The following is a 54,515-nucleotide window of genomic DNA, read 5'->3' as shown; positions in this document are numbered from 1 at the left end:
ATAGACAGGAAGAAGGGCTCTGAGCAAGGCATTGCGGGCAACGAGAGCCTGAGCATCGTGACAAGCAAGACCGGCGATTTCACCCGCTCTCTCGGCAAGGAAGTTGTGGAAAGCGTCATCCTGGCTGAAAACGGCGGCAGGAATACTGCGCGCTCTACGCCTGTAAAGACGATCTGGCGACCTGGCGCTGACCCCGAACATGGCCGGCCCAACTATGATGCGCTGGAGGGATGGTTTTCGACCTGCCCGCCGGTGAGGTCCATGCGCTTCCGGGCGAGAATGGCGCGGGGAAATCGACGCTGATCAAATGTCTGACTTTCGTCTCTCAGCGCGACCCGGGCGCGGCGCGATGCAGGGCGAGGCGAAGGCGATCCTGGCGCAATATGGCCTTGACCTGGATGTCGACCACGATCTGGCCCGTCATTTGGTGGCGATCTGCCAGATCATCGCGATCATGAGGGCGGCATCCCTGTCGGGCAAGGAGCTGATCCTCGAAGAGCCGACCGCCAGCCTTAATGCGACCGAGGTGCGGATGGTGCTTGACGTGGTGCAGTCGCTGCGAGCGGGTGGACTGGTCATTTTGTTCGTCTCGCATTTTCCGGAGCAGGTCTTCGACCTGATCGACCGGGTCACGGTGTTCAGGAATGGCCCATGTAGCACGAACGCAGCGACTGCGCGCCTGAACCGGGTCAAGCTGATCGCGCATGTGCAGGGCCGCACGACGGAAGATAAGGTGCTGCATTCGCGCCCCGCCGATCGTGCGCCCCGCCCGGGGATGTTCAGGTTTCAGGGCAGTGGCCGCCGTAGCGCGGTGGAGCCTTTTGCAATGACCGTGGGCAAGGCCGAAGCCAGGGAACCAGGCGGGCAAGCTCGACCTGACTGCGCCGTCGCGCCAATGCGGCGGGGTTTGGTTTCGCACCGGAAGATCGCAAGACTGATGGCACCATCGCAGATCTTTCGACCCGCGAGAACATCATGGCGGGCCTCCAGGCGCGTCACGGCTGGGCAAGGTCAATCACGCGCACAGAATAAACCGCACCGCCGCTGACTATTTCAAACGGCACGATATACGTACCTCGGGGCGCGAAAAACGCATCGGCGAGTTGTCGGGCAGGAACCCGCAAAAAGCGGTGCTGCCGCACTGGCAGCCCTGTTGGCGCTGGTCTCAGTGTACTACCCGGGCTTACTGTCGGTCAGCTTTGATGGCGGGCGGCTGGTCGGGCCGGTGATCGACCTTCTGAAGCGCTCCGCCCCGGTGGCGCTGCTGGCGGTGGGCAGGACGCTGGTGATCGACACGCGCGGCATTGATCTGTCGGTCTGCACCGTCCTGGCGATCTGCAGTGCGGTTGCGGCCTTCGCGATCCCGGAGGGCTCCTGGCATCCGCTTTCGCTGCTTGCGAGGGTGGCGGCGGGGCTTTGGAATGGCGCATTGGTGGCGGTGGCATGGGTGTAGCCCTTTGTCGCGAGGCTGATCCTGTTGACCACGGGGCGCGGCATTGCGCAGCTGATCACCGAAGGCCGCATCCTGACCTTCACCGATCCGGCTTTTGCCTTTCTCGGACCCGTCACTTTCCATGGCCTGCCGCTATCGGCCTGGATGTGGCTTGCCACCGCCGTGCTGGTCACGGTGCTGATGCGGCGCACCGCACTTGGCCTCAGTGCTTGGAGCGATGATCATCCGGACGATTTCCTCGGGCGTCCGGCTTGCGGGCTTTCCTTCAGAGTATAACCTCGTGATCAAGGCGATGCTGTTTCTGGTGATCCTGGTGCTGCTGTCGCCCAGGATCGTGCGCGAATGGGCCTTCTGGCCTGCGGACTGTGCCGTGACCGCGCGCCAGAAGGAGCCGGACAATGAAATCCCGCGCTCTGCCGCTTTATGATTATCCTGATCGGATTGGTGATCTGCTGGCTGAAACGACCTTTCGGTTGGATCGGTGATTGCGTTTCCGGGCATGTTCCTCGCGCGTGATGCCGCGTATCTCTTGTCGATTGAACCGGTGCCGATCCCGCATGATTTCTGCCAGAGCCTCGTCGGCGCCTATGGGCTGATCCCCTGAAAGCGGCGGCTGACGCTGATCGGAGTTCTGATGCCGGCGACCTTCTTCATCGGCATTTTGGTGGCCCATAGACCCGTTTCGCCGCCTCGGTCTATGCCAGCTCGGGCTACTCGCTCGCGACGGTGGGGACTGAACTTACCGTCATCGCCGCCGTGGTGATCGCCGGCAAGCTTTTGACCGGTGGCGGGGGCGATATGTTCGGCATAACGCTCGTTGTTCTGACGATCGGGCTTATCCAGACCAGTTTCCTGTTTGACGGCTCGCCTTCCTTCTGGTGGACGCGGATCATGATTGGCTTTTTTTGCTGCTTGTTTTCATCCTGTTGCAAAACGGCCTCGTGAAACTCTCCGAGGCGCGGCTGGCGGGAGGCCAGGCATAAGCCCCTTTGACACCCATCCTTGCGAGCTGGGCGAGGGCGCTTTCTGGTACCCAAACGTAAACAATTCTTCTGGTTCGATATTCTGAATCGTCGCCAGCTGACTCCGGGGTGCGACTGGCAGTTCCACCGCATGGTCTCGGCGGCGGGACAGATCAACAGCTCGAGGCTCATGAACGCCAGCGGGCGCGGGCTTTTTAGGCTCGACCTGGACACCGGCACCACAGAAATGCTGGTCGCAGTCGAGACTGACCGGCACGACACGAGATCGAATGACGGGCTGGGTCGATCTGCCGTTATTACCGCGACCAGGCACACAGCTGTTCGCCCGTATCCCGATCCCCAATGCGATTTGTTTCGCGCCTGACGGGCGGCTTGCCTGTTTCGCCGACACTGCGCTTGCGCTGGCCTGAGCGCAGCCGCTGAATGCCGGCAGCTGGCAAATGGAAGAGCCCGCGTTTTCCTCGACCTGAACGTCGGGGGCTGAACCTCGTTGGTGCGGTCACCGACAGTGAGGGCGGCATCTGGATTGCGAAATGGGGCGCGGGCGCCATGATGCACTACACGCCAGAGGGATGCCGCAGCCATCATATTGCGGTTGGCGCCCAACTCGCCTCATGCCCGTCCTTTGGCGGTGCCGATCTGGGTGACCGGCTGGTTTCCGCCGCGCGAGAGAGCATCAGGGCCTGCCCTGGCTGGTCCGCCCCAGGGTCAATGGCCTGGCAGAGCCGGCAGTGATCCGGAAAAGAGTTCGGAGATTTTCGACCTCCTTCCCGATGTCCGTCCGGTCAACCCGGTGCGGCTGCGCGGGGCAAAGTTCTCGGCGAAGTTCCTGACCATCGGGCGAGGGTGCAGAATCTGCGGATGGAGGGCGTCGCACACCTTGGGTGCTGGGGTTCCAGACGCTGCCCCCGATCCTGGCGAAAGGCTTTATGTCGGCGCCCTGGTGGGAGGGCGCGGTTCACGCCTGAGGGGCACGAGATCCGCGTTGATGCCAATGAAGGCGGCAATCTCATTGATGGTAGCAATGACGGCATTTACCACTGCATATTGTATAACGAAGACAATGTGCGCAGAATGTGGTCTTCACACTATGTCTCGAAGACGGGCATGTGGGCTGTCGCGGGCGATGCGCCGAACTGTGATCCTGGGGCCTAAGAGACGCGGCGACTGCGGTAAGCCACGCGCATCACGGATAGTTCTGCCTTGATGACAGCGGCGAAACGTGGGGCCGCCGGCGTCATGATGCGGCGGATCACAGCTGCCGGGAAATTAAAGCAAATGGGTACGGGTCGAAGGAGGGCAGATCCCTGGCCCGAGCATCTGCATCACCGGTGAGGCAGTTCCTGCCCTGCGCCAGAATTTGATCCTCGGGCGGCTGGTTGTGCCGGGCGAGGGCTCAGAGGCGGCTTTCCTGCGCAGGGACGGGGCCGCGAAATCCCAGGGCGCGCCGATGGCACGGGCCTTCTCGGCCCGCAGCCTCGCTCTGATGGGGCGGCACACGCCGGAAGAAATCGCTGATTACCTCTCGGGGCTGCTCATCGGCGATGAGATCGGGGCCGGGCTGGAAGCCATAGCTGAGAGAACAAGGGTAACCCTGATCGGACGCGGCGTTCAGGCGGGGCGCTATGCCAGCGCCTTCGTGGCGTTCGGGGTGACAACGGCGGTTGCACCCGAAAGTATGAACCGGCGCGGGCTTTTTTAAATTGCGAAACGCGGACGGCTGATCTGATCTTAGAGTTTGCAACGGCGCTGAAGGCCTGTCTGCTGGTGGCTATCCTGCGGGGCATCCGCCCGGAAGAGGCGCTGGCCCATGTTGGTGAACTGGTCGGGGCTGGCTTTACCCTGATCGAGGTGCCGCTGAACTCGCCCGCGGCGCTGGAGAGCATCGCCGCGCGGAGTGCAGCTTTCGGAACCCGCGTGATCATCGGGGGCCCGCACCGTGCTGGCCGCCACCGATCTCGAGGCTGTGGCAAAGCCCGACGGCAGGCTGATCGCCGCCAGAAATCTCGCTCCTGGCGTGTAGGCTGCAACCCGCGCGGCCAGTCCGGTCTGTGAACCCGGCGTCGCAACCCCGACCGAAGCCTTTGCCGCCATCCATGCCGGGGCGCATTCCCTCAGGCTTTTTCCCGCCGGGATCATCCCTGCGGTTGCCATCAAGGCGCTCCGGGCGGTGATCGCGGCCTCGGTGCCGATGCTGACGGTGGGAGGAATCCCGCCCGCGACCATGGACGCTATTTTGCCGCTGGGGTGCATGGTTCTGGCCTTGGGTCGGTGCTGTACCGCCCGGGGCAAGGCGCGGCCTTGACCGGCAGGCAGGCGCGCGACTATATCGCCGCATTGTCAGGCTGATCAGATTCGGGTGCTCCTTTGCTCACTTTGATCGGGACCCGAGTCGTCAGCCATGTTTCAGAGACTATGACCGGTCGACCGGTCTGCTCTGCCACAATTTGGAAACATTACACGTGAGAGCCTCTTTTAGGCTTGCGTTAACAGGTTTGAGGGCGCAACCCTTCAACTTGTACGGCTGTCTTACTCTGAACCGGGAAAAGGGATCATGACGGAGCTCATCGACCTGAGCGAGGTTGCCGGCCAGGCCGGTAAATTCGACTGCTTCCTCGAACAGGTGCGGGATCGCTTTGGATTCGATCATGTGGCCTATCTGGGGTCAAACCCGGTTGCCGGCACAATGCATGGCTATGTCACCTATCCAGAAGAGTGGAAGCGCCATTATACTCAACAGGCCTATCACCTGATTGACCCGACCCTGCGAATCGCGCAGCGCAGCATCGCACCGATCGACTGGTCGCGGATCGAGCAAAGCGAGAATTTTCGCGTTGTTTTCTGTGCCGCCCGGGAATTCGGGATTTCGGACCGTGGGGTAACGATCCCGGTGCGCGGGCCTTTCGGTGATACCGGAATGCTCAGCGTGACGCGCGACACCGACGATCATGAATGGCATTCGATGATCGCCGAGCATATCGGAGATCTGCAATCGATCGCCGTTCATATGCATGACGCGGTGATGAATTCCGATGCGTTTTCCAATGTCCTGCGCCGCACGCCGCTGTCTTCGCGTGAGGTAGAGATTTTGCAATGGACCGCTGCGGGCAAGACCCAGCAGGACATCGCAGACATTCTGAATATTTCGCATCGTACCGTTGAAGTGCATCTGCGCTCGGCGCGCGAGAAGCTTTTTTCGCTGACCACAGCCCAGGCCATTGCCAGGGCAATTGCACAACATCTGATCTATCCGATCTGATACAGCACGGGGCGCGACCCCATTGACCGCCAGGGCAGGAGCCCGTGGCGGAGCATGCCGTTTTTCCGGCGGGAAAAAGCAGAAAAAATCTTCATAAGTACGGGATTCCCCGAGTATCGGGCGGCACAACCAGTGGTTAACGTCTGAGGACATGTGACAATGGGGGTTGCCATGATCATCGTAATCGACGCCGTAAACAAACATCTGTTTGAAGATGTTCTTGACGATATGTACCGGCTGCGTGCCCGGGTTTTCAGTGACCGTCTGGGTTGGGACGTGAGCATCGAACAAGGGCGCGAAATCGATCGCTTTGATCATCTCGACCCGCTCTATCTCGTTGGGCTGGATACCGAAGGCGAGGTCATCTCCTGCGTCCGTCTGCTTCAGACGACCGGCCCGCATATGCTGTCAGATGTGTTCAGCGAGATCCTCGATGGCGAGGCACCGCTGCGGTCATCCAGGATCTGGGAATCGACCCGATTCTGCGTTGATACGGCCCGGCTGTCCCGGGACGGGGCCGATACCACGGTTTCGCGTGCCACGTGCGAGCTGATGGTCGCGACGCTGGAAACCTGCCGGAATGCAGGTATCTCGGACATCATCACGGTGATCGATCCGGTGATGAACCGGGTGCTCAAGCGCTCGGACAATGCGCCTTATGACTATGTCGGCACCGTCAAGCCGATGGGCAAGGTTTCGGCTCTGGCCGCCCTGCTCGATTGTACGGATGAGCGGATCGACCGGGTTCGCAATTTCGCGGCTCTGCATGAAAATGTGGTGCTGAGTGATGCGGCGGCACTGGAGCTCAGGCCAGTGACTGCCCAACACGGGCTGAAAAACAGAGAGGTGACAGTGCTCCCCGGTCAAACCGGCTCTGCTGCCTTCAGCCCGGTGATCGGCCTGGGTCACGTTCCAGGGTGATCGGCGACGGTCACCGCTGGAATCCCTGTCCCGGTGGTGACCGTAACCCTTTCTGCACCTTGTGCAGGTGAATGCAATCGACCCCCCCCGCCGACAGCGCGAAGGGGCACGGACGGAAACAGGAGGTCAGGCGATGGCTGTAATCGCAATAGTGGCCGGTGGCGTTATTGGGTTGATAAATGGGCTGATTGGCCTTGTGACAGGGCTGGGTTTTGGTGCGGCTCTGCTGGTCTGGATCGTCGCGGGCAGTCTGTCTGCGCTGCTGATCTTCCGTCAGTTTCTGACGGGCGAGGCTGGCAATCGCCCCGACCGGCAAATGGATGCGGTCTATGACGATCTTCTGTCGCTTGGCGAAGACGAGATCCGCCGCGCGTCACTGGCGGTAACAGATGCTTCCAGCATGTCACGACTGGTCAGGATCTATGCCGAGCGTGACGCACAGATTGCTTCGGCGCGTGAGTATCGGCGGGTCAATCGTTGAACCAGCCAGGCTGGCCGTATGCGCGGCCGGCCAGTCCTTCTGAAAGGACTGCCTGACTGAAACGCAGCGAAGGTGTTCAGTTCCTGCGCCGAAAGATCCTTGCTGCCGATTGCAGCACCAGCTTGCCGTCGGTGCAGGCGCCGGCACAGCGAACATAGGCCAGCGAAAGGGCCATCCGTTCGCTTTCGCTCAGATTTTGACCGGCGGGGTGAAATGCATCCGGAGTGACAATCCCCGGGCGTACCGCAAACAGCCGGTTATCGGGTTTTTCCCGCCGGTCCGTGGCCGCGACCGCAACCGCACGCGGACCGATAAAGGACATGTCCCCGCGCAGCACATTCAGCACCTGTGGCAGAAGATTGAGCCCGGTTGACAGCAGAACCGCGCCAAGCGGCGTCAGATGGCCTGCATCCGCTGCATTGGCGTGCAACAGATCCGCCGCCGAAAGGTCCCCCCGGATCACGCGAAAGCGGTATTGCCGGAAGACGCGCCCGTTCATGCCGAGACAGCTCAGTCGCATCAGGGCAGGGCCGCCGGACCCCAGTCGGATCGCAACGGCGATCATCAGCATCATTGGCAGTGTGATGGGCAAAGTGATCAAAGCGAGTGCGAAGTCGCACAGGCGCTTTAGCCCCCTGCGGTTTGGGAAATCTGCAACCCCGAAAGGGGATTCGCTCGAGGACATGAATGATTCTCGCCGGGTGACTCTGTGAATTTTATTTCAGACAATAGATGATGACTAATTCCACATTGGAAGAATTGCAATTTATATGACAGTCCTCGCTGGAAACAGTTTTTTCCTGGTTGACGGGTTTTTGGAAGATTGCACCCGGATTTCGGGCGCTTCACCGCTCTGCACCTGCGTCAGCCGCTTTCTGAACAGGCAGGATCAGCGGCAGAGAATTTGCACTCTGTTCCGTCTGGGGAAATGATGAACTTTCTGTTTGCAAGTGACATCTTGGAACAATATTCCGGTTTTGGCTGGTAATCTGGAACCGAAATGGTGCTGTATGGTTGCCGTTGCTACCTCACCCAGGGCTGGCCAGTTGATCATGACGCCAACACAAGACGGACCCGATATGAGCTATACCGCTGCGACCCGAGCCGAACCCTTCGCGCGCGAGGAAGGCTGGCGTGATGTGCTGGTGATCGGCGGCGGCGCGAGCGGTGTGCTTTTTGCCGCAAATCTGTTGCGCCAGAACACCGATCTCAGGGTCACGGTGGTCGAGGGTCGCCATCTTCTGGGCTGTGGAATCGCCTATTCGACCAGTGATCCAGACCATCTGCTCAACACCCGCGTCCATAATATGAGCGCCTTTCCCGATGAGTCGGATCATTTTCTGCACTGGCTCGAGAGTAATGCACCGGGCCGTCACGACAGCGAGAGCTTTGTCGGACGCGCCACCTATGGCAGCTATCTGTCCTGCCTGCTGACGCCCTGGACGGCGTCGGGGCGGCTGGTCTGTATCAAGGCCGATTGTCTCGGGATCAGCGAGCGCGAGGGCGGCGTGAAGGCCGAGCTTGACGACGGGCGGCAGCTGAAAGGCGCCTATGCGGTGCTTGCGACCGGGCATGTGGTCCCGAAGGAAGACCCGTCCGGGCTGATCTCGGGCGCCTGGTCGGTCAATACGCCGCCGGGTGACGGCGCGCCGGTTCTGATCATCGGCACCGGGCTTTCGATGGTGGATCAGGTGCTTTCGCTGGAACGGGCCGGGCATCAGGGCCAGATCATCGCGATCTCGCGGCGCGGGCTTTTGCCGCGGTCCCACGGGCCGGGGGCGGCGCTGAAGATCGCCGCCGAAACAGTGCCTCTGGGGGCTCCGGTCAGCCGGCTGCTGGCATGGCTGCGCGGTCTGGTGGCCGATGCCGACGCCGAAGGTGGCACCTGGCGGTCTGCGGTCGACGGGATCCGGCCTTATGTCAGCCTGATCTGGCAGAATATGGATCTGGACCAGCGCCGGCGTTTCCTGCGCCATGCCGCCACCTGGTGGGAGGTGCATCGCCACCGCATCCCGCCGGCTTCCGCCGCGCGGCTTGAGGCTGCGACGCAAACGGGGCGGCTGAAGATTGAGCGGGCCGCCTTTATCCGTGCCGAAGCGGCGGCGGGCGATTCGCAGGACGAGGTGGTGACAGCCGTGATCCAGCCGCGCGGTGCGGCCGACCCGGCGCGGCTTGAGGTGGGGCGGATCATTGATTGCCGCGGCATCCGCAATGACCCGGAAAAGAACGCCTCGCCATTGATGGCAGGGCTTCTGGCGGATGGGGCGGCGCGCGTCGATCCTTTGCGCATCGGATTCGAGGTATCCCCTGAGGCGCGGCTGATCGGGCGGGATGGCGCGGCCTCTGACCGGCTTTTCGCACTTGGTCCGGTTTCGCGCGCCATGTTCTGGGAGATCACCGCGATCCCCGACATCCGCGTGCAGGCCGGCCAGATGGCGCGCTATATCGCGGCAAAGGAAAACGCTGCCGCCCGCTGAGACCGGGGGCTGACCGGCAGACCGGTCAGTCGCGCCGGTTGTGGGAATCGAGGAAGGTCTTGGCGATCAGGGCGATGATGGCGATCATCGTCAGGGTCGAGGCCGCCGCAAAAGCTGCCACGGACGTGTTCATCTCATTGTACAGAAGCTCGATCTGCAATGGCAGCGTATTGGTTTGCCCGGCCACCCGGCCCGAAACGACCGAGACACCGCCGAACTCGCCCACCGCGCGCGCGGCACACAGAACCGCGCCATAAAGCAGCGCCCAGCGGATCCCCGGCAAGGTGACATAGCGGAAGACCTGCCAGCCTTTTGCACCCAGTGTCACGGCTGCTTCTTCCTGTTCCGAGCCTTTCGCCAGCATCAGAGGCAGTACCTCGCGCGCGACAAAGGGGGCGGTGACGAAAAGGGTGACCAGCACGATCCCCGGCAGGGCGAAAAGCACGGTGATGTCATGTTCGCGCAGGAAGGGGCCGAGGAAACCCTGGCGGCCGTAAAGCAGCAGATAGCAGATACCCGCAATGATCGGCGAGATCGAGAAGGGAATCTCGACAATGGTCATCAAAAGCCCGCGTCCCGGAAAGCGGAAACGCGCAATAGCCCAGGCGACCGCGATGCCGAAAGCAACGTTGATCGGCACCACGATGACGGTGACGATCACCGTCAGCCAGATCGCATGCAGCGTGTCGGGCGTGGTGATCGCGGCCCAATAGCCGCCAACCCCGGCCGCGAAAGCACGCCAGAAGATATAGACCAGGGGGGCTGCGATAAGGAATGCGGTGCTGACCAGCGCCAGCGCGATCAGCGCCCGCGCCGTCCGGCGTTCGCCCGCATTGGCGGCACGGCGGCCTGCTTCGATCTGGTCATGGGCGCTCATCGGGGTCACACTCATTTGCCACCCTCGCGGTAGCGCGCGGCGCGGATCTGGAACAGGTTTGAGATCAGCAGCAGCAACAATGCGAAGACCAGCAGGATCAGCGCAATCACTGAGGCGCCGCGATAATCATATTCCTGCAAGCGGATGAAGGCGAGGAGCGAGGCGATCTCGGTCTTGCCGGGCAGGTTGCCCGCGATAAAGACGACCGCGCCAAATTCCCCCATGGATCGCGCCATCGACACCGTACAGCCCCCAAGCCAGGCCGGGAGGATCGCAGGCAGGATCACCTGTGAAAAGGTCTGCCAGGGTGTGGCGCCCAGGGTCTTTGCGGCTTCTTCCAGCGCGGGGTCGAGGTCTTCCAGCACCGGCTGAACCGCGCGCACCACGAAGGGCACCGAGGTGAAGGTCATCGCGATGATGATCCCGGGCAGCGCATAGACGACCTGAATGCCCATGGCCTCCAGCGGGCCACCAAACCAGCCGGTCGAGGCAAAAAGCGAGGTCAGCGCGAGGCCCGCCACGGCGGTGGGCAATGCGAAGGGAATATCCATCATCGCATCAAGGAAAGCGCGGCCGCGAAATTCGTAACGCGTCAGCACCCAGGCCATCAACAGCCCGTAAAATGCGTTAATCACCGTCGCAACCGCCGCCGCCATCACCGTGACCCGCAACGCGTCGAGCGTGCGGGCCGAGGTGAGAATGCGCACGAACCTGTCCCAGCCGATCCCGGCGCCCGAAATCACAAGGGCGATGATCGGGATCAGGATGATCACGCTGACATAAAGAAGCGTGGTGCCGAGGCTCAGTGCGAACCCCGGCAGAACACGCTTTGGCCTGATGCGGACAGAAGCGACGGTCATGGACAGATCAGTTCTCGAAAACCTGGTCGAGAATGCCGCCCTCGTCGAAATGCCTGGCCTTGATCTCGGCCCAGCCACCCAGCACGTCGACGGTCAGCAGTTTGACCTCGGGGAATTGTGCCGCAACTTCAGCCGCCACATCCTTGTCGGTGACGCGGAAGTTCTGCTCGGCCAGTACGCGCTGCGCTTCGGGGGTGTAGAGCCAGTTCAGATAGGCGGTCGCAACCTCGACGGTGCCGTTCTTTTCAGCGTTTTCCTTGACCAGCGCGACCGGGAAGGCCGCGAACAGGCTGGTGCCGGGGGTCACACGCTCAAGGCCCGGATACTGGGTAACGATGCCGGCGGTTTCGGCCTCGAAGGTGATCAGCACATCGCCGATATTGCGCTCGGCAAAGGTCTGGCTGGATGCGCGCGCACCGGTATCGAAGACCGGAACGTTGGACAGAAGCTTCTTCACGAAGTCATTGGCCTTGGCCTCATCGCCGCCATTGGCTTCCAGCGCGAAAGCATAGGCCGCGAGATAGGTGTAGCGGGCATTGCCCGAGGTGCGGGGATTGGCAAAGACCGGCTGCACATCGTCGCGGACCAGATCGCTCCAGTCCTTGATGCCTTTCGGATTGCCTTCGCGCACCACGAAAGCGGGCAGCGAATAATAGGGCGAGGCGCCATTCGGGAAGGCATTGCGCCAGTCGGCATCGACCAGACCGCCATCGACCAGCACGTCGATATCAGTCTCCTGGTTGAAGGTCACGACATCGGCGTTCAGACCTTCAAGGATCGCGCGGGCCTGGGCAGACGATCCGCCATGGCTCTGATCGACGGTGACATCGCGGCCGGTGGTTTCCTTCCAGGTCTTGGCAAAGACCGGGTTCAGCGCCTCGAACAATTCGCGGCCGATATCATAGCTGACATTGAGGATCTTGTCCTGAGCCAGCGCCGGAGCGGCTGCCAGAACCACAACCGCCGCAGCGGTGCGCAGCGAAGAGATCAGGTTCATTTCTGTTTCTCCTTAAGGGGAATTTCTTTGATTTCAGAGGATTGCCCTGCCTGGCCGCGCTGGCCGGGAGGCGTTTCGGTAAAAATGGTGCCGGTCTCGACCCTCAGCGTGACGCTTTGCCCTGCCGAGAGGTTCGGGGCCGCGCGGCGCAGGATTTCGACCGCAATGTCCTGGCCTTCGGGCCCCGTCAGCACCGGGCGCAGCAGGGCGCCGGTTGAAGTGACCTGCTTCACACGCCACAGCCCGGCAGGGTCGGGCACCGGCGTCAGATCGGCGGGGCGCACGAACAGCGTGGCAGAACCGTCGGGCAAAGCGCGGCGTTCAAGCCGGGCGGTATCGATCCCGGGCGCCGTCGCGCGGCCTGCAGCAATCCGCACCGGCAATTCGATGGTTGCCCCCATGAACCGTGCCACGAAAGGCGAGGCGGGGTGGTCGTGGATCTGGTCGGCGGTGCCGATCTGTTCGATCCGGCCTTCGCCCATGATCACCACCCGGTCGGCGAGCTCGAAGGCCTCGTCCTGGTCATGGGTGACGAAAATCGTCGTGGTCTCTGATGCATCATGCACAGACCGCAGCCAGGACCGCAGATCGCGGCGCACGGCGGCATCCAGCGCGCCGAACGGCTCGTCAAGAAGCAGGACGCGGGGGTCAATCGCCAGCGCCCGGCCAAGCGCGACACGCTGGCGTTGCCCACCCGAGAGCTGGCCGGGAAGCCGGTCTGCCAGATGCGGGATCTGCAGGAATTGCAGGAGTTCGGTGACCTTACGCGCAATCACCGCCTTGCCCGGGCGTTCGGCCCTGGGCCGGACCGTCATCCCGAAGGCGATATTGTCGCGCACCGACATATGCGGGAACAGCGCGTAGTGCTGAAAGACGAAACCGATGCGGCGGTCGCGGGCAGCGATCGACAGCCAGTCGGCACCATCGACCTCAAGCCGGCCGGAATCGGGCCAGTCGAGACCCGCGATGATGCGCAACAGCGTGGTCTTGCCCGAGCCCGACGGGCCGAGCAGGGCGATCAGCTCTTTATCCTCGACCGCGATATCGATGCCTTTCAGCACCTCATTGCGGCCAAAGCTTTTGCGCAGCTGGGCGATTTCAATGGCCATTGCCGACTCCGGTTTCAGCACCCCTGATTGCACCGGGCCGCGCCACTAAGCAAGGAACGCCAGGGCGGGAAACCGGCAAGTGAAGAGAATGGTTTTCTCCCGCAGGCGGGGTTATGGGGTAGGGAAGCACCGGTTTGTTCCCATTTCGCCAATATTGCCCCGACCGCAGCCCGCCGGGCCACGATGGCGTTCTTTTATGCAAGGGCGGGGCAGGGAAGGGCATCATACTCGACCATTATTGTCGTTATTTGATAGCGGCTTCGACAGGCTGGCACAAGATCACAGTTCGGCCAGAAACCACCTTCTGTTTTCACAATCCGGCAGAGTGAGAGAATTTCATTCTCCCGTCCCTTGGCCACCTGACTTGACCAGAGCGCCTTTGGGATGCTAGCGACCCCACAGACGACGCGCCGATTTGAAGCTCAGATTGCGGGCGCGAAAAAAATGCAGCTAAAGCGGAGGCGCCTCTGGCCCTTCGGTAACCTGAAGGAGGGGCCCATGGCCAAAACCGCCACTGCGTGCGATTTCGCGATCCCTGTCGACTCGATCAACAGCCTGCGCGCCAGTTTCCCCGGCATCTCATTGATTTTCGAGATCGACCTTGCGGTCGAGGATTGCTGGGACGGGCTGGAACATCTTGCCGGTGAATTCCGCCGGGCGGGGGCGCGGCTGCGGCTTTTGCGCGCAACGCAAAGCGGGGTGATTTCCTGTACCGTGGTCGATGGCGGCAGCGATCTGAGCCAGCTTGCTCAAAGCGTTGCATCGGCGCGGGGGGTCTCGGTCTCGGGCTGGACGACCCGGATCCAATACGACTGATCCGCCCCGGTTCAGCCACTGTGCCAGGGATTGAGGCTTTCACGAAAATTCGCGGCGATGGCGGTGTAGCTTTGTCTGCGCGGCGCGTCACGGCGCCAGACCATGGTGAGATTGCGCGTCAGCACCGCCCCGGACAGCGGGCGGGCGACCACAAGCTGTTCGCGCAAAACCTCGGACCGGATATAAAGCGCGGGCAGAAGCGAGATCCCCATCCCCGCCGCGACCATCTGGCGCAAAGTATCCAGGGTGGTGCCCTCGTAATCGCGGGCAAGCCGCGCCCCGGCCCAGCTGCACAGCCGCGTCGCCGCGCGTCTGAGCGCCGGCCCGCCGTCAAAACCCAGCACGGTCTCGCCCGCCAGATCGGCGGGGGCGATCTCACTTTGTCCGGCGAGGCGGTGATCGGCCGGGATCACCGCAAGCAGCGGTTCGGTGATCAGGGGCGCCTGTTCCACATCCTCGCGCCGCAGGTCCTCGCCCAGCAAGATGACATCGAACGTGCCCTCAAGCAGCTGACGGATCAGGGTTTCCGTTCGCTCCTCGCGCACATTCACCCGCATTTCGGGCCAGGCGGCGCGCAGGCCTGGCATCGCGACCGAAAGCACATAGGCCCCCACCGTCTGCACCACCCCGATCCGGAGCGAGGCCTGGGGCGCATCGGGATCGCCTCTGCGCGCGACCTCGCGGATATCCTCGATACTGTCGATCACCTCGCGCGCGCGCCGCGCCACATCGCGGCCGACGGGCGTCAGGCTGACACGGGCACGGCTGCGCTCGACCAGCTGCGCGCCAAGGCGCTCCTCCAGCGCCCGCAGCTGCATCGACAGCGTTGGTTGCGCCACATTGCACAGCTCGGCGGCGCGGCTGAAATTCAGCTGGTCCGCGACGGCGACAAGGTATCGGAGCTGTTGGAGCGTGGGCATCGCCGAAGTTTAGGGCCGGGCGGGCCGGCTGGCAATCAGCCAGACAGGGCGGGCCATTCTGACGAATTTGTGACCCGCCCGCCCCAGGATCCTGCGGGTCACAGGCGTCTTTGCTCTGACGGCAGGACTCTCACATGCCGGGGCTGCAACTATGTCGCGGAGCCGCCAATGACCATGGCGCTTTCCTTTACGGCAAGGACAGAGCCGCGGGGAACCCCGCCGGCTCCTGGTTGCGTTTGGCCGAAAAATAGTGCTGTTCTCGCGGCGTATACGGTTGCGAAGCGTAGAATGATGCGTCACGGCGAGAGGTCTTTGCCCCAAAGCGAGGCCGCAAGCGACAGGGCCGTTCAGGTCCAGGCTGGCGAAACAGGGGTCGGCGAGAGCCGGGCCGCGACACTTGCTGCCGGTATGGATGCACGAGCGCCGGGATCTGACACGATAACAGGAACCGATCCCCTGGTCGAAAGGGCGCGGGCCGGTGATGCCGGTGCTTTCGAGCTGCTTTTGTCGCGCCATTACACTTTTATCTTCCGCGTCGCCTGCCGCTGGACCGGCAATCGCGCCGATGCTGAGGATGTGACGCAGACCATCTGCATGCGGCTTGCCACGACGATCCGCAGCTTTGACGGCCGCGCTTCGTTCCAGGGCTGGCTTTACCGGGTGACGCTCAATGCGGTGCGCGACCAGCAGCGTGCCAGCGCAAGGCGGGGCCGTCTGGTGGCGGCGGCGTCGCTTCTGACCGATGATTTCAACAAGGGTGATCAGGAGGCTGCGCTGCATGTCGCCGATATCTGGCGAGCAGTGCGGGCCTTGCCCGAAAAACAACGCGATGCGATCCTGCTGGTACATGGAGAAGGCCTTGCCCAGGCAGAAGCCGCCCGCATTATGGGCTGCAAAGAGGTGACGGTGTCCTGGCATATCCACCAGGCCCGCAAAGCACTGAGGGGGGTATTGTGACCAGCTGCCGCGACCCCCGTGATACGGCCCCGACCGATCCGCTGGACCGTCTGGCGGATCTGGCCTTGCCTGATCCCGATCCGGCGCTGATGCGGGCCGATATCGCCCGCGCGCGCGAGCGCTTTGTCACCGCCGGCCTCTCGCCTGCCGCGCCGGAGCCGTCACGGATCGCACGCTGGCTCTCGCCCCGGCGGCTCGGGATAGCGGGGTCTGCGGCGACGGCAAGTGTGATGGGGGTCTTTCTTCTGCTGCCCCAGGCACAGCTGCCATTGGCGCAGATGCCGGATGGGTCAGACCGCAAGACTGTGGCGACCGAGGGCGTGGCGCCGGAGGATGCGCATTCCGTGGCTGAAACCGATATGGCGCAGGAGGCTCAGCCCGCGCCCGCGCCACCATCGGTTGCGTCCAGATCCGCGGCCACCGCACCGCGGGATGTGACGATCCCCGCAGCGCCGCTGCCTGAGCCGGATTTCCCGCCCCTTGCCGCTGCGCCGCCCGCAGGCGGAGGCGGAAGCGCTGGTTCGGCCGGGCCGGCTTACGAAACCGCATCGGAAGCGATTGCCAGTGCCGCGCCGGTGGCGCCCTCTAAAACCCTGCCGCGTCTTGGGGCGAAGCCGCGCCATAAGCCAGGTGATGCGTCGCTCGTGGATCTGGCACTTCCACCGGAAGAAGAGGACTTCTCCGGTTCGCTCAGCTTTTCACTGTCCGGAGATCAGGACGGGCTTTACCTCGACCGCGAGGAAGGCCGGCTTGCGATTCCGGTCTGGGAAACGGCGCCGGGCATGACGATCCAGATGACCGATGTCTATCTCTTGCCTGCACGGCGCGGCTTCCCGCAGATTCTGATGATGAAGGGGCAGCTGGGCGATCAGCAACCCTGGCAGATCTTCCGGGTCAGCGAGGATGCCGTGACCTTTGACAAGGTGATCACCGATCTGGTCAAACCGGCGCGCAGTCCTGGTCAGGTGGAGGCGATCCTCAACCGCCTGCCACCGCCCGACTGAGCACAGGCCCCATCACAAGGGGCCTGAGAGCCCGAGACTTCGGGCCAGACAGGGCCGGGGCCCCAACGGGGATGGATCTAAGCGTCAGTGAAACAGGGTGCGGGTTCTGGCCGACCTGGTCACTTTTGCAGAGCCAGGCAGCGAGACGCCGCTGCGGCGCAGAAGCGGAAAGCGCGGCTTGCGCGGCGGCGCCTGGTTGCGGATCGTTTTGTTGAGACGCTCCTCCAGAAGCGCCTGAAGATCTGCTTCAATGGCACTGGTAAAATCAGGTTTGGCTTCTGGTGACTGAACCGAGCCGGCCAGGCCGCTCAGGAGGGCAAAGCAAAGATTGCCGGAGATCACATAGGCCATCATCACCGCGACAATGCCCCCATCCAGGAACCAGACCAGCACAGATGCTGCCAGAGCAGCAAGTCCGCTGAGGATAACCACGAGTGCGACCATGATACGTCTCTTCTTTGAAGGCGCGGCGTTGCAGCATACTGCCACAACTCAACCAAGGGTAGTTGGAACGGCAAATCGGGCAAAATCGGGGCAAAGTCCTGGTTAATTCGTGCAAGGCGGATTACGTCTTCCCGGAAGCGTCACGATGAAATTCCGTATGCCCGCAGAACGGGGGGCGCGAACAGGGGAATGTGTCGGGGTCAGACGATCAATGTGGGCAGGGTGATTTCGTGCTGCAGCCCACCGCCCATGCGGTTGGGGTTAGCAGGCGCAGCGCCGAAACGCTGCCAGGATCTCGCGCGCGATGGCAAGCCCCAGCCCGGAGCCTGGCTGCACTTTCTGCCGCCCCGGATCGACGCGTAAGACGGATCAGCACTCTACCCGTCTGCGATTCGGGTATGTCTGGCCCGTGATTCTGGAGGATGACCACCGCCATCGCCCCCGGGCCTGAGACTGATAGTACCGGTGCCGCCATCGGTCGCCGCATTGTTCTTCCGGTTGCGCGGCGCCCGTTTCAACGCCGGCGGCCTGGCTGTGACCGGCACCTTTCCCGCCAGATCGCCGCCGGCCTCTTCGCGTGCGAGCCAGCCGGGATAAGACCTGGTTGAATGCCGGGGTCGTCGCGCGCATCTCCGCCGGCCCGGCGTCGGGCACCAGCGGCAGAGAGGCATCGGTGCCGACCCGGCCGGCGGAATCCTCCCTCTGCCCGATCGGGCGGCGGATGCGGCGGGCGGTATACCAGGAACGCGCAACCGACCCCGTCACGATCATCGCAATCCAGATGCCGAGGATCGGGCAGCGGATGCGCACGGCTGGCGGCAAGCGTGGCCAGCCCGAACCGCGTCAGGATGGCCACGATCAGCAGCGCAGTGATGCGGCGTTGAGCGAGGTGACGGCGCCGTTTCTGACCGTGCGGAATACTGGCTCGGCGGTCTTTTCGTCCAGCTTGCGCCGCAGCCGGCTCATCAGCAGGACAAGCGAGCGGTCAAAGGGATCAAGGTTGCGCCCCTGGGGCAGATGGAGGAGCTGATCGCGCGACAAAAGCCGGCTCTTGCGTTCCAGAAACACCCGCAAAAGGTCGAATTCGGCTCCGTTCAGGCAAATTTCACAACAGTCGGGCGCCAGCACGCGGCGCCTTTCGACATCAATTGCAAAGCCCGACATCTCATATCAGGTGCGTGCCTCACCTGCAGTAGGGGCGCCGGGATATCAGGATCCGAGCCACCAGCTCACGCGGGTTGACGGGCCTCACGAAATAGTCATCCGCGCCGATCTCCAGCCCCGGCCCGTCGGGCAGCATCACATCCCGCATCACCAGATCCAGGAGCGGCGCGATCCGCTGCGCCTCGGTCTCGCGCCGGGTGGCGGCGGTTTGCGCCAGACATACCTTGCCCGGGAGGTGCCGCGCCAACAGCGTCCTGATCTCCGCATCGTCATTGACGACAAGGATCAAAGGGGCCTGTTGAGCAAAAAGACACATATAGCGGGCGCCTGGACTGCGCCTCGGCCCGTTTGTAGCTGGTTCTGGACCCTTCCGGGGGAGGAAGATGTAACGAAAGGTTTCCCACCCGCATCTGGCACCATTCCGTTACAAAAATCGTCCTCGCGGAAACAGGTCGTAACGCCCGGGACCGGTGCCGGATACAGCCATCGCTCAGCTTCATCGCATCACCAGCCACGAAAGGAGAGATGCGATGAAATGGTCCATTACGAGCAATCTGCTGGCCGCCGCCATCGTTTCGGGCACAATGGGCCCCGCCGTCACGGAGATGCACGGCCCGCCATCCACCGGCGCGGGGGATCATCGCAACGGCCCGCACGGACATGGTCCGATGGGTCACGGCCATAACGGACGTGATCAGAGCCACCGAGAGGGCGGCTGGCCTGATCCTCGCACAACGCCTTGCCGGTCTCGAGACCTGTATCGGCATCACACCGGCACAGGCACCGGTCTGGCGAAGCTACACCGATGCACTGATCGCCTTTGTCGAGACCGACCAGCCGCCGCCACGCCTCGCGCGCACTGACACTCCGCCACTCCGACAGCAAATCGCCCACAGAACGAAGGACCAGAACTGCCGCCGCGTCTGATGGCTCTTGCCAGCGCCGCCGCCGATGCTCTCAAATCCTTGCCTGCTTTCGCGCAGAACCCCGCCCGCACTGCCTCCCCGACGGATCAGGCCCAGTGTACCGGTTTGGCGCAGGACGGCGGCGAGCCCTTACGGCGGCCTCGCCCAGCCACCTTCAGCCGCCGCCGAGGGGACAGGAGTATCGTGTTGACGCAGACCGCCTGGTGATGGCGGACATCCAGACCCTGCGCGCCGTCGCGGTGATCGGACTATTGTCCTCGCTTTTGAACTGACCCGATCAGATCTGGCCCCGTCTGAGCGGCCCCCCCGCAGCAAGATGATGAAACGTTTTGTCTCAGGCGCGGGATGCTCCGTCTCGCAGAGCCGTGCTGATCATGTCCTGACGATCCGGTCTGCGGCGGGGAAAAGCGACGGGGAAGGCAGCTATGCCGAAGGGCGGGCGCCGAACACACAAGGCTGTGCACACCGCGCTCTCGCACTTGCGCCGAATACGCAGATCGCCGTCAGAATCCGTGACGGGCTGAGCGTCGGCAGATCTATAGTGAAGGACATCGAAAACCCGTCCCTTAGAGGGGCAGAACCGCATGGCGCCGCCGCTGACCTTCGGAGGCCCGATGGCAAATGTCTCCCCGAGCATCGCCCCACTATCCTGATCCGTGGCACCCTGCGCAGTTTCGGGGGCGTAAAAGAGGGCGCCACCCGATTAGAGTGCGTCAGACCGGACATCTTTACGGCCGGGATGGTGCTGCTGCTGATGCGGCCTGGCACTGGCCTGCGGCCCGACAATCCCCTTTCTTCCGCTTTGGGACGGCCATCAGCCCTGGACCTGCATTCCGATGCTTGCGGGTGTCGCGGACTTCCTGTGCTTGGCGATGACTGGAATCACCTTCGACAATCTGACCTCCCGTCCGGAAGCGCACCGGAGCGGGTGGTGACGTTGAGCCGCGCACCGGGGTGCATCGCGCCCGGGAAATACCGGAAGTGCTGGCGAAGCCGCGTCGATTCCTGCGCCGGCATGCCGCGATGCGACGAATATTATTCTTCTCCTCTTTGCAGCCGATCCTGCCCACGGAACCATGATGGGACAGTGACAATCTGCTGCAAATGCCGGCCCTAGGAAAACAACTTCTCTGTTCCCGCGCGCTCCGCAGTTACTGGCAAGAGATCCGCACAGAGACCAACGAAAGAAACCCACTGCGGTTTGGCTGAATTTGGAATGGCGCGTTGAGGTATCCGGGCTTTATCACGACGGCACTTGTCGGGATTGAGGAAAGCCGTATGTCCGAACTTCATATCGTGGGTCTTGCGGGGAATATCACCGCGCCGTCGAAAACGCGTGCGCTGGTCGGGCAGGCGCTGGATCTGGCCGGGGCCGGGTTGCATGCGCGCACAACCCTGTTTGACATCGCCGATTTCGGCGAGGATCTGGGCCGGGCGCGGCGCGCCGATGACCTCAGCCCCAAGGCGCGGCAGAACCTCGATACGCTTTTGAATGCCGATGCGCTGATCGTTGCGACGCCGATCTATAAGGGCTCTTATCCCGGTCTTTTCAAACACCTGATCGACCTGATCGACCCTTCTGCGCTGCTGCGCAAGCCGGTGCTGATCTCCGCGACCGGCGGGGGCGAAAAACATGCGCTGGCGGTGGAACATCAGCTGCGGCCGCTTTTCGCCTTTTTCGAGGCCCGCGTGCTCTCGACCGCCGTGCATGTCTCGGACCGCGATTTCAGCGAGGGGCGGCTGGTATCGGACCCGGCGCTGAACCGGCTCGCCCGGGCCATTGACGAATTCGCCACGATTTTCCCCGGCGCCGCGCGGATCCGTGCTGCGGCAGAATAAGCCGCCGCCGAAAAACCCGTCTCGCCGAATAACCCGTTTCGCTGGATAACCCGTTTCACAGGGGCTGCACATGACCTCCGATCCCGTCAAATTCGCCTATTGGGTGCCCAATGTCTCGGGCGGCCTCGTGATCTCGGATATCGAACAGCGCACCAGCTGGACGCCGGACTATAACCGCAAACTGGCGCAGATCGCCGAGGAAGCGGGCTTTGACTATGCGCTGAGCCAGATCCGCTTTACCGCGGGCTACGGCGCTGACAATCAACATGAATCCGTCTCGTTCAGCCAGGATCTGCTGGCCCATACCGAACGGCTGAAGGTGATTGCGGCGCTTTTGCCCGGCCCCTGGAACCCGGCGCTGGCGGCGAAACAAATCGCCACGATCAGCCATCTCTCGGGCGGGCGGATCGCGGTCAATGTGGTCTCGGGCTGGTTCCGGGGCGAATTCGCGGCGATCGGCGAGCATTGGCTGGATCATGACGAGCGCTACCGCCGGTCCGAAGAATTCATCCGGGCGCTGCGCGGCATCTGGTCTGAGGAAAGCTTTACCTTCCGGGGCGATTTCTACCGCTTCAACGACTATAGCCTGAAGCCCAAACCCGTTGATCCGCAACCGGAAATCTTCCAGGGCGGCTCGTCACGCGCGGCGCGGGATATGGCGGCCCGGGTCTCGGACTGGTATTTCACCAATGGCAATACGCCGGAAGGGCTCGGCGCCCAGGTCGAGGATATCCGCGCGAAAGCGGCGGCGAACGGGCATAAGGTGAAGGTCGGCATCAACGCCTTCGCCATCGTGCGCGAGACCGAAGCCGAGGCACAGGCAGTGCTGCGCGAGATCATCGCGAAGGCCAATCCCGAAGCCGTCCAGGGCTTTGCCGGACAGGTGGTCAATGCCGGCCGCGCCAGCCCCGAGGGCGAGGGCAACTGGGCGAAATCCTCCTTCGAGGACCTCGTGCAATATAATGACGGCTTCCGCTCGAACCTGATCGGCACGCCCGACCAGGTCGCCGAACGCATAATCGGCCTGAAAGAGGCCGGCGCCGACCTCATCCTCCTTGGCTTCCTGCATTTCCAGGAAGAGGTTGAGTATTTCGGAAAACACGTCCTCCCCCGCGTCCGCGCCATCGAAGCCCGCAAAAAACAAACCCTCGCCGCCGAATAACGCGGCGCCTGCCGATAAGCCCATCGACCAGCCATGATGCCCCCGGCGCCACTGCGCCGGGCAGGGCGGGCTGTTGCAACCGGAGTCCCCTAAAATGACGATACAAGAAACCAGCTTTCAGCCCGCGACGCTTCCCGATCTGGCCGCGCTCAAGGCCCGGTTCGCGCCCCTGTTCGAACGCATCCGTGAGGGCGCCAACCAGCGTGAACGCGAGCGGAAATTGCCGTTTGAGGAGATCAAATGGCTGAAAGAGGCCGGGTTCACCGCGCTGCGGGTGCCGGTTGAATTCGGCGGTTCCGGCGCGAGCCTTGAGCAGTTCTTTGATCTGCTGATCGACCTTGCTGCGGCGGATACCAATATCGTCCAGGCGCTGCGCGGCCATTTCGCGCTGGTCGAGGACCGGCTGGTGGCGCCGCGCGCCGAAGGAGAGGTCTGGCTGCGCCGCTTTGGCAAGGGAGAGATCGCCGGCAATGCCTGGTCCGAAATTGGCAAGGTCAGGCTGGGAGAGACCTTCACCAAAGTCACACCCGAGGGGGAGGGCTTTCGCGTCGATGGCGAGAAGTACTATTCGACAGGTACGATTTTTGCAGACTGGATCGACACTTATGCGGTGCGTTCAGACAATGGGGCGCCAGTGGTGGCGATTCTGCGCGCCGATCAGCCGGGGATCGACCGGCTGGATGACTGGACCGGCTTTGGCCAGAAGCTGACCGGGACCGGCACCACCACGTTCAAAGGGGCAGCGCTGGAGGCCGAGGGGTTGGTGCCGTTCGAAACCCGTTTCCGCTATCAGACCGCCTATTATCAGCTGGTGCTGGACGCGGTGCTGTCCGGGGCGGCGCTGGCGGCGGTGCAGGATGTCGCGGGTAAGGTCGCCGCCCGCAAACGCGCCTTCTCACATGGCTCGGGCTCGGTGGTCCGCGAGGACCCGCAGGTCCTGCAGGTCGTGGGCCGCGCGCGTGCTTTTGCTTTTGCCGCCCGCGCCGCCACCATCGAGGCCGCCCGTGCAGCCGATCGCGCCTATGAGACCTCGCAAGCGGGAGACAAAGCCGCCGATGACGCCGCCAATATCGCGGCGGAACTGGCCTCGGCCGAAGCTCAGGTTGCGGCGGCGGACCTCGCGCTGCGGGCAACCAGCGACCTCTTCAACGCGCTGAGCGCCTCGGCGGCGGATACGGCGCTCGGACTGGACCGCTACTGGCGCAATGCCAGGACGGCCGCGAACCATAACCCGTTGATCTACAAAGAGCGCATCCTCGGTGATCACGCGGTCAATGGCACCGAGCCGGTCTATGTCTGGCAAATCGGCGCGGTCGAGAGCTGAGGCCTGTCGCTGCCGCCTGACAGAACCGGTACCCTGCGGTGGTCCTGAACTTATCCAGGGCCACACCTTTATGTCATGCGCTTTAACCTGAGCTGGACCCTGGCTCCGAAGGAGTGCCAGATCCCGTAACTTCGGAAGTCAGTGCTGTCAGCGCCGTCGGTATTAAGGTGCCGCCTGTGAGCGATCCGGCCGGCCACGGAAGGGACGCCTCAGCGGGGATCGCATAATTGCCCAATCGAACGGCCTGACCGGCGGGCTTGTCGGCTGGCTGATGAACAGTCCCATGTTTCCTGCATGCCTTCTTTGCTGATTTTGCGGCAAAGAGGCCATGATGGGCACAGGCAATTTCACTGACGGACCATGGCGCGATGCGGTCGCGCAGACAACTGCGCGGCGCAATCCGGTCGACGACGTTTTGGCCCGGCCTGGCGTGAGCAAGCCCTCGCTCTGTACCCGAAAGCGCCAATACGTTAAGGCGGCGGCAGGAGACACGGAGAAGGACGTCGGGATCCCGCGCGTGCGCGCCTGGTCCATGTAAACCAGAGGTCACCCTGCACGCCTTGATCATGGCCAGCTGGCGGTGCAAGCCAAAGGCGAAGGTGGTGGTCCACAGGGATCAGGGCAGCCAGTTTACCAGCTTGGACCGGGCGGCGTTATCTCACGCGCCCACAATCCCGATCCTTCCAGGAGCCCCTGTGGAAACTGCCACGACAACGCAGTCGCCGAGCCCTTCTTCAACCTGCTCAGGCGCGAGCGGATCAGGCGCAGGACCTGCCAGAGCCGCGAAAACGACCGCTCGTCAGGGCTTTCTTTGCAGGTGAGCGGGGTGCCTCAATAGGCCTGGGCGGTCGCGGTAATCGTCAGTTCCTGAAGATTTACCGATTGCGGCAACTGGCAGGCGAAGAGGATCGCCGAGGCCACATGAGTTGCGTCGATCCCCCCCTCCATCCGGTCGCGGTCAGCGGACCAGACCGCATAGGCTGCGGGATCGGTGATGGTTTTGTCGATCTCGGATTTGGTGATGCCCGGCGAAACCGTCATCACGCGCACGTTGAACTCTGCCGATGCGCCCCGCACCCCGTCGCTGACGGCGTGAACGAAATGCTTGGTGCCGCCATAGACATCGTGGAAAGGATAGACCTTGCGTCCGGCAATCGACGACATATTGACAATGGTTCCATGACGGCGGGCCTTCATGCCAGGCAGCACCGCATGCATGCAGTTCAGAACGCCGGTCACATTGATGTCGATCAGATCGCGCCAGTCTTCCGGATCCTGATCATCAAGCCGTGCCAGACGCGAGATCCCGGCATTGTTGATCAGCACATCGACCGGGCCGGACTGCGCCTCGCCTTCGGCTATGGCCGCGCGGATGCTGTCCCGGTCCCGCACATCCGCCTCGCAGCAGACGGCATTGGCAAGGCCGAGGTCCAGGAGCTTTTCGCGCCGCCGCGCCAGGAGCAGCAAAGGATATCCGGCGGCGGCAAAGGTGCGGGCGATTTCTGACCCGATCCCGGCGCTGGCGCCAGTGATCATGACGAGGGGCTTGGAAATATGGGAGGGCATTCACGGGCCTCATGCTGAAGGGAAGGGCTGCCCCTGGCGCAGAGCAAATGGCCAGAAGACCGGAGCGCAAAGTCTGAGGGGGCCAAGAGCCCCCTCATTCGGAACAGGGCAGATCAGTTCACGCCCGCGGCGGCGCGGATCTCACCGATATTGAGGACCGGAGAAACCTCGTATTTATAGAACTGGTTTTCCGGGTTCGGGTCGATGAAGTCGTCAACATTTTCCGGAGTGATGGCATAGGCCGGGAAATAGGTGCCCAGCGGCAGGTTTTGCGCGTCAAACCCTTTGTTGAAGATCTGATCGATAAAGGCCACTGCGGAGACGCCGGTCTGCTCGCCCGAGAAGGTGCCTGTCACCAGTAGATTGCTCTTCTTAATCTCTTCCAGGGCAATACGTGCGCCATCGGCAGAGGTGGCAACTTTGATCGTCTCGATGCCGGTATTGCGCAGCGCCCGCAGCGATCCGATGCCCATCCAGTCATTGTCAGCAAGGATATGGGTCAGTTTGCTGCCATGCGCCGTCAGAATATCCTCGGCCGCGGCAAGCCCTCCTTCCTCGGTCCAGTTGCCCTCGCCCATTGCGACGACCTGGAACTTCAGCTCCTCATCGTTGAAACCGCCCGATTTCTTCGCCTGCTGGAAGAGGTTGTAGCCACGCAGCATGGCCTCTTCACGAGAGATGTCCAGGCCAAGATCCTGAATGCGCTGCCAGACCATGCCGGAGACCATGCCGTTGAGGCGGCTTTCGGAGGTGGAATTGCCGACCACGCCAACGATGAGCGCTGCAACAATCGGATCGGTCCCCGCATTCTGGCCGACATATTCGCCGGTGCGGAAGCCGTTTTCATAGGGGTTCGGCGTGATCGTGGTCAGGATGCGCGCGCGGTCCGAGGGCACGGTGCCGATGGCAAGCACCGGGATGCCCGCATCCACCGCCCGGTTGATGCAGGAGGCGACCCCCAGCGTATCGGTCGGATCGATGACGATCAGATCTTTGCCCTGGGTGATGAAGGTGTCGATATGACCACATTGGCGTTGCAGATCGCCGTCAGCCACCTGCACATCAAGCACGATATTGCTGGCATCCGCGGTCTTTTGTGCGCCCTTGATCAGTTCGACGAAAAACGGCCCGCCCATGGTGATCTCGGTCCAGCCGACCTGGATCTTACCCGGATCAGCGGGCGTTTTCGGCCAGGCTTTGTCGATATCGGTGCGGTCGGGCATATAGGGGTCGACAAGGCCGGACAGCGCGGTGTCGGGCATCAGCTTGTAGATCTCAGGCTTGTCGGCGTCCTGAGCCGAGGCAATTCCTGCGGGAATTGCGATGGCGCTTGCCAGCAAAATGGCCAGTCTGGTGTTCACGGATTTCATCTGGTTCCTCCCTGTGATGAATGTAAGGTCCTCGTCCCGGCGCGAGATCGCGCCCGGAGGTGGATTAGGTTCTGAAAGACGGCGCGGGCGCCTGGAAAAGGGGTCAGGCCCGGTCGCGGCCAAAACGTTGCAGCATTACGGCCGCGACGATGATCAGGCCTTTGATGATCTGTTGCGGGTAGGACGGCACGCTCATCAGGTTCATGATATTGCCGATAAGGCCAAGCACGAGGACGCCGATCACCGTATTGATCACCGTGCCCTTGCCACCCGAGAGCCGGGCGCCGCCGATCACGCAGGCCGCAATCGCATCCAGCTCAAAGCCCAGGCCGGCCACTGGCGTTCCGACCCCGGTGCGCGAGGTGACGACGATCCCGGCCAGGGCCGCCAGGGCACCGCTGATCACGTAGACTGCGAATATATAGCGACGATGCGGGATGCCGGCGAGGCGCACTGCCGTCTCGTTGCTGCCGGTCGCGATTACCATGCGACCGAAAACCATGCGCTGCATCAGGAACCAGAAGCCGGCAATCACCAGGATCGACAACACGACCGGCCAGGGCAGCCGGAGCCAGGGAAGCCCGCCGCTGCCGAAGGCATCGAAAATGGCGGTTGCCTCGAGCTCATAGGGCAGGCGTACCGGCTGACCGTTCGACATCATATAGGTCATGCCACGTGCGATGGTCATCATGGCCAGCGTCACAACAAACGGTGCCAGCTGGAACCATGCCACGAGAGCCCCGTTGAACGCCCCAAGCAGCCCGCCGAAGACCAGCATGGCAATAACGCCCGTAAGCACGGCGGGAATGCCGTCAAAGGGCAGCTGTGGGATCAGGATCGCGACCGCGAGGCCGCCGGCCGCCGCAATTGCGCCCACCGAAAGGTCGATGCCGCCGGTATTGATGACCAGCAACATCCCGATGCTGATCAGCAAAAGCGGAGTCAGCTGACGCAGCAGGTTGAAAATATTGCCCCGTGACAGAAAGGCATCCGACAGGATCGCGGACGCGATGATGAGAAGGACCAGCATGACAACAGAGCTGTTGCGCACCAGAAAGCCGGTAACTTGTCCTGATCCGGATGAGGCTGCGGTTCGCGTCATTCTTTCACTCCCATCGCCAGCGCGATCAGCGCCTTTTCGTTCATATCCTCTCCCGACAGCTCGCCTGTGATCACACCCGAGCGCATCACGATGATGCGGTCGGCTATGCCAATCAGTTCCGGCAGGTCGGAGGAGACGACGATCACCGCAAGGCCGCGCTCGGCCACCTCATTGATGATCTGATAGATTTCCGATTTCGCCCCGACATCGACGCCGCGTGTCGGCTCGTCAAGAATGAGCACCTCAAGATCCGTCGCCAGCCATTTTGCCAGCGCGACCTTTTGCTGGTTGCCACCCGACAGGGTCGAGACCTCCGGCGTGCCGGAGGGCGTCTTGATCCGCAGCGCAGAGATCAGCCTGTTGACCTGGTCACGCTCGGCGCTGGAATTGAGAACCCCCGCCATAAGGGCGGTTCCGTTGCGCCGCCGCAGCATGATGTTTGTCGCAATCGACAGATCGAGCAGAACACCCTGACCCTTGCGATCCTCGGGGACCATGCCGAAGCCGTTATCAACGCCCTTGCCCGGGCTGGTATTGTGGACGGGCGCACCCTTTAGCCGGATCTCGCCCGATACCGCGCGGTCTGCGCCGAAAATCGCCCGCATCACCTCGGTCCGCCCCGCGCCGATCAGGCCGTAAAAGCCAAGCACCTCGCCAGCGCGCACCGAGAAACTGACATCCCCGACCAGTTCGGCCAGCCTGAGATTGTCCACCTCCAGCACCGGGGCGCCGATGACGGCATGACGCGGCGGGAAAATATGGGTCAGTTCGCGCCCGACCATCATTGCGACCAGCTGACCCTGGTCGATATCCGCGATATTCACGGTATCGACATAGGTCCCGTCCTTCATGATCGTGGCGCGATCGCAGATCTCGAAAATCTCTTCCAGCCGGTGTGAGATGTAGATCACGCAGACACCTTCCGCCCGAAGCCGGCGGATCAGGTCGAAAAGCTGGCGGGTTTCGCGCTCTGTCAGCACTGCCGACGGCTCGTCAAATACGATCACCCGGGATTTGCGGCGCAGCGCTTTGCAGATCTCGACGATCTGTTGCTCTGCTACCGAAAGATCCGAAACGGGGCGGCGCACATCCAGCTTTGCGAGGCCAAGGCTCGCGACAAGTTCGGAGGCGCGGGAATACAAAGTCTTCCAGTTGATGATACTGCGTCCGAAACCCGGATCGTCGATGAAGATGTTCTCGGCCACACTCATATGCGGGCAGAGCGCGAACTCCTGATAGATCACCGCGATTCCATGGTCGCGCGCCGCCCGGGGGCTGGCGAGTGACAGGGGTTCGCCATCGAGAACCACCCTGCCGCGGTCGGGCTGGTGGTCGCCGGACAGGACGCGCATCAGGGTAGATTTGCCGGCGCCATTCTCGCCCAGAAGCGCATGAACTTCGCCGCCATTCGCTGTGAAAGTGACATCCGACAGCGCGCGGATGCCCCCGAAATGCTTGCTGATCGATACCATCTGCAGGTTATTGGCCATGATCTCCTCCGCCCTGCGGCCATAGGTCTCCTGCCCCTGGCTGCGGCATCTGCCTTGTGCTGTATAAGTAGTAATAGTACATAAATAAATGTGTCAACTGTAAAAAGTTGAAAAATAGTAAGTCATAAAGCTATTGACATGTAGCGTTGCAACGTAATTAGTAGTGAGACTACATCGACACACGTAAGGGGATGGCATGTCGCGCGCATTTGGAGGACCTGGGAAATATATCCAGGAAAGAGGAGCGGTTGCGCGACTGGGTGATGTCCTCGCAGGCTGGGGTGGCAAAAGCCTGATGCTGATCGACAGGGCGGTGTTCGACCGGCTTTCGACCGCCGTGACGGGCATTCCGGGTCTGCAGATCCTGGCTTTCGGCGGCGAATGTTCCGCGACCGAGATTGCCCGTATTTTGGCGCAGATCCGTGAGACGGGCGCATCGACAGTGATTGGCGCGGGCGGTGGCAAGGCCATCGACACTGCGAAAATTGCGGCACTTGAGACCGGCGCCCGAATCGTGATCCTGCCGACCATCGCTTCGACCGATGCCCCCTGTTCCGCCGTCGCGGTGCGCTATTCCGAGGCCGGGGTCTTTGAGGAATCCCTGCGCCTGTCGCGCAATCCGGATCTTGTGCTGGTCGATACCGAAATTGTGGCTGCAGCGCCCGTTCGCTTCCTGATCGCGGGCATCGGCGATGCGCTTTCGACCTGGTTCGAAGCCCGCTCGAACATCGAATCCCGGACGAGCAACTATGTCGCGGGCGGTTTCCCCCCGACCGAGGTCGGCATCGCTGTCGCGCGCCGCTGTCATGATATTCTGATGGCAGAGGCGCCGAAAGCGGTTGCTGCGGCGCGGGCAGGCCGGATCACTGCCGCGCTGGAGCAGATCATCGAAGCCAATATCCTGATGAGCGGTCTGGGCTTTGAAAACTGTGGCTGTTCGGCGGCGCATGGCATCCATGACGGGCTGACGGTGCTGCCGCAGACGCATGGTCTTCTCCATGGCGAAAAGGTGGCCTTCGGCACGCTGTGTCTTTTGATGCTGGAAAACCGCGCCACCGAAGAGATCACGGCGATGATCCGCTTTTGCCGCAGCCTTGGCCTGCCGGTGACGCTTGCGGATCTGGGGCTTGAAGGGGTCACCACCGAAGAAATCACCCGCGTTGCCGGGGCCGCGCTGGCGCCTGGCCAATGCACCTGGGCGACGCCGGTTGCGCTTTCTGTGGAAACATTGCGCGATGCGATCTTCGCGCTGGATGCCTTTGCACGTGAGGTTCTGTGATGCAGATCAATCCCACACCTGAAACCGGCTTTCAGAACAGCCCGGTTTTGATCACCGGCGCGGCCGCAGGCATTGGCCTTGCCGTTGCGCAGATGTTTGCGGCACGCGGCGCCAGGCTACTGCTGGTTGATCGGGATGAAAAAATTGCAGAAATCGCGGCCGGTCTTGGCGCCGGACACCGCGCCTTGCAGCTGGATGTACGTGAGGATGACTGCGGCAGCCGGGCCGTTCAGGCGGCGCTGGAGGCTTTCGGGCGGCTTGATATCCTGATCAACAATGTCGGCATCGGCCCGCTCGCCCCGGCGGAGGATTTTCCGCTTGATCTCTGGGATGCGACCCTGTCGATCAATCTGCGCGCGGCGTTTCTGTTTGCCAAAGCCGCGGCGGCGCCAATGCTGGAACAGGGATATGGGCGCATCGTCAACATGTCCTCGCAGGCCGCGACAATCGGCATCGAGGGCCATGTCGCCTATTGCACCAGCAAGGCCGGCATTCTTGGTATGACCCGCTGCATGGCGCTGGAATGGGGCAAGCGCGGCATCACTGTGAATGCGCTCTCGCCCACCGTAACCGAAACCGAGCTTGGTCTGATGAGCTGGGGCGGCCAGAAGGGTGTCGAAACCCGCGCCGCCATTCCGGTCGGACGTTTTGCGAAACCCGAAGAGGTCGCCGAAGCGGTCCTCTATCTCGCCAGCCCGCAGGCCGCGATGGTCAGCGGTGCCAATCTGGCGATCGACGGCGGCTACACGATCCGCTGAGAGACGACGAAGGAGCAAATTTTGGAATTCTATGATCCCGTGGCCTGTCTGATCGGGCCGCAGACAGGCACGCTTGGCAATCGCACAGGCCGGTATGAAAAGCGGCTCGCCGATCTTGGTGGGCTTTATCGCGACGCGGCGGCCTTTGCCGGGGCGGTGGCACATGAGGGCGACCGTGTTGTCTATACCGTCGAGGAGTTCCGCCCGACGGAGGCCCCGGGCGATCTGATCTTCGGGATGACGCATATGGAACCCGGGATGATCGGCGACGAGTTCTTCATGACCCGCGGGCATATTCATCGGGCCGGAAATCGCCCCGAGATCTATCAGGGGATTTCGGGCGAGGGCCTGATGCTTCTGGAATCGCCCGATGGTGAGATCCGCATCGTTGAAGTCTCGCCGCTGACCGTCTGCTATGTGCCGCCGTTCTGGATCCACCGCTCGGTCAATACCGGCGCCGGGCCGCTGGTCATGTTCTTCTGCTACCCGTCCGATTCCGGCCAGGATTACGAGATCATCGCCCGTGCAGGCGGTATGCGCAGCCGTATCCATGCCAGCGCGAACGGCGGCTGGGAACAGCGCGAAAACGATCTCTACAACCCGCGCAGCCCGGAAGCGGTTGCAGCGGTCATGGCAACGGCAATCTGAGAGGGCAGGGGATGCAAAGCGGGATTTTCGACCATATCGCGCGGCTTGGCGTCGTGCCGGTGATTGCCATAGAACAGGCCGATCAGGCGCTGGCCCTTGCGGATGCCTTGCTGGAAGGCGGGCTGCCGGTTGCGGAAATCACGTTCCGCACCGGCGCGGCGGGGGATGTGATTGCCAGACTGAGCGAAGCACGGCCCGAGCTGATCACCGGCGCAGGCACGATCCTGACCGCGGCCAATCTTCAGGCAGCCCAGGCCGCCGGGGCGCGCTTCGGCCTTGCTCCGGGCTATGATCCGGCGATCACGACGGCGGCGGCGCGCGCCGGGTTGCCCTTCGCCCCGGGCGTGATGACGCCTTCGGAGCTGAGCCTTGCGCTTGGAGAAGGGCTTTCCCTCTTCAAGTTCTTCCCCGCAGGCGCGGCGGGCGGGGCTGCGATGCTTTCGGCGATTTCGGCGCCTTTCGCCCATCTGTCCCCCCGTTTCATCCCGACCGGCGGTGTCAGCCTTGCGACAATGGGGGACTGGCTGACGCTGCCAGCCGTCGCAGCCGTGGGCGGAACCTGGATCGCAACCCGCGATGATATTTCCCAGGGCGATTTCGCAGCCATCACCCGCAAGGCCCGCGAAGCCGTCACCATGGCCGCCAGACTGCGTGAGGAACCGAAATGAGCCGCTATGAGCCTGCAACCCGCCCGACCTTTTACTTCATCGGTGTCACCACCGGCGCCTCTTCCATCATGCGGGTCTTCCCGGCCTGGGCCGATCATCTCGGGTTGAAGGATGCCTGTATCAGAGGAATTGATTTCCCGCTCCATGCCGATGCCGCCGCATATCGCGAGGCGGTGGAATTCATCCGTGATGACCCGCTTTCGCTTGGCGCACTGGTGACAACCCATAAGCTTGACCTTTTTGCGGCCTGCCGCGATCTCTTTGACGAGATCGACCCCCATGCACAGCTGATGCATGAAGTGAGCTGTATCTCGAAACGGGGCGGGCGCCTGCGCTGCCATGCCAAGGACCCCATCTCATCCGGGCTTGCCCTGGATGGATTCCTGCTACCGGATCATTTTGCGAAGACCGGGGCCGAGCTGCTGATGCTGGGCGCGGGTGGCTCGACCATCGCGATCACCTGGCATCTGATGCGCAAGGCGCGGGGCGCGGATGTGCCGTCGCGGATCATTGTCTCGAACCGCTCACAGCCCCGGCTTGACGAGATTGCAAAGGTGCATTCCGGGATCGAAACCGATGCGCAGCTGGATTATGAACTGGCCGACCGGCCCGGGCGCAATGACGCATTGCTGGCGGGGCTGAAGCCCGGCTCGGTTGTGGTCAATGCGACAGGGCTTGGCAAGGATGCGCCCGGATCACCCCTGACCGATGCGGCGCTTTTCCCCGAGAAAGCCATTGCCTGGGATCTGAATTATCGCGGCGATCTGGTCTTCTTGCAGCAGGCCGAACGCGCCCGCGCGGCAAGGGCGCTGCAGATCGAGGATGGCTGGACCTATTTCCTGCATGGCTGGACCCAGGTGATTGCCGAGGTCTTCGATATCGCGATCCCGGTTTCCGGACCGGTCTTCAACGAGATCTCCCGCATTGCCGATGCGGCGGGACGCCAGAAGCCGAAACTCTGAGGCAGGACCATGACCCGCATTCTGATCACGCCCCGCTCCCTGACCGCTTTGCGCCCGGCAGAGCTGACGCCTTTGACCGAGGCGGGCTATGATCTCGTCTGGGCAAAGGCCGGCGAGACACCGACGCCCGAGGATCTGACCAGTCTGCTGCCCGGTTGCGTCGGCTGGCTTGCCGGGGTCGAGCCGGTCCCGGCCGAGGTCATCCGGGCCGCATCGGCGCTGAGGGCGATTTCCAGAAACGGTGTCGGCACCGACAATCTGCCGCTGGCGGAATGTGAGGCCCGGGGGGTGCAGGTGCTGCGAGCTGAGGGCGCGAATGCCATCGGCGTGGCAGAGCTTGCGGTCAGTCTGATGCTGTCCCTGTCGCGCCATATCCCTGAAACCGATCACAGCGTGAAATCGGGCGGCTGGCTTCGCAGGCGCGGAGCCGAGATCTCGGGCCGCACGGTCGGCATCGTCGGAATGGGCGCGATCGGGGCGCATGTCGCCCGCGTGGTGGTGGCAATGGGGGCAAAGGTGCTGGCCTATGATCCCTTCCCGCGCGATCCCGGCCTGCATCCGGCGCTGTTTTCCTTTGTGCCCTTTGAAGAGCTGCTGCGCTCAGCCGATCTGATCAGCCTCCATGCGCCCGCCCGCACCGATGGGGCGCCTTTGCTGGGCGCCGCAGAACTTGCCCTCTTGCCGGTGGGCGCCCTGGTGGTGAACACCGCCCGGGCGAGCCTCGTCGATGAGCAGGCAATGAAAGCGGCGCTGGCGAGCGGTGCTGTGGGCGGCTACGGAACCGATGTCTTTGCCGAGGAACCACCGCGCGATCTGACCCTTGCAGGTGACCCTAATGTCATTGCGACCAGCCATATCGGCGCTTTGACTGCGGAAAGCGTCAGCCGTGCGACGTTGATCGCGGTCCGGAACCTGATCCGCGCCCTTGGACCCGCAGCCGGAGCACCGGCATGACCCCCGGGCGCCTTCTGTCCGCGCGGCCCTTCGCGGGGGATCTCGCAACGGCGCTGCGCGCGGCCCGGCTGCGCGGGGCTCAGGCCGGGGGAACAGAGATCTTCTGGCTTGGCCAGGCGGGGTTCGCGATCTTCGCCGCAAGCCGGTTTGGTCTGATAGATCCTTACCTCTCTGACAGCCTGGCGGATAAATATCGCGGTACAGCCCGCCCGCATGAGCGGATGATGCCGGTGCCGGTTGCCGTCAGAGATCTGCCGGAGCCGGACTTCATCCTGCTGACCCATCGCCACGGCGATCATATGGATCCGGGCACGCTGCCTTATATCGCGCAGGCCTTTCCGGCAGCGCGCTTTATATTCCCCGAGGCGGAGCGGGCCGAGGCCGCCCTTCGCAGCCGGCTCGACCCGGAAGATCCGCGCCTTACCGGCACCGATGCAGGGGCAAGGATTGCGCTTGCGCCGGGGCTTTCGCTTCGGGTGTTCGCTGCGGCACATGAAACCCCGGAAACGGATCTCACAGGGCGGCACCGGTTTCTCGGCTATGGTCTGGCGACGCCGGATCTGCGGCTCTGGCATTCGGGGGATTGTGTGCCTTTTGAGGGGCTTGTCTCTGATGTCACCGATTTCGCCCCAGACATCGCACTTTTGCCGGTGAACGGGCGTGACCCCGAGCTGACAGCATCAGGAATTGCGGGAAATTTCTCGCTTGAGGAAGCGGCCGGGATCACCTGCGCCGTCGGGGCGGGCACATTGCTGGCGCATCACTATGGCATGTTCGCCTTCAATAGCTGTGCGCCGGAGCGGATCGACGCCATGGCTGCGCAACGGGCCGATCTTGCGATACTACGCGCCATGACCGGCGTGGTTTATTGTGTCGGCTGACCTATTTTGAGCAGGAGAGCGGTAATGGAACCAAAGTCGACAGAACAGGCGCGGAGCAATCCCGGCGTCGATATCCTTACCGCGATCCGCCAGGCGCTGCCGGATCTGCGCCGCTCTGACCGCAAAGTGGCGGATCTTGTGCTTGAAGATCCGTCGCGTTTTCTTTCGGCCACCGTGGCAGAAACGGCAGAGCTGGCCCAGGTCAGCCAGCCCACCGTCATCCGCTTCTGCACTGCCGTGGGCTGCGAGGGCTTCAATGATTTCAAGCTGCGGCTGGCCCATAGTCTCGCGCTCGGGACGCCGGCGACGCATTCGGCGATTGCGGCTTTCGACTCTGTCCAGGTCATTTCGGGCAAGATATTTGACTACACAATCACCAGCCTCGACTGGGCCCGCCGCCAGCTTGACACCGTGCGGATGGAGGCGGCGGTATCCCTGCTGGCCGATGCCGCAAGACTGGAGTTCTTCGGCTTTGGCGCCTCGGCCATCGTGGCGCTGGACGCACAGCAGAAGTTTCCGCTGTTCGGAATTCCCTGCGGTGCCGAGCGCGACCTGCACCAGATGACCATGCAGGCGGGCATGATGCGCCCGGGTGATGTGGCGGTGGTGATCTCGAATACCGCAATGACGAAATCTCTGATCGAGGTGGCGCAGCTGGCACGCCGGAACGGTGCAAAGGTGCTGGGTCTTCTGGGCGCCGAGGGGCCGCTGGCGCAATATTGCGATGTGGTGCTGGTGGTCGAGACACTCGACAATACCGATGCCTATACACCGACCATTTCGCGGCTGGCGGCTCTGGTCACCATCGACATCCTCTCGACGGCGGTAGCTCTGCGCCGCGACGCCGAGCAGGCGAACCGTTTCAAGGAAATGAAACAACATCTGGCCCGGTTCCGCGCGCGCGGAGAGGGCTGAGACGAAGGGCAGGACCGGGGCATCCCCCGGTTGTTCCAGCAAGGAGAAAACTATGGCCGAGGCACCCGCCGAAAGCATCCTGTCGCCGCGCGATCTTGCGCAGATGATTGATATCAGCGCCGTGCAGGCTTTCCATACCGAGGCCGACCTGCGCGAGGTCGCCCGGGTCGCGCTGGCCGAAGGCTTCATCGCCGTCCATGCGCTGCCGCATTTCACCGCATTGCTGGCGACATTGCTTCCGGGCCGTTGCGGGGTGCTGGTGGGCGGACCGATCGGCTTTCCCTCGGGCGGCAACCGCACAGAGACCAAACTTGTCGAGGCGCGCGGGCTGGTCGCGGACGGCGCCACCGAAGTCGATATGATGATGAATATCGGGCGGCTGAAGTCTGGCGATGATGCCTATGTGGCGACAGAGCTTGCCGCCGTGATCAAAGCCGTGGCACCGGTGCCGGTCAAGGTGATCATCGAGGTCTCGCGACTGACCGATGACGAGATCCGCCGCGCGGCGACGCTGGTGGCGGCGTCCGGGGCAGCCTTTGTTAAGACCGGCACCGGCTGGACCGGGCTCCCCACCACCTTGCACCATATCCGGCTGATCCGGGAAGCCGCCGGCGCGGAAATTGGCATCAAGGCCTCGGGCGGGATCCGTGATCTTGAGACCGTTGCTGCCATGATCGAAGCCGGAGTCACGCGGTTTGGCATCAATACGGATGTGGCCAGAGACCTGATCGCGGCCTGCCGGTCCCTGCCGGATGGCGGGCTGCGGGTCGCGGGCTGAGCCGGACCAGACAGACGCGGGAGAGAAATGATGAAGGATCTGGTTCTGGCATGCGACCTCGGCACCGGGGGGCTCAAAGGTGCCGTTGTCGCGCCCGATGGCAGGGTGCTCGCCGAAGTGGTTGAAAATTACCCGACATTCTATCCCGTGCCGTCGCTGCATGAGCAACGGCCGGCAGACTGGTGGCAGGCTCTGATCCGAACCACGGCCGCATTGCTGGCGAAAGGCGGGGCGGCCGGGTTTACGGCTGCGGATGTCAGGGCGATCAGCCTCTCGGGCCACAGTCTTGGCTGTATTCCGGTCGATGCAGAGGGTCAGTTGCTGCAGGATGCAGTGCCGATCTGGTCAGACGGACGGGCCCAGCAGGATGCGGCTGCGTTCTTCGACCGTTTCGACGAGGAAAGCTGGTATCTGCGCACCGGAAATGGCTTCCCGGCACCGCTTTACCCGCTGTTCAAAATCCTCTGGCTGCGCCGGAACGCCCCGGAGATCTTCGCCCGTACCAACCGCATTCTCGGCACCAAGGATTATCTCAATTTCCTGATGACGGGGCGGATGGTGACGGATCCGTCCTATGCCTCCGGTTCGGGGGCATTTGATCTGCAGGCCGGACAATATGACCCGGAGATCCTGGCCGCCGCTGGGCTGTGCGCAGATCTCCTGCCGGAAATCGTGCCATCGGCCTCGGTGATCGGCGAGCTGACAAAGACGGCGGCACAGACGCTCGGGCTTAAGCCCGGGACGGCCGTCATTGCAGGCGGGGTCGATAATTCCTGCATGGCGCTTGGCGCGCAGACCTTTGAAGACGGCGATCTCTTTTCCTCGATGGGCTCGTCAAGCTGGCTGACGATATCCGCCGCACGCCCGGTCCTGGACCCGAAAGTCCGCTCCTATGCTTTCGCCCATCTGGTGCCGGGGCAGTTCATCTCGGCCACATCCATCTTCTCTTCGGGGACCACGATGGACTGGACCCGCAGGATCCTTGGTGCGGATGGCGAAGACATGGGCCATGCCGCAATGGAAAAGCTGGCGGAGACCTCTCCACCCGGGGCGCGCGGCCTGCTGATGGTGCCGACGCTGGGCGGCGGCACATCGCTGGAAGGCGGCGCCGAAGTGCGGGGCGGCTGGATCGGCCTTTCGCTGCAGCATGACCGTGGCGATCTGCTGCGTGCCGCGTTCGAAGGGGTCGCCTATGGCCTTCGGGTGGCGCTGGACGAATTGCGCCGCATGACCCCCATCGGCCCGTCCCTGGTGGCGGTTGGCGGTGGCGCCCGCAGTGCCTTCTGGCGCCAGATCTTCGCGGATATTCTTGAGATCGATGTGGTCAAGACCGCGGTTGACCAAGAGGCCGCAACGCTGGGCGCCGCCGCCATCGCCTTCCATGCGCTGAAGATCTGGCCCGACTTCTCGCCGATCCGCGCGATCCATGCCGAAGCATCGCGGCACAGCCCGCGCCCCGCACATCGCCCGGTCTATCAGGCCGGGCTGGCCGCCTATCGCCTGGCCGCAACGCAGCAATATGACCTCTCGCACTCTCTGGCACGCTATCGCCAGGGCTGCGTCTGACCTGAGATTCCCGAAGGAGACCCGCTGAGATGACCACCCCGCTTGCATCCTTTGCCCCCGATCTTTTTGCCGGCCAGACGGTCTGCGTTTCCGGCGGCACCAGTGGCATTGGCCTCGCCATCGCTGAGGCCTTTGCGGGCCTCGGCGCCGAGGTCGTCGCTATGGGCAGTTCTGCGGCCAAGATCGGGCGGCTGAATGCCACGCCGCCCGTCGCAGGGATGCGCTTCGCCCGCCTCGATGTGACGGATCGCAAAGCGGTGGCGGGCGCTTTCGACGGGTTCAGCCGTCTCGATATTCTGGTCAATGCCGCCGGGATTGCCCGGCCCGACAAGGAATATGAAACCGACACCTTCCTCGAAGTCATGGAAGTCAACCTTAACAGCGTCATGGGGCTGAGCATGGCGGCGCGCCCCCTGCTGGCACGCCAGGGCGGCTCGATCATCAACACGGCTTCGATGCTCAGCTATCTGACCGATACGGCGGTGCCGGCCTATGGCGCGAGCAAGGCGGGCGTTCTGGGGCTGACCCGCCATCTCGCCCATGCTTTTGCCGCCGAGGGGATCCGGGTGAACGCGGTCACGCCGGGCTATATCGCGACCGATATGACAACCGGCCTCCAGGAGGATGCCGGTCTGACCGGGCGCATTCTGCACCGATGTGCCATCAAACGCTGGGGCCGGGCCGAGGATATCATCGGGGCCGCTTTGTTCCTTGCCGCCCCGGCGGCGGCCTATGTCACCGGCACCGAGATCGCGGTTGATGGCGGTTTTGTGAGCGGCGGATTCTGACAGCCGGGCAGGCTTTGCGGGGGAGAGAGTTTTGGCCGATGAGATGATTGCCTGGACATGGCAGAGCCAGGGGCAGCCCACAGGGCTGAAGCAGGAAAGCCGCGCGCTGCCCGTTCCCGGGCCCGGCGAGGTGTTGCTGCAAAACCTGTCGATCGGGCTGAACCCGGTCGACTGGAAGATGATCGAATGGGGGTACCCGCTCTGGAGCCCCGGGCATGTTCCGGGGGTTGATGGCTGTGGCATATTGCTTGCCGCCGGGGCAGGGGTGCAGCTGCCGACAGGCATGCGTTACGCCTATCATCAGGGACTTGGGCGGAATGGCAGTTTTGCCAGCCATATCGTGATCCGCGCGGATGCCCTTATGGCAGTCCCGCAGGGGGTCGATGATGCGCAAGCCGCCGCATTGCCCTGTCCGGGCCTGACAGCCTGGCAGGCCCTGGAAAAACTGCCCGGCACCGGAGGGCGCGATGTGCTGGTCTGTGGCGGCGGTGGCGCTGTCGGGCTGATCCTTTGCCAGCTTGCTTTGAGGCTGGGCTGGCGTGTCTGGGCAACTGCCTCTCTCTCGCATCACCCGGCATTGTTGTCCCTCGGGGTCAGCGGGGTTTTCGACTATCATGATCCGGACTGGCAGCAGCAGCTGACGGCCGCCCTCGGCCCACGCCGTCTTCATGCGGCTTTCGACACGGTCAGCGGCACTCATGCCCGCACGCTGGCACCGCTGATCGGCTATAACGGCCACCTGATCTGCATCCAGGACAGGCAGGAAAGCGCGCCGCTGTCCGCATTTTCTACCGCTCTGTCCCTGCACGAAGTGGCGCTGAACAGCATCCACCAACATGGATGCCGCGAGGATCTGCGGCTGCTGCGTCAGGCCGGGACCCGGCTTTTCAGCCTGGTTGAGCAGGGATCGCTGGAGCTGCCTCCGATAAGCGTATCCGGATTTTCCACATTGCCGGACGTGCTTGCAGAGGTCCGGCAAGGTATGCTGCGCGGCAAACAGGTGGTTCTGCTCTGAGGGCATGTCACGGCATGATGCATTCTGCGCCGTTTCATGATCCGGCGACACCGGCATGTTCTGCCCGCGTGAATAGAGGCCTGGATTAGGGCCCGGATTACAGGGGGCCTTCCTTCCATAAGATTTCCGCAGAGCTTTTCCCGACCGGGACGGCGCGACGGCCATGCGCCGGGATCTGACTGCGACTGATAGTGCCGGGTATCCCGTAACGCCAGGTGTCTTGCTGATCCATGTTAGATGTCATATGACATCTAACATGGATCGGAGAACATGCCATGCGCAGAATCGTGATTACAGGTATGGGCGCCGTCAGCCCGCTCGGCACCGGCACAGAGCTGGCCTGGCAACGCCTGCTGGCGGGCGGCTCAGGTCTGCGCCTTCTGCCGGATGCGGTCAGTGCCGATCTGGGATGCAGGATCGCGGCGCCGGTTCCCGGATCCGCCGAGGATCCGGAAGGTGGTTTTGACCCCGACAGGACGGTCGCGCCCAAGGACCAGCGGCGGATGGATCGCTTCATCCTTTTCGCCATGGCGGCAGCCGATGAGGCCGTGGCACAGGCGGGGTGGATCCCTGCAACCGATGAACAACGTCACCGCACAGCCACGATAATCGCGACCGGGATCGGCGGGTTCCATGCCATCGTTGACGCCGTGGCGACGGTGGCGGACCGGGGTCCGCGCCGCCTGTCGCCTTTCACGGTGCCTTCGTTCCTTGCGAACCTTGCGGCAGGTCAGGTGTCGATCCGGTACGGATTCAAGGGGCCGCTTGGCGCGCCGGTCACCGCCTGCGCGGCGGGGGTGCAGGCCATTGGCGATGCCGCCCGCATGATCCGCGCGGGCGAGATCGACGTCGCGCTTTGCGGCGGGGCCGAGGCCTGTATCGATCGTACGGCGCTTGGCGGATTCGCCGCGGCCCGCGCGCTGTCGACCGGCTGGAATGAGACGCCCGCGCTGGCCTCCCGCCCGTTTGACCGGGCACGCGACGGGTTCGTGATGGGCGAAGGCGCGGGCATCCTGGTGATCGAGGCGCTGGACCACGCCCTCGCGCGCGGTGCGCAACCGATTGCCGAGATCGTCGGATATGGCACCACATCAGACGCATGGCACATCACCGCAGGCCCCGAAGATGGCGACGGCGCGCGCCGCGCGATGGAGATTGCGCTGGCCCAGGCCGGGATTGCGCCGGGCGCGGTCGGCCATCTGAACGCCCATGCCACCTCGACCCCGGTCGGTGATCTGGGCGAGCTGGCGGCGATCCGGACCCTGTTCGCCGGTCTGCCAGGCCCGGCGATCAGCGCAACCAAATCGGCGACCGGCCATCTTCTGGGGGCGGCAGGCGGGCTGGAGGCGATTTTCACCGCACTCGCGCTGCGCGACCAGATCGCGCCGCCGACGCGCAACCTGACCGATCCGGACCCGGCGGCCGGGGGGCTGGATATTGTCGGCGCCACGGCCCGCAGCATCGATACCGACTATGCCCTGTCGAACGGCTTTGGCTTTGGGGGTGTCAATGCCAGCCTTGCCCTGCGCCGCTGGGCCTCGCTGTGACACTTTCCGCTGCTTCTGTCTCCGCCTACAGCCCATTGGTGCCCGCATGACCGCTGCCACTGCCACGATTGAACGCGACCCGCGCACGCAGCGTCTGCTGGAGGCACCGATCCTGCCGCTGCTGGTGCGGATGGCCTTGCCTAATGTGCTGATCATGCTCGCGCAGGCCTCGACCGGACTGATCGAGACCTTCTGGGTCTCGAAACTCGGCACCGATGCGCTGGCGGGTATGGCGCTGGTCTTTCCGGTGGTCATGCTGATGACGATGATTTCAGCCGGGGCGGTGGGCGGGGCGGTCTCCTCCTCGATCGCCCGTGCGCTCGGGTCCGGACGCAGGGCCGATGCCGATGCGCTGGTGCTGCATGCTGTGGTGGTCAATCTGGGGATTGGCCTTGCGTTCTCGGCGCTGTTCCTGATCTGGGGCCGCCCGATCTACACCGCGCTTGGCGGGCGGGGCGGCGAGCTGGAAGCCGCGATCATCTATTCCAACGTGGTCTTTGCCGGGAATGTCTTCACCTGGCTGATGAACGGCCTGGGCAGTGTGATCCGTGGTGCGGGCAATATGCTGGTGCCCGCGCTCGTCTCGGTGCTCGGGGTGGTTTTCCTGATCCCGGTCTCGCCGCTGCTGATCTTCGGCTTCGGACCGATCCCGGCGATGGGCATTGCGGGCGGCGGTCTGGCGCTGGTGCTCTATTACGCGGTGGGGGCGGCCATTCTGGGCCTTTACATCGCATCTGGCCGCAACCCCGCGCGCTTTCGCTGGCTGCCGCTGCAAGCACGGCATTTTGCCGGGATACTGAAGATCGGTGCGCTGTCTTCGGTTCAGTCGGTGATCAGCAATGTTGTCATCGCGGGCAGCACGGCGATCATCGCGCTGCGGCTGGGGGTCGGGGCGGTGGCGGGCTTTGGCACCGGCATCCGGCTGGAATATCTGCTGATCCCGATGGTCTTCGGCATCGGTGCCCCGATGGTGGCGCTGGTCGGCACCAATGCCGCCGCCGGCCTGGAGGCCCGGGCGCGCCAGATCGCGCTGACCGGCGCGGTGCTGGCCTTTGCCGTAACCGAAGCGGTGGGCCTGATCGCGGCCGCCTTTCCGGTGGCCTGGCTGACGCTGTTCAGCGCCGAGGCTGAGATGATCGATACCGGCCGCGCCTATCTGCAGATCGTGGGACCGTTTTACGGTTTCTTCGGCCTCGGGCTGGTGCTTTACTTCGCGGCGCAGGGTCAGCAACGGCTGACAATGCCGCTGGTGGCGGGGATTGTCCGGCTTGTGATCGCGCTTGGCGGTGGCTGGCTGGCACTGGAATGGAGTGGGGACATCCGTGCCCTCTATCTGGCATTGGGGCTCGGGCTTTTGGCCTATGGCCTGATCATGCTCGGGTCGGTGTTGCGGCGATAGACCTGCCTTAATGCCCCCTGGATGTGACGGGATGGATGCTGCTTTGATTGCGTTCAGCCTCTATATGCGGTAAGAATTTCCCAGCGAATTCAGGGATCGGAGCGCCTCATGAGAGTGAGCCGTGCGCAGGCGGAAGAGAACCATCAGGCCGTGATCAACGCGGCCAGCAAGCTGTTTCGCGAACATGGTTTCGATGGCATCGGGCTCAAGGATCTGATGAAGGGCGCTGGCCTGACACAGGGCGGTTTTTACAAACAGTTTGCCTCGAAAGAGGATCTGATCGGGCAGGCCTCCGCGCGCGCAATGGAAATGGCGACACGGCGCTGGTCGGACGTGGTTGCCGAAAACCCCGATGCGCCGCTTGAGGCTGTCACCGCCTTTTATCTTTCGCCCGAACATCTGAACAGGAAGGGGGAAGGCTGCCCCTTTGTCGCTTTGGGGGCCGATGCTGCCCGTCACGGACCAGAGGTCAGAGCGCAGTTCGAGGTCGGCGTGCGGGAGCATCTTCGGATGCTGACGGAGATGACCGGCTCTGCCGGCGAAAACCGGCTCTCGGACAAGGCGATGGCCGTGCTGTCGCTGATGGTGGGCGCGCTGACGCTCTCGCGGGCGGTGAATGACGATGCCCTGGCACATGCACTGCTGGAAGCCGCAGCGAGACAGGTTCGTGAAATCGCGGCAGGGTAGGGAGGTCTGGCAGGCGTTCCAGGTCCAACAGTTTCTCACCCTTCGGATCGTCGACCCTGTCCAGCCTGCTGACCCATCGGCGCAGTCTGGCAATCAGGTCGCGCGCTTCTGCATTGCGTTTCCGATAAAGACCCAGGGCAGAGCCTGCCTGCCGCGAGGTTTAAAATTGTCAGGAGAGCGCCCGGTCTCTTCCGCTGCCAGGGTTTCGTTCCGTCTCCGGCGGACGGGAGTGTTGCAGGAATCTGGCGCAACCCACCTCTGGCTCTGTCGCATTTTGCGCTGTTCGGATAACAGTCACTGATGCCGGCCTGCCGTTCAGCACCGTGGCCGGACAACGGCGACGGAGATGGTCAGCACCAATGCTGATTCCGCGAGAACCATGAGCAGAAAAAGCACTGTGTTCGCCCCCAGAAACTGTATTGCGAATGCCCCGGCCAAAGGGGCTGCTGCCTGGGCGATCAGGGCTGGCCGTGCCATGCGCCCCATCAGGGCGGGATATCGATCGGGTCCGAACAGCGCCATGGGCAGCGCCCCGCGGGCGATCGAGAACAGGCCGTTGCCGCCGCCATAAAGCATGAGCGCGAGGCCCGAAAAGCCAAAGCCGGAGGCCAGCAGAGCCACACCCGCAGTAAAGAGGACAGCCGCCAACAGCAGGGTCCATCTGGGGTGATGTTTGCCACCGCTCGCGATCTCCACCAGGCGCGAGGCGACCTGTGCCGGACCGATCAGCGCGCCCATCGCGACCGCCGCAGCAGTTGACACGCCACGGGCCTCCAGCAGGGTCAGGAGATGGACAGACACCACAGCCGCAATGATCGCGGCCAGGGTGAAGATACTCGTCAGGATCCGGAAACTGCGGCGCTCGGGCCGCGAAAGCGCTAGCTGCGCCGTCGCCTGCCCCTTGCCCATCGGTGGTCCTTTCATCTCCTGCGGGATCATGCGCCAGATCAGCGGCAGGCAAATCGTCAGATGCAGCAATCCGTAGCCGGCGGCGGTGCCGCGCCAGCCGAACTGCCCGACCGCCCAGACCGAGATCGGCCAGCAGACCGTGCTGGCAAATCCGCCCCAAAGGGTCAGCGCGGTGAGCGCAGATCGGGCGTCGCGACCATAAAGACGGCCCAGCGTTGCGAAGGCCGGATAATAGAGCCCTGCCGACATGCCGAGGCCGATGATGACCCAGCCAAGGCAGAACACCGGCAGGTTCGGAGCCGCCGCGAGCACAAGAAGGCCTGCCGACAGCAGGACCATTCCGCCGGCAAGCACCGGCCTGCCGCCATGTCGTGCAATGGCCGTGCCAACGTGGGGCGAAGCCAGCCCAGCCACAAGCAGCCCGAGCGACAGGGCTCCGATCACCCAGGGGAGCGGCCAGCCGGTATCGGCCACAATAGGGCCGGCCAGCGGGGCCATCAGATAGTAGCTGCTGCCCCAGGCAAAGATCTGCACGATGCCGAGCGCGGTGATCACTGGCCAGCGCCGCAGGGGCAAGGCCGGTGCGGCAAGGGTCATCGTACAGCCCCGTCCAGTCGAAGCCGGGCTGCCAGAGCTTGGGCGGCCTCTTTGCGTTCACTGTAGCGATCGGTCAGCACTGCGGAGATGTCGCGGGTCAGAAGCGTGAATTTCACCAGCTCCTCCATCACATCGACCACGCGGTCATAATAGGGCGATTGTCGCATCCGGCCGGCCTCGTCGAACTCATCATAGGCCTTCGCAACCGAGGACTGGTTCGGGATGGTCAGCATCCGCATCCAGCGGCCAAGAATACGCATCTGATTCAGGGCATTGAAGCTTTGCGACCCGCCCGAGACCTGCATGACCGCCAGGGTCCTCCCCTGGGTCGGTCGGATCGCGCCCATGGAGAGCGGGATCCAGTCGATCTGGCTTTTCATCACCCCGGTCATGGCCCCGTGGCGTTCGGGACTGGTCCAGACCTGGCCTTCAGACCAGAGGCAGAGGTCGCGCAGCTCCTGCACCTTCGGATGATCGGCGCCGGTCTCGTCCGGCAATGGCAGGCCTTTGGGGTCGAAAATGCGCGTCTCGCAGCCGAAATATTGCAGCAGCCTCCCGGCCTCCTGCGTCAGGAACCTGCTATAGGACCGCGCGCGGAGAGAGCCGTAGAGCAGCAGGATCCGTGGCGGATGCGCCGACCGCGAGGGGGCGAGCAGATCGCCTGCCAGCGGAATGCGCATGGCATCGGTGAGGTTCGGGAGATCGGTCACGTCTTCATCTCTTCTTTCGTTAGGGCATCGGGGAACCAGCGCCGGCCGAGCCGCAGCGCGACGGATACCAGCAGGATCAGCACCGGCACCTCCACCAGCGGCCCGATGACAGCAGCAAAAGCCACCGGCGAGGCCAGCCCGAAGGCCGCGATGGCGACCGCGATGGCCAGTTCAAAATTGTTGCCGGCGGCGGTGAAAGCGATGGCTGTCGTGCGGGGGTAGTCCGCCGCGATCAGCCGCCCCATCCAGAAACTGATGGTGAACTGGATCAGGAAATAGAGGGTCAGCGGCACCGCGATGCGCAACGCGTCGCCCGGCAGGGTCAGAACATCGCCACCCTTCAGGCTGAACATGGCGATGATGGTGAAGAGCAGTGCCGCGAGTGTCAGCGGGCTGATCTTTGGCAGGAACTGCTCTGCATACCAGGCCTGCCCACGCCGGGCGATCAGCAGGCGACGAGTCAGATAGCCCGCGGCAAAGGGGAGGCCGAGATAAATCAGCACCGCCTCGGCTATGGTCCATATGCTGATATCGATCACGCTGCCCGCCAGCCCGAATAGGGGCGGCAGCACAGTCAGGAAGACCCAGGCGCAGACCGGGAAGAAAAGGATCTGAAAGATCGAGTTGAAGGCAACCAGACCCGCTACATACTGGCTGTCGCCGCGCGCAAGCTGGTTCCAGACCAGAACCATGGCGATACAACGTGCGAGCCCGATCAGGATCAGGCCGGTCATGTAATCGGGATGGTCGCGCAGGAAGATCACGGCAAGGGCGAACATCAGCACCGGTCCGATCAGCCAGTTCTGCACCAGCGACAGAATCAGCACGCGGCGATCGGCGAAAACCTGCGGCAAATCCTCGTAGCGGACCCTGGCCAGTGGCGGATACATCATCACGATCAGGCCGATGGCGATCGGAATATTGGTGGTGCCGATGGACAGGCTTTCCATCAGGTTGGGCAGAACGGGGATCACGGATCCCATCAGGATGCCAAGGGCCATGGCGGCGAAAATCCAGACCGTCAGATAGCGGTCAAGGAATGACAGGCGTCGTGAGGGTGAAGGTGCCATCGCTCAGGCGGACCTGATGCGGTTGCCCGCCCCGTCGACGACCTGCTCGCCGTCCTCCTTGGTGAACGCGCCCTGCTGCGGCGGCAGCAGATCCAGGACATCCTCGGAGGGGCGGCAAAGGCGAACACCCTTCGGCGACACCACCACCGGTCGGTTCATCAGCACCGGATGCGCCGCAATGGCATCAAGAAGCTGATCGTCGGTCAGGCCCGGATCCCCAAGGCCAAGCTCTGCAAAGGGCGTGTCCTTCTCGCGCAGCAGGGCGCGCAGGGGCATTCCCATCCTGGCCACCAGGTCCTGCACCATCGCACGGCCCGGCGGCGTCTTCAGATATTCGATCACATGCGGCTCAACACCGGCATTGCGGATCATGGCCAGCGTGTTGCGCGAGGTCGCGCAGGCGGGGTTGTGGTAGATGACGATGTCCATAATGTCCTCAGATACTGTCGCGCGGCCGGTCAGTTGCGCCCTCGGCGCGGCCGATCTCACGCAGGTGGCGGATCAGGCTGGTTGCATCCTGCGATGCAACCAGCAGGGCACAGAAAAGCTCAAGGCGGAGCCGCAGGTAACGAAACGCCTCGGCAAAGACCACCTCGCGCTCGAGCCCCGTGCCAGTGACAGCGGCCGGATCCGCAATGCCGCAATGGCCTGTGGCTGGCGAGCCTGGCCGGGCCGGGCAGACCTCTCCGGCCACATCCTTACCACTGGTGATCACCAGGCCGAATTGCGGCGCAGCGTCCTGCGCGAACTCGTCCCAGCTTTTCGGGCGCAGGTCCTCCGTCGGATACTGAAAGGTCTTCAACACTTTGAGTGCCGCCGGGTCGATGTCTGGCCTCGGGTAACGTTCAGCGGAGGAGGGGTTGTACAGCCCCTCGGCAAGTTGACGCAGCACGGGTTCAGCGAGGATCGAATGCACCGAATTGCCGGTGCAGAGGCAAGGGTCGTTACAGACGCTTTGGGTCATCGGAACCTCCAGGGCAGGAGGGCAGCCGGTTCAGCCGCCGAAGGCACGCGAAACGCAGCAAGAGGATTGCTGCGGCACCGGCCAGCGATCGCGCGGCTTGCAGCTTGCGGGACGCGGCGAAGTACAATCCGGGCAACTCCCTCGGTGACAACCGGCACCACCGCCCGGAAAAGCTCCATCGGCCGCACTTTATCACCGACCCCGAAGGGCAACCTGGCCTCCGGGTTGCCCCCACAATCCAGCACGCGAAACTGCCCGGCCCTGACCTCGGTGACCTGACAGACGGGCCGCACCTCCGCGGCATCATAGCGGAAGACCACGGGCCGAGGCCCAAAGTGCCAGACTGCTTCGAGAAACCCGCGGAGGGTAATATCTCCCGGATCGGCGGCGCCGGTCGGCGCGCCGATATTGCTTTGGATCGTCATTTGCGATACCTGTTGATTCGATATTTATAGGATCATCAAATAATGGATGAACGTCAAGCGCTCTTGTCCTTCGGAGCCCTGTCTCAGGAAACCCGCCTGCGCATCCTGCGAATGCTGGTCGTAGCCGGGCCGGAGGGTCTCGCCGCAGGCGTGATCGCCGAGCAGGCCGGGGTTACCGCCTCGAATGTCAGCTTTCATGCGAAAGAACTGGAGCGTGCGGGCCTGGTATCCTCCCGCCGCGAAAGCCGGTCGATCCTTTACACCGCCGAGTTCGATGCCCTGAACGGCCTTTTGCGGTTTCTCATGGAAGATTGCTGCGGCGGCCGCATATGCCTTCCTGAAGTGGGGACCGATGGGTGCGCCAGCGCGGAGAAGACCGACTGAATTGATACTGGCATTCTTCCTTTTCACCTTGCCCTGCGCAGCGATGGATCAGGCGGGCGCCACCGGCTGTATCGTAAGCATGGCATCGAGGGGGGCTTAACGGATTCCTGTACCTCAGGGACAATGACGGGACCTAAATTGGAGCCCCGACATGCCCCCGCCGACACACCCAATGCGACCAAACCATGCGTTAAGCCACGGGATTCCGCACAGTGCATCCACCAAGGGCTGCTTGGTATGATCAACAGCCTAGGTAACGTCAAAATCTACGTCTGGACCCACCCCATCGACTTCCGCAAGGGGATAGATGGACTGCAGTCGCAGGTCGTTTCACAGATGCGCCTGAAGCCCTTCAGCGGGGCGATATTCATTTTCAGATCACGTCGAGCAGACCGTTTAAAGATGGTCTTCTGGGATGGATCAGGTGTTGTTCTCGTCCTCAAGAGGCTGGAGGATCGTGCATTTACATGGCCAACGCCGACAAAGGATGCTTTGAGTATTTCGACCAGTCAGTTTCAGGCGCTGTTTGAGGGCATTGATTGGCGCCGTGTTGTTCCGCTCCACACCCACACTCCTTCGGCGTTGTGAAAATCATGCGCCATGATCAAATTATCCCTCCCAATAGCGACTGTGGGATCATTGAAGTTCTTGGCCTTCTATACGGCTACGATATCCTTAATGAATCCCCAATGTCAATAGAAGCTTATACTCTAAAGGATGCAATCGGTGAGAATTTACTCTCGGAAGATTCCGATATAGTTAATCACAATTCGGTCGAACATAATAGTAAATAAAACTGTGATCGTGCTGATTTGGCAGCACCAATCTTACTATCGACTTCGGTAGGTTTGCTCCTGCCGGGAGTTGAAAAAACCCTCAGATTACTTGCAACACTCCTTCTCCGTTGAAAGTCAACCATGCCGACTGAAAATGACGACATCGCAGCACAATCCCATAAAATATGGGGAATTCCGGTTCGGAGCGATACCGCTGGACGCCGCAGATGGCCGAAAGAAGTCAAGGCAGAGGCCGCCAGAAAAGTCGCTGCCGGCGCGACGATTGCCAACTTGGCTCGTGAGATCGGCATCGATGACTGCACGCTGGGAAAGTGGGTCCGCAAAGAAAATCCCATCAAAACAGGCGCGCCAAGATTTGTCGAGATTAAGTCGACAGAAGTCAGACTCGATGCAAAAGGAACTCGGGGCCATCACGATGTGCGGCGGCCGTTTGATACTCATAAATCGAGTCAGGTGGGCAATTTTTACGAATGCACTCTGCAAATCAGAGATGCTATACTGAAATTTGATGCATCAATGCCAATCGAGAGGTTATCGAGTATAATACGGGCCATTTCTTCGTCCAATTGACATATCGATAAATTCTGATCGTAATCTGATATATATGAGTAGTCTTTCTGAAAAATGCTGGACGTGGGATCTCCGTCCCGAGAATCAGAAAATTCAGAATTCTATATCCGAATGAGTCATTTCTCTTCGGCCCCACATCCACGACATAAGGCTTACCTTCAGGCTTGGTCATACCAGCATTTTAAACCCAAGGATTCAACGTGTGAATCCTGCTCGACGGGGACTTCTGCAACAGCGCCTTCTGCTTGTGCCGATGCCTGATCTGGGCGCGGCCACGGCACTGCCGAGGTGGATCTGGATCGGCGGGCTGGTAGGGGTCGGCTATGTCACCGTCGCGATCTTCCTGGTGCCGATAATGGGCGCGGCGGGTTTCATAATTGCGGTGATCTCCGGCCCGGGATACAGGCGCTTATGCCCTTGTCTTTCAACGCATCTCTGAACCAATCGGCATCGTAGCCCCGATCGGCCAGCATCCACTGTGCCTTTGGAAAGCTGCGCAGCAGTGCGGCGGCTCCGCTGTAGTCGCTGACCGGCCCGGCTGTGACAAACAGGCTAATCGGTGGGCCTTGAGCATCGGCAACGGCGTAAAGCTTAGTGTTCATACCGCCTTTCGTGCGACCGATCAGGCGACCACGCCCCCCTTTTTCACCCGCAGGCTGAAGGCCGTGCGGTGGGCTTTCAGATACCCTTCGCCGGGGCGCTTGAACCAATGGCGCTGCCCCGACTCGACATCGATCATGATGGTCTTCTCGTCGGCAGCCTCCGATGCCAATCCGTGCATCATTCGCGTGATCACTCCCATCCGGCTCCAGCGCTTCCAGCGATTGTAGAGCGTCTTGGGCGGACCATACTCACGAGGGGCATCGCACCAGCGCAACCCATTGCGATTGATAAAAATTGTGCCGCTCAGGACGCGGCGATCATCGACGCGTGGACGGCCATGGCTCGTGGGGAAGAACGGCTCAAGCCGGGCCATCTGCACGTCTGTCAGCCAGAAGAGATTGCTCATCAGAAAGGCCTCCCGGCACCTCCTGAATCACCGTACAAAGCCATAATCAATGGGTCCTGACACTAGCAATCGCCACACCCCGATCCGTCACCGGCCTGACCGCCTCGATTTTAAACTCACGATGAACTTCCGTCTCGTCATATCCATTCTCCAGTTCCCGGGTCACGATCATCCTATATTCGCATCCACGAAACCGGCAGAAGTTTGTTGCGCGGCGTCAGCTTCTGCACAAACGCCGCCTACCTTCTGCACAAAAAAATATCTGTCAGGATATTACAGAGCGACCTGCATATCGCGGATCCTGACAGTCATTTCCGCTCTACCAACTTGTCTGGACAGCCGTCCGCACCCAGGAGTGAGTGGTGCCGTCGCCGGTGTAATCGTAGCGATACCCGCCTCCGATAGCCCACCAACCCGGCGCGCCCGGCGTGGTGGCCGAGATGCCGCTCCCGGTATTGCCAGGGCGCTGCATCTGCACCGGCGTCCAGGCATTTCCGCTGGCCATCATCAGCGCCCGGCCAGCATCATACTGAACCACAAAAATTGTACCGTTGATGGAGTTGGGGGTCAGTGCGGCCAATTGCGCCGGCGTCAGTGAGATAAGTTGCGCCCCACCGATTTCGATCACCATCCGGCCATTGCCCCTGTCGCTGTCTGAGAGGCGCCAGACCTGCCCGCCGGTAGCCGCGACGAGAGACACCCCGCGCGGGCCATTCCAGCTGTCCATTTTCCAGTTCGCCGGAAGGATGTTGGTACTCCATTCCGACCCCGTCCCGGGGCCAAGGCCCCTGAGTTGGAATATGTCACCAGCTTGCGCACCTTTAAGCCTGAGCGACCGGCCACCGAACTCCAGCAGCGTCGATCCGGTGTCGTGATCCGCCCCACGGACGCGGACCCCAGGCACAAGGTTGCCCAGATCCATACCATCGACACCACAGATCGTCGTTCCCAGTCCCAAGCGTGCTACGCGAGACGTCCACGGCGGCAGTGCCTCGCCGCCCCGAGCAGGCATTGCGCGAGACACAAGATCGACCAGTGGGCCATAGAATGCAGCGATGCCTCGTGTGCCGATATGTGTGCCGTCACCCCGGAAATCCGCGCCGAGAGCTACCTGGAAATCGTAGGCTACATTCACGTCGTCATCGACGCTCAGGCCGCGCTCGAGATCGACGTAAACGTAAGACCTTGCAGCCAGCCGGCGCTTACGGACACGTTCACGAAGTTCGGCATTGCGGGTGTGTGACGCCGCTGCCAGCGCTGGATTACCGGTAACCGGAATCTCGCCACAGACGATAATGTCCGGCTGAGCCGTGGAGGCAGCGTCGAGGATGTTGAAGAACTGATCGATGTAACCACCATCGACCAAAGACGGATTATCCTCTTTCGCCTGCCATGTGTGCAGATGGGGGTCGATACGTCCCAGTACCGTCAGAAGGTTAGCGCGAGCTTGTGGGTAGTCCATGAAGTGATGAAGGCCGAGACCGCCCCTGGACAGGAGGTGATGCAGTTCCAGATTGCTCGCATACTCGTTTGTGCTGCCTATATAGGCCAGCCGGACCGAGGCGCCGGTGACAACGAGATAGCCCTGATGCGTGAACTCGGCGCCAGCATCATATTCAAGGATAGCGACCTCGCCCGGTGTGCCGACCGATGTGTCGAGGGGCGTACCGACAAGATTGCCATTGATCCGCCACTGCACCGTCCCGCCGCCCGGACGGACAATAAAGAAGGCATAGATCTTGCTGACTGCATGCCACCAGATAATGCCGCCGAAGGCGCCAACTGGATAGTCGGTCAAGCCGCCCGTGATCCATGTGCTGTAGTCGGTGACAGCCGTGCCGCCGCCTGGTCCGGAGTGGGCATAAGTCATTGCGGGATTGTTGTTCAGCACCCCCGGCTTCTGGGCCAGTGTTTTGCCGCACATGCGCGACTGGAGGATCGGCTGCAGATGGTACCACGGCTCACCAGCAACGCTGTCGAGCCACTGGATAGCCCGCAGCTGACGCGCATTGCCGTCAGAGGCCTCAGCAATAACGGCTGCCGTCCGGGGGAGTGGCCGCACACCATCATCAATGCGATCCTCAGCCGCATTGATCCGAGGCCTCAAAACAGCCTCGACACCTGTTTGCGGCTCCTCGACCCGGACCCAGTTGCCAGCGTAGATGGTGGTGGATGGCGTGTTGACCAGCGCAATCAAGGTGTCACCAACCGCGAACACCTGCCCGCCAACCGTGCCTGGTGAACTTACGGTCCAGGCATCGCCGCGCGCGACCGACACCACTGCCGGATTCTCCGCCCCAGCTGGCGGGAATGCGGCTGCAGCAGGCCACGATCCACGGATGTTGATGCCGGAGGCCGAAAGAGCGGAAAGGCTTTCAATCTGCGCCTGCAGGGCCGCATAGCCAGCCAGTCTTGCCGCCGCCTCTATGGCGAGATTGCCGGCGACCTGCGCTTTATCCGCCTTTGCAGCCAGTTGGGATGCCGTCAGGGCCGATTGCGGCAGGTCACCGATGCGGGTCCAGGCTCCTTCACCAGCAGCCCCCGACTTTACATAGACGCCGCGAAACGCTTCTGCCGGATCGCCCCAAACAGCACCCCGCGTGTCGGATGGCCAGGACAAATCGGCATAAAGCTCTGCTCGCGTTTGCTTATCTGGGATGCCCCCACTGAAGTGGTCCACCCACAGGGATATGCTTATCCCGTTTTCAGGAGGACCAGATTATGGCTGGCAAGC

Annotated in this window: 60 protein-coding genes, 5 pseudogenes and 1 riboswitch (1 of these 66 running past the window's edge); of the genes and pseudogenes, 44 read left to right on the top strand and 21 right to left on the bottom strand. The window is 62.7% G+C overall.

Annotated features, from left to right (window positions below; all coding sequences use genetic code 11):
* The 16 genes and pseudogenes from AC4FS3_RS08955 to AC4FS3_RS08880 form a co-directional block, all read left to right on the top strand.
* On the top strand, nt 1-303 hold the 3' portion of the coding sequence (locus AC4FS3_RS08955) for a substrate-binding domain-containing protein (protein ID WP_491020255.1). Its footprint begins 276 nt before the window's first position; the window shows 303 of its 579 coding nt (coding positions 277-579); the start codon falls outside the window, past its left edge; its stop codon occupies nt 301-303.
* Entirely contained in the window at nt 231-458 is a 228-nt protein-coding gene (locus tag AC4FS3_RS08950) for an ATP-binding cassette domain-containing protein (RefSeq protein WP_491020254.1), read from the top strand. Before AC4FS3_RS08955 ends, AC4FS3_RS08950 begins: the two co-directional genes overlap by 73 nt.
* Nucleotides 350-1,048, top strand: a complete 699-nt coding sequence (locus AC4FS3_RS08945; RefSeq protein WP_491020253.1) for a hypothetical protein — start codon at nt 350-352, stop codon at nt 1,046-1,048. The genes AC4FS3_RS08950 and AC4FS3_RS08945 overlap by 109 nt, the downstream gene beginning before the upstream one ends.
* Nucleotides 1,049-1,153: 105 nt before the next feature.
* On the top strand, nt 1,154-1,453 hold the full coding sequence (locus AC4FS3_RS08940) for an ABC transporter permease subunit (protein ID WP_491020252.1): 300 nt from the start codon (nt 1,154-1,156) through the stop codon (nt 1,451-1,453).
* Nucleotides 1,454-1,477: 24 nt separating this feature from the next.
* Nucleotides 1,478-1,729 (top strand): hypothetical protein, encoded by a 252-nt coding sequence (locus AC4FS3_RS08935; protein WP_491020251.1) that lies wholly within the window; start codon nt 1,478-1,480, stop codon nt 1,727-1,729.
* Between the two features lie 16 nt (nt 1,730-1,745).
* Complete coding sequence (locus AC4FS3_RS08930) at nt 1,746-1,880, top strand: hypothetical protein (RefSeq protein ID WP_491020250.1); 135 nt, start codon at nt 1,746-1,748, stop codon at nt 1,878-1,880.
* A gap of 54 nt (nt 1,881-1,934) precedes the next feature.
* Nucleotides 1,935-2,057, top strand: coding sequence for a hypothetical protein (locus AC4FS3_RS08925; RefSeq protein ID WP_491020249.1), 123 nt, complete (start codon nt 1,935-1,937; stop codon nt 2,055-2,057).
* A gap of 398 nt (nt 2,058-2,455) precedes the next feature.
* Nucleotides 2,456-2,656, top strand: a pseudogene (locus AC4FS3_RS08920) (SMP-30/gluconolactonase/LRE family protein); the annotation flags it as partial.
* 49 nt (nt 2,657-2,705) lie between these two features.
* A complete protein-coding gene (locus AC4FS3_RS08915) occupies nt 2,706-2,846 on the top strand; it encodes a hypothetical protein (protein ID WP_491020389.1) in 141 nt (46 codons plus the stop codon).
* Between the two features lie 13 nt (nt 2,847-2,859).
* Nucleotides 2,860-3,171, top strand: coding sequence for an SMP-30/gluconolactonase/LRE family protein (locus AC4FS3_RS08910; RefSeq protein WP_491020248.1), 312 nt, complete (start codon nt 2,860-2,862; stop codon nt 3,169-3,171).
* Between the two features lie 550 nt (nt 3,172-3,721).
* Nucleotides 3,722-4,138: pseudogene (locus AC4FS3_RS08905) on the top strand (2-dehydro-3-deoxygalactonokinase); the annotation flags it as partial.
* Nucleotides 4,139-4,203: 65 nt separating this feature from the next.
* Nucleotides 4,204-4,491, top strand: coding sequence for a beta/alpha barrel domain-containing protein (locus AC4FS3_RS08900; RefSeq protein ID WP_283178921.1), 288 nt, complete (start codon nt 4,204-4,206; stop codon nt 4,489-4,491).
* Between the two features lie 10 nt (nt 4,492-4,501).
* Nucleotides 4,502-4,741 (top strand): annotated as a pseudogene (locus AC4FS3_RS08895) (2-dehydro-3-deoxy-6-phosphogalactonate aldolase); the annotation flags it as partial.
* 249 nt (nt 4,742-4,990) lie between these two features.
* Nucleotides 4,991-5,695 carry a LuxR family transcriptional regulator gene (locus AC4FS3_RS08890; RefSeq protein ID WP_491020247.1) on the top strand — a complete coding sequence of 235 codons (705 nt, stop codon included), beginning with the start codon at nt 4,991-4,993 and terminating at the stop codon, nt 5,693-5,695.
* 171 nt (nt 5,696-5,866) lie between these two features.
* Nucleotides 5,867-6,616: an acyl-homoserine-lactone synthase gene (locus tag AC4FS3_RS08885; protein ID WP_092903083.1), complete on the top strand. Its 750-nt coding sequence runs from the start codon at nt 5,867-5,869 to the stop codon at nt 6,614-6,616.
* 133 nt (nt 6,617-6,749) lie between these two features.
* The gene (locus AC4FS3_RS08880; RefSeq protein WP_491020246.1) at nt 6,750-7,097 is read left to right on the top strand and encodes a hypothetical protein; all 348 of its coding nucleotides are present in this window, start codon (nt 6,750-6,752) and stop codon (nt 7,095-7,097) included.
* 76 nt (nt 7,098-7,173) lie between these two features.
* Here AC4FS3_RS08880 and AC4FS3_RS08875 read toward each other — a convergent pair whose 3' ends face one another.
* On the bottom strand, nt 7,174-7,782 hold the full coding sequence (locus AC4FS3_RS08875; RefSeq protein WP_491020245.1) for a sugar transferase: 609 nt from the start codon (nt 7,780-7,782) through the stop codon (nt 7,174-7,176).
* A 394-nt stretch (nt 7,783-8,176) separates the two neighbouring features.
* Here AC4FS3_RS08875 and AC4FS3_RS08870 point away from each other — a divergent pair, with 394 nt between their 5' ends.
* Entirely contained in the window at nt 8,177-9,574 is a 1,398-nt protein-coding gene (locus tag AC4FS3_RS08870; RefSeq protein ID WP_491020244.1) for an FAD/NAD(P)-binding protein, read from the top strand.
* A 25-nt stretch (nt 9,575-9,599) separates the two neighbouring features.
* Here the strand turns inward: AC4FS3_RS08870 and cysW are convergent, their stop codons facing one another.
* Genes cysW through AC4FS3_RS08850 form a run of 4 tightly spaced genes read right to left on the bottom strand, consistent with a single transcriptional unit; the run spans nt 9,600 to nt 13,417 of the window.
* Entirely contained in the window at nt 9,600-10,466 is an 867-nt protein-coding gene (gene cysW, locus AC4FS3_RS08865) for a sulfate ABC transporter permease subunit CysW (protein ID WP_491020243.1), read from the bottom strand.
* The gene (cysT, locus tag AC4FS3_RS08860; RefSeq protein ID WP_491020242.1) at nt 10,463-11,311 is read right to left on the bottom strand and encodes a sulfate ABC transporter permease subunit CysT; all 849 of its coding nucleotides are present in this window, start codon (nt 11,309-11,311) and stop codon (nt 10,463-10,465) included. Before cysT ends, cysW begins: the two co-directional genes overlap by 4 nt.
* Before the next feature lie 7 nt (nt 11,312-11,318).
* Entirely contained in the window at nt 11,319-12,299 is a 981-nt protein-coding gene (locus AC4FS3_RS08855; RefSeq protein ID WP_491020387.1) for a sulfate ABC transporter substrate-binding protein, read from the bottom strand.
* 5 nt (nt 12,300-12,304) lie between these two features.
* Nucleotides 12,305-13,417 (bottom strand): sulfate/molybdate ABC transporter ATP-binding protein, encoded by a 1,113-nt coding sequence (locus tag AC4FS3_RS08850; protein WP_491020241.1) that lies wholly within the window; start codon nt 13,415-13,417, stop codon nt 12,305-12,307.
* A 397-nt stretch (nt 13,418-13,814) separates the two neighbouring features.
* Nucleotides 13,815-13,892, top strand: a riboswitch (SAM riboswitch).
* A gap of 23 nt (nt 13,893-13,915) precedes the next feature.
* On the opposite strand from AC4FS3_RS08850, the gene AC4FS3_RS08845 reads away from it, so the two are divergent.
* Complete coding sequence (locus AC4FS3_RS08845) at nt 13,916-14,233, top strand: hypothetical protein (RefSeq protein ID WP_491020240.1); 318 nt, start codon at nt 13,916-13,918, stop codon at nt 14,231-14,233.
* A gap of 11 nt (nt 14,234-14,244) precedes the next feature.
* On the opposite strand, the gene AC4FS3_RS08840 is transcribed toward AC4FS3_RS08845, so the two are convergent.
* Nucleotides 14,245-15,153, bottom strand: a complete 909-nt coding sequence (locus tag AC4FS3_RS08840; protein WP_491020239.1) for a LysR substrate-binding domain-containing protein — start codon at nt 15,151-15,153, stop codon at nt 14,245-14,247.
* A gap of 288 nt (nt 15,154-15,441) precedes the next feature.
* On the opposite strand from AC4FS3_RS08840, the gene AC4FS3_RS08835 reads away from it, so the two are divergent.
* A complete protein-coding gene (locus AC4FS3_RS08835; RefSeq protein ID WP_491020238.1) occupies nt 15,442-16,110 on the top strand; it encodes an RNA polymerase sigma factor in 669 nt (222 codons plus the stop codon).
* The gene (locus tag AC4FS3_RS08830) at nt 16,107-17,114 is read left to right on the top strand and encodes a hypothetical protein (protein WP_491020237.1); all 1,008 of its coding nucleotides are present in this window, start codon (nt 16,107-16,109) and stop codon (nt 17,112-17,114) included. Before AC4FS3_RS08835 ends, AC4FS3_RS08830 begins: the two co-directional genes overlap by 4 nt.
* 84 nt (nt 17,115-17,198) lie before the next feature.
* Here the strand turns inward: AC4FS3_RS08830 and AC4FS3_RS08825 are convergent, their stop codons facing one another.
* From AC4FS3_RS08825 to AC4FS3_RS08815, 3 genes are all read right to left on the bottom strand, one after another.
* The gene (locus tag AC4FS3_RS08825; protein ID WP_092902544.1) at nt 17,199-17,558 is read right to left on the bottom strand and encodes a hypothetical protein; all 360 of its coding nucleotides are present in this window, start codon (nt 17,556-17,558) and stop codon (nt 17,199-17,201) included.
* Nucleotides 17,559-18,416: 858 nt separating this feature from the next.
* Nucleotides 18,417-18,722, bottom strand: a complete 306-nt coding sequence (locus AC4FS3_RS08820; RefSeq protein WP_491020236.1) for a winged helix-turn-helix domain-containing protein — start codon at nt 18,720-18,722, stop codon at nt 18,417-18,419.
* Nucleotides 18,723-18,741: 19 nt separating this feature from the next.
* Nucleotides 18,742-19,038 (bottom strand): response regulator transcription factor family protein, encoded by a 297-nt coding sequence (locus AC4FS3_RS08815; RefSeq protein WP_491020235.1) that lies wholly within the window; start codon nt 19,036-19,038, stop codon nt 18,742-18,744.
* Nucleotides 19,039-19,412: 374 nt separating this feature from the next.
* On the opposite strand from AC4FS3_RS08815, the gene AC4FS3_RS08810 reads away from it, so the two are divergent.
* The 5 genes and pseudogenes from AC4FS3_RS08810 to AC4FS3_RS08790 form a co-directional block, all read left to right on the top strand.
* Nucleotides 19,413-19,649, top strand: coding sequence for a hypothetical protein (locus tag AC4FS3_RS08810; protein ID WP_491020234.1), 237 nt, complete (start codon nt 19,413-19,415; stop codon nt 19,647-19,649).
* Nucleotides 19,650-20,926: 1,277 nt separating this feature from the next.
* Nucleotides 20,927-21,487: an NAD(P)H-dependent oxidoreductase gene (locus AC4FS3_RS08805; protein WP_491020233.1), complete on the top strand. Its 561-nt coding sequence runs from the start codon at nt 20,927-20,929 to the stop codon at nt 21,485-21,487.
* A 70-nt stretch (nt 21,488-21,557) separates the two neighbouring features.
* Nucleotides 21,558-22,649 carry a dimethylsulfone monooxygenase SfnG gene (gene sfnG / locus AC4FS3_RS08800; protein WP_491020232.1) on the top strand — a complete coding sequence of 364 codons (1,092 nt, stop codon included), beginning with the start codon at nt 21,558-21,560 and terminating at the stop codon, nt 22,647-22,649.
* Between the two features lie 94 nt (nt 22,650-22,743).
* A complete protein-coding gene (locus tag AC4FS3_RS08795) occupies nt 22,744-23,973 on the top strand; it encodes an acyl-CoA dehydrogenase family protein (RefSeq protein ID WP_491020231.1) in 1,230 nt (409 codons plus the stop codon).
* A 542-nt stretch (nt 23,974-24,515) separates the two neighbouring features.
* Nucleotides 24,516-24,769 (top strand): annotated as a pseudogene (locus tag AC4FS3_RS08790) (IS3 family transposase); the annotation flags it as partial.
* A gap of 35 nt (nt 24,770-24,804) precedes the next feature.
* Here the strand turns inward: AC4FS3_RS08790 and AC4FS3_RS08785 are convergent.
* From AC4FS3_RS08785 to AC4FS3_RS08770, 4 genes are all read right to left on the bottom strand, one after another.
* On the bottom strand, nt 24,805-25,539 hold the full coding sequence (locus tag AC4FS3_RS08785; protein ID WP_491020230.1) for an SDR family oxidoreductase: 735 nt from the start codon (nt 25,537-25,539) through the stop codon (nt 24,805-24,807).
* A 113-nt stretch (nt 25,540-25,652) separates the two neighbouring features.
* Complete coding sequence (locus AC4FS3_RS08780) at nt 25,653-26,909, bottom strand: sugar ABC transporter substrate-binding protein (protein WP_491020229.1); 1,257 nt, start codon at nt 26,907-26,909, stop codon at nt 25,653-25,655.
* Between the two features lie 103 nt (nt 26,910-27,012).
* Nucleotides 27,013-28,011, bottom strand: a complete 999-nt coding sequence (locus tag AC4FS3_RS08775) for an ABC transporter permease (protein ID WP_491020228.1) — start codon at nt 28,009-28,011, stop codon at nt 27,013-27,015.
* Nucleotides 28,008-29,501, bottom strand: coding sequence for a sugar ABC transporter ATP-binding protein (locus AC4FS3_RS08770; RefSeq protein WP_491020227.1), 1,494 nt, complete (start codon nt 29,499-29,501; stop codon nt 28,008-28,010). Before AC4FS3_RS08770 ends, AC4FS3_RS08775 begins: the two co-directional genes overlap by 4 nt.
* A gap of 196 nt (nt 29,502-29,697) precedes the next feature.
* Between AC4FS3_RS08770 and AC4FS3_RS08765 the strand changes: the two genes are divergently transcribed.
* The 15 genes from AC4FS3_RS08765 to AC4FS3_RS08695 all read left to right on the top strand — a co-directional run bounded on the left by AC4FS3_RS08765 (nt 29,698) and on the right by AC4FS3_RS08695 (nt 44,346).
* Entirely contained in the window at nt 29,698-30,780 is a 1,083-nt protein-coding gene (locus AC4FS3_RS08765; protein WP_491020226.1) for a glycerol dehydrogenase, read from the top strand.
* The gene (locus tag AC4FS3_RS08760; RefSeq protein ID WP_491020225.1) at nt 30,780-31,538 is read left to right on the top strand and encodes a GolD/DthD family dehydrogenase; all 759 of its coding nucleotides are present in this window, start codon (nt 30,780-30,782) and stop codon (nt 31,536-31,538) included. The genes AC4FS3_RS08765 and AC4FS3_RS08760 overlap by 1 nt, the downstream gene beginning before the upstream one ends.
* A gap of 21 nt (nt 31,539-31,559) precedes the next feature.
* Nucleotides 31,560-32,186, top strand: a complete 627-nt coding sequence (locus AC4FS3_RS08755; RefSeq protein WP_491020224.1) for a glucose-6-phosphate isomerase family protein — start codon at nt 31,560-31,562, stop codon at nt 32,184-32,186.
* Nucleotides 32,187-32,197: 11 nt separating this feature from the next.
* On the top strand, nt 32,198-32,854 hold the full coding sequence (gene eda, locus AC4FS3_RS08750; protein ID WP_491020223.1) for a bifunctional 4-hydroxy-2-oxoglutarate aldolase/2-dehydro-3-deoxy-phosphogluconate aldolase: 657 nt from the start codon (nt 32,198-32,200) through the stop codon (nt 32,852-32,854).
* Entirely contained in the window at nt 32,851-33,816 is a 966-nt protein-coding gene (locus tag AC4FS3_RS08745) for a shikimate dehydrogenase family protein (RefSeq protein WP_491020222.1), read from the top strand. Before eda ends, AC4FS3_RS08745 begins: the two co-directional genes overlap by 4 nt.
* Nucleotides 33,817-33,825: 9 nt before the next feature.
* On the top strand, nt 33,826-34,770 hold the full coding sequence (locus tag AC4FS3_RS08740; RefSeq protein WP_491020221.1) for a phosphoglycerate dehydrogenase: 945 nt from the start codon (nt 33,826-33,828) through the stop codon (nt 34,768-34,770).
* The gene (locus AC4FS3_RS08735; RefSeq protein ID WP_491020220.1) at nt 34,767-35,651 is read left to right on the top strand and encodes an MBL fold metallo-hydrolase; all 885 of its coding nucleotides are present in this window, start codon (nt 34,767-34,769) and stop codon (nt 35,649-35,651) included. The genes AC4FS3_RS08740 and AC4FS3_RS08735 overlap by 4 nt, the downstream gene beginning before the upstream one ends.
* Nucleotides 35,652-35,675: 24 nt before the next feature.
* A complete protein-coding gene (locus AC4FS3_RS08730; protein ID WP_283178887.1) occupies nt 35,676-36,566 on the top strand; it encodes an SIS domain-containing protein in 891 nt (296 codons plus the stop codon).
* A gap of 52 nt (nt 36,567-36,618) precedes the next feature.
* Nucleotides 36,619-37,344: a deoxyribose-phosphate aldolase gene (gene deoC / locus AC4FS3_RS08725; RefSeq protein WP_283178886.1), complete on the top strand. Its 726-nt coding sequence runs from the start codon at nt 36,619-36,621 to the stop codon at nt 37,342-37,344.
* A gap of 30 nt (nt 37,345-37,374) precedes the next feature.
* Complete coding sequence (locus AC4FS3_RS08720; protein ID WP_491020219.1) at nt 37,375-38,910, top strand: xylulokinase; 1,536 nt, start codon at nt 37,375-37,377, stop codon at nt 38,908-38,910.
* Nucleotides 38,911-38,939: 29 nt separating this feature from the next.
* The gene (locus AC4FS3_RS08715; protein ID WP_491020218.1) at nt 38,940-39,698 is read left to right on the top strand and encodes an SDR family NAD(P)-dependent oxidoreductase; all 759 of its coding nucleotides are present in this window, start codon (nt 38,940-38,942) and stop codon (nt 39,696-39,698) included.
* Nucleotides 39,699-39,729: 31 nt separating this feature from the next.
* A complete protein-coding gene (locus tag AC4FS3_RS08710; RefSeq protein ID WP_491020217.1) occupies nt 39,730-40,713 on the top strand; it encodes a zinc-binding dehydrogenase in 984 nt (327 codons plus the stop codon).
* Nucleotides 40,714-40,988: 275 nt separating this feature from the next.
* Nucleotides 40,989-42,260, top strand: a complete 1,272-nt coding sequence (fabF, locus tag AC4FS3_RS08705) for a beta-ketoacyl-ACP synthase II (RefSeq protein WP_491020216.1) — start codon at nt 40,989-40,991, stop codon at nt 42,258-42,260.
* 46 nt (nt 42,261-42,306) lie between these two features.
* The gene (locus tag AC4FS3_RS08700) at nt 42,307-43,659 is read left to right on the top strand and encodes an MATE family efflux transporter (protein ID WP_491020215.1); all 1,353 of its coding nucleotides are present in this window, start codon (nt 42,307-42,309) and stop codon (nt 43,657-43,659) included.
* Nucleotides 43,660-43,767: 108 nt separating this feature from the next.
* Nucleotides 43,768-44,346: a TetR/AcrR family transcriptional regulator gene (locus AC4FS3_RS08695; RefSeq protein WP_491020214.1), complete on the top strand. Its 579-nt coding sequence runs from the start codon at nt 43,768-43,770 to the stop codon at nt 44,344-44,346.
* 315 nt (nt 44,347-44,661) lie between these two features.
* Here AC4FS3_RS08695 and AC4FS3_RS08690 read toward each other — a convergent pair whose 3' ends face one another.
* Genes AC4FS3_RS08690 through AC4FS3_RS08665 form a run of 6 tightly spaced genes read right to left on the bottom strand, consistent with a single transcriptional unit; the run spans nt 44,662 to nt 49,021 of the window.
* Complete coding sequence (locus AC4FS3_RS08690; protein ID WP_491020213.1) at nt 44,662-45,852, bottom strand: MFS transporter; 1,191 nt, start codon at nt 45,850-45,852, stop codon at nt 44,662-44,664.
* Nucleotides 45,849-46,562 carry an arsenical resistance protein ArsH gene (arsH, locus tag AC4FS3_RS08685; RefSeq protein ID WP_491020212.1) on the bottom strand — a complete coding sequence of 238 codons (714 nt, stop codon included), beginning with the start codon at nt 46,560-46,562 and terminating at the stop codon, nt 45,849-45,851. Before arsH ends, AC4FS3_RS08690 begins: the two co-directional genes overlap by 4 nt.
* Entirely contained in the window at nt 46,559-47,632 is a 1,074-nt protein-coding gene (gene arsB, locus AC4FS3_RS08680) for an ACR3 family arsenite efflux transporter (protein WP_491020211.1), read from the bottom strand. Before arsB ends, arsH begins: the two co-directional genes overlap by 4 nt.
* Before the next feature lie 3 nt (nt 47,633-47,635).
* Nucleotides 47,636-48,061, bottom strand: coding sequence for an arsenate reductase (glutaredoxin) (gene arsC, locus AC4FS3_RS08675; protein WP_491020210.1), 426 nt, complete (start codon nt 48,059-48,061; stop codon nt 47,636-47,638).
* A 7-nt stretch (nt 48,062-48,068) separates the two neighbouring features.
* Nucleotides 48,069-48,596, bottom strand: coding sequence for an arsenate reductase/protein-tyrosine-phosphatase family protein (locus tag AC4FS3_RS08670; RefSeq protein WP_491020209.1), 528 nt, complete (start codon nt 48,594-48,596; stop codon nt 48,069-48,071).
* Nucleotides 48,593-49,021, bottom strand: coding sequence for a hypothetical protein (locus AC4FS3_RS08665; protein ID WP_491020208.1), 429 nt, complete (start codon nt 49,019-49,021; stop codon nt 48,593-48,595). Before AC4FS3_RS08665 ends, AC4FS3_RS08670 begins: the two co-directional genes overlap by 4 nt.
* Before the next feature lie 42 nt (nt 49,022-49,063).
* On the opposite strand from AC4FS3_RS08665, the gene AC4FS3_RS08660 reads away from it, so the two are divergent.
* From AC4FS3_RS08660 to AC4FS3_RS08645, 4 genes are all read left to right on the top strand, one after another.
* Nucleotides 49,064-49,405 (top strand): ArsR/SmtB family transcription factor, encoded by a 342-nt coding sequence (locus AC4FS3_RS08660; protein ID WP_283178875.1) that lies wholly within the window; start codon nt 49,064-49,066, stop codon nt 49,403-49,405.
* Between the two features lie 237 nt (nt 49,406-49,642).
* Complete coding sequence (tnpB, locus tag AC4FS3_RS08655; RefSeq protein ID WP_491020207.1) at nt 49,643-49,993, top strand: IS66 family insertion sequence element accessory protein TnpB; 351 nt, start codon at nt 49,643-49,645, stop codon at nt 49,991-49,993.
* 329 nt (nt 49,994-50,322) lie between these two features.
* On the top strand, nt 50,323-50,772 hold the full coding sequence (locus AC4FS3_RS08650) for a transposase (protein WP_491020206.1): 450 nt from the start codon (nt 50,323-50,325) through the stop codon (nt 50,770-50,772).
* A gap of 253 nt (nt 50,773-51,025) precedes the next feature.
* On the top strand, nt 51,026-51,211 hold the full coding sequence (locus tag AC4FS3_RS08645; RefSeq protein WP_491020386.1) for a DMT family transporter: 186 nt from the start codon (nt 51,026-51,028) through the stop codon (nt 51,209-51,211).
* Here AC4FS3_RS08645 and AC4FS3_RS08640 read toward each other — a convergent pair.
* Nucleotides 51,156-51,781, bottom strand: a pseudogene (locus AC4FS3_RS08640) (IS5 family transposase); the annotation flags it as partial. The gene AC4FS3_RS08645 and the pseudogene AC4FS3_RS08640 sit on opposite strands and share 56 nt — an antisense overlap.
* Before the next feature lie 319 nt (nt 51,782-52,100).
* Nucleotides 52,101-54,461: a hypothetical protein gene (locus tag AC4FS3_RS08635; protein ID WP_491020205.1), complete on the bottom strand. Its 2,361-nt coding sequence runs from the start codon at nt 54,459-54,461 to the stop codon at nt 52,101-52,103.
* Between the last annotated feature and the right edge of the window lie 54 nt (nt 54,462-54,515).

Source organism: Pseudogemmobacter sp. TB195, assembly GCF_058313095.1.
Note: the sequence above shows the minus strand (reverse complement) of the source record. Positions and strands in the feature narration are given on the sequence as shown.

Excerpts from the sequence above, each read along its gene's own strand:
- AC4FS3_RS08780 (WP_491020229.1), bottom strand. The coding sequence starts at position 26,909 with ATGAAATCCGTGAACACCAGACTGGCCATTTTGCTGGCAAGCGCCATC.
- fabF (WP_491020216.1), top strand. The coding sequence starts at position 40,989 with ATGCGCAGAATCGTGATTACAGGTATGGGCGCCGTCAGCCCGCTCGGC.
- AC4FS3_RS08690 (WP_491020213.1), bottom strand. The coding sequence starts at position 45,852 with ATGACCCTTGCCGCACCGGCCTTGCCCCTGCGGCGCTGGCCAGTGATC.
- AC4FS3_RS08850 (WP_491020241.1), bottom strand. The coding sequence starts at position 13,417 with ATGGCCATTGAAATCGCCCAGCTGCGCAAAAGCTTTGGCCGCAATGAG.
- AC4FS3_RS08760 (WP_491020225.1), top strand. The coding sequence starts at position 30,780 with ATGCAGATCAATCCCACACCTGAAACCGGCTTTCAGAACAGCCCGGTT.
- AC4FS3_RS08950 (WP_491020254.1), top strand. The coding sequence starts at position 231 with ATGGTTTTCGACCTGCCCGCCGGTGAGGTCCATGCGCTTCCGGGCGAG.
- AC4FS3_RS08645 (WP_491020386.1), top strand. The coding sequence starts at position 51,026 with ATGCCTGATCTGGGCGCGGCCACGGCACTGCCGAGGTGGATCTGGATC.
- AC4FS3_RS08915 (WP_491020389.1), top strand. The coding sequence starts at position 2,706 with ATGACGGGCTGGGTCGATCTGCCGTTATTACCGCGACCAGGCACACAG.
- AC4FS3_RS08835 (WP_491020238.1), top strand. The coding sequence starts at position 15,442 with ATGATGCGTCACGGCGAGAGGTCTTTGCCCCAAAGCGAGGCCGCAAGC.
- AC4FS3_RS08890 (WP_491020247.1), top strand. The coding sequence starts at position 4,991 with ATGACGGAGCTCATCGACCTGAGCGAGGTTGCCGGCCAGGCCGGTAAA.
- AC4FS3_RS08885 (WP_092903083.1), top strand. The coding sequence starts at position 5,867 with ATGATCATCGTAATCGACGCCGTAAACAAACATCTGTTTGAAGATGTT.
- AC4FS3_RS08695 (WP_491020214.1), top strand. The coding sequence starts at position 43,768 with ATGAGAGTGAGCCGTGCGCAGGCGGAAGAGAACCATCAGGCCGTGATC.
- AC4FS3_RS08740 (WP_491020221.1), top strand. The coding sequence starts at position 33,826 with ATGACCCGCATTCTGATCACGCCCCGCTCCCTGACCGCTTTGCGCCCG.
- AC4FS3_RS08815 (WP_491020235.1), bottom strand. The coding sequence starts at position 19,038 with ATGTGTCTTTTTGCTCAACAGGCCCCTTTGATCCTTGTCGTCAATGAC.
- AC4FS3_RS08820 (WP_491020236.1), bottom strand. The coding sequence starts at position 18,722 with ATGTCGGGCTTTGCAATTGATGTCGAAAGGCGCCGCGTGCTGGCGCCC.
- arsB (WP_491020211.1), bottom strand. The coding sequence starts at position 47,632 with ATGGCACCTTCACCCTCACGACGCCTGTCATTCCTTGACCGCTATCTG.
- AC4FS3_RS08770 (WP_491020227.1), bottom strand. The coding sequence starts at position 29,501 with ATGGCCAATAACCTGCAGATGGTATCGATCAGCAAGCATTTCGGGGGC.
- AC4FS3_RS08910 (WP_491020248.1), top strand. The coding sequence starts at position 2,860 with ATGCCGGCAGCTGGCAAATGGAAGAGCCCGCGTTTTCCTCGACCTGAA.
- AC4FS3_RS08720 (WP_491020219.1), top strand. The coding sequence starts at position 37,375 with ATGAAGGATCTGGTTCTGGCATGCGACCTCGGCACCGGGGGGCTCAAA.
- AC4FS3_RS08735 (WP_491020220.1), top strand. The coding sequence starts at position 34,767 with ATGACCCCCGGGCGCCTTCTGTCCGCGCGGCCCTTCGCGGGGGATCTC.
- AC4FS3_RS08775 (WP_491020228.1), bottom strand. The coding sequence starts at position 28,011 with ATGACGCGAACCGCAGCCTCATCCGGATCAGGACAAGTTACCGGCTTT.
- AC4FS3_RS08880 (WP_491020246.1), top strand. The coding sequence starts at position 6,750 with ATGGCTGTAATCGCAATAGTGGCCGGTGGCGTTATTGGGTTGATAAAT.
- AC4FS3_RS08785 (WP_491020230.1), bottom strand. The coding sequence starts at position 25,539 with ATGCCCTCCCATATTTCCAAGCCCCTCGTCATGATCACTGGCGCCAGC.
- AC4FS3_RS08650 (WP_491020206.1), top strand. The coding sequence starts at position 50,323 with ATGCCGACTGAAAATGACGACATCGCAGCACAATCCCATAAAATATGG.
- AC4FS3_RS08845 (WP_491020240.1), top strand. The coding sequence starts at position 13,916 with ATGGCCAAAACCGCCACTGCGTGCGATTTCGCGATCCCTGTCGACTCG.
- AC4FS3_RS08870 (WP_491020244.1), top strand. The coding sequence starts at position 8,177 with ATGAGCTATACCGCTGCGACCCGAGCCGAACCCTTCGCGCGCGAGGAA.
- sfnG (WP_491020232.1), top strand. The coding sequence starts at position 21,558 with ATGACCTCCGATCCCGTCAAATTCGCCTATTGGGTGCCCAATGTCTCG.
- AC4FS3_RS08765 (WP_491020226.1), top strand. The coding sequence starts at position 29,698 with ATGTCGCGCGCATTTGGAGGACCTGGGAAATATATCCAGGAAAGAGGA.
- cysT (WP_491020242.1), bottom strand. The coding sequence starts at position 11,311 with ATGACCGTCGCTTCTGTCCGCATCAGGCCAAAGCGTGTTCTGCCGGGG.
- AC4FS3_RS08730 (WP_283178887.1), top strand. The coding sequence starts at position 35,676 with ATGGAACCAAAGTCGACAGAACAGGCGCGGAGCAATCCCGGCGTCGAT.
- AC4FS3_RS08670 (WP_491020209.1), bottom strand. The coding sequence starts at position 48,596 with ATGACCCAAAGCGTCTGTAACGACCCTTGCCTCTGCACCGGCAATTCG.
- AC4FS3_RS08930 (WP_491020250.1), top strand. The coding sequence starts at position 1,746 with ATGCTGTTTCTGGTGATCCTGGTGCTGCTGTCGCCCAGGATCGTGCGC.
- AC4FS3_RS08805 (WP_491020233.1), top strand. The coding sequence starts at position 20,927 with ATGTCCGAACTTCATATCGTGGGTCTTGCGGGGAATATCACCGCGCCG.
- AC4FS3_RS08840 (WP_491020239.1), bottom strand. The coding sequence starts at position 15,153 with ATGCCCACGCTCCAACAGCTCCGATACCTTGTCGCCGTCGCGGACCAG.
- AC4FS3_RS08745 (WP_491020222.1), top strand. The coding sequence starts at position 32,851 with ATGAGCCGCTATGAGCCTGCAACCCGCCCGACCTTTTACTTCATCGGT.
- AC4FS3_RS08715 (WP_491020218.1), top strand. The coding sequence starts at position 38,940 with ATGACCACCCCGCTTGCATCCTTTGCCCCCGATCTTTTTGCCGGCCAG.
- AC4FS3_RS08665 (WP_491020208.1), bottom strand. The coding sequence starts at position 49,021 with ATGACGATCCAAAGCAATATCGGCGCGCCGACCGGCGCCGCCGATCCG.
- cysW (WP_491020243.1), bottom strand. The coding sequence starts at position 10,466 with ATGAGTGTGACCCCGATGAGCGCCCATGACCAGATCGAAGCAGGCCGC.
- arsC (WP_491020210.1), bottom strand. The coding sequence starts at position 48,061 with ATGGACATCGTCATCTACCACAACCCCGCCTGCGCGACCTCGCGCAAC.
- deoC (WP_283178886.1), top strand. The coding sequence starts at position 36,619 with ATGGCCGAGGCACCCGCCGAAAGCATCCTGTCGCCGCGCGATCTTGCG.
- eda (WP_491020223.1), top strand. The coding sequence starts at position 32,198 with ATGCAAAGCGGGATTTTCGACCATATCGCGCGGCTTGGCGTCGTGCCG.
- AC4FS3_RS08700 (WP_491020215.1), top strand. The coding sequence starts at position 42,307 with ATGACCGCTGCCACTGCCACGATTGAACGCGACCCGCGCACGCAGCGT.
- AC4FS3_RS08875 (WP_491020245.1), bottom strand. The coding sequence starts at position 7,782 with ATGTCCTCGAGCGAATCCCCTTTCGGGGTTGCAGATTTCCCAAACCGC.
- AC4FS3_RS08795 (WP_491020231.1), top strand. The coding sequence starts at position 22,744 with ATGACGATACAAGAAACCAGCTTTCAGCCCGCGACGCTTCCCGATCTG.
- AC4FS3_RS08825 (WP_092902544.1), bottom strand. The coding sequence starts at position 17,558 with ATGGTCGCACTCGTGGTTATCCTCAGCGGACTTGCTGCTCTGGCAGCA.
- AC4FS3_RS08660 (WP_283178875.1), top strand. The coding sequence starts at position 49,064 with ATGGATGAACGTCAAGCGCTCTTGTCCTTCGGAGCCCTGTCTCAGGAA.
- tnpB (WP_491020207.1), top strand. The coding sequence starts at position 49,643 with ATGATCAACAGCCTAGGTAACGTCAAAATCTACGTCTGGACCCACCCC.
- AC4FS3_RS08945 (WP_491020253.1), top strand. The coding sequence starts at position 350 with ATGCAGGGCGAGGCGAAGGCGATCCTGGCGCAATATGGCCTTGACCTG.